Below are 57,299 nucleotides of genomic sequence, written 5' to 3'. Positions count from 1 at the left end.
GAGGAACATGCCGACGACGAAGAGGGGGAACGAACGGAGCACGGCCGCCACGAGCACGAGCGACGCTCCGACGAAAGCCACGGCCAGACCCCAGCGCAGCCCGACGCGGCGGCCCCTTGCGGCCGTCGCGCGGGCGACGGGGATCGTCAGCAGCGCGGTGCCGAGCACCTGGGCTGTCGTGCCGACACCGGCGAGCGCCTCGGTGCCGCTGAGGTCCTCGGCGATCAGCGCGCCGACGGCGATGCCGCAGGCCATGCCGACCCCGCTGAGGATCTGCGACCCGACGAGAGTGCGGACCACCTTGCGTTGCAAGGTCGCCCGGTCGAGCTGAGCTGGAGCGAGGACCATCAGCAGCTCAGACGTGACGGCGCGACGTGATGACGCGGAAGCGGTTCGCGACGAAGGCGGCGTCGGTGTAGGCGGAGTTCGCGGCCGGGTTGGCCCCGGTGCCGTGGAAGTCGGAGAAGGCGGCCGTCTGGTTGACGAAGATCTGCCCGGTCAGGTTCTCGGACAGGGCGACCCCGCCCTCGGCCGCCGCGTCACGCGCCGCATCGAGCACCACGTCGCTCGTCGAGTAGACAGCGGCGGTCATGGCACCGTGCTCGCGCACCGTGTCGGCGAGCTGCGCGAGCGACTGCTCCGTCGAGGCCGTCCGGATGAGGAAGCCGACGGGACCGAAGCACTCCTGGGTGTAGACGTCCTCGCGGGCGACGTCGACGGCGACGAGACCCGGGGCGCGCACGACGGCGTCGCCCCACGTCGGGTGCGCGACGCGACGCGAGTCGAGGACGACGTGGCCGTCGGCGTCCTCGGCGATCGAGGCGAGGGAGTCTGCGTTGGAGCGGACCTGGTCGTTGACCGTGGCCCCGAGCAGCTCGACGGCCTTGGCGTCGTCACCGGTGAGCCGGCCGACGGCGCCGGCCAGTCGCTCGCCGAACTCGTCGAAGGTCAGGTGGCCCTCGTCGGTGTCGACGCCCCCCTCGGGCACGTAGAGGTTCTGCGGGGCGGTGCACATCTGGCCGGAGTAGAGCGTGAGGCTGAAGGCGAGGTTGCCGAGCATCCCGCGCAGGTCGTCGGTCGAGTCGACGACGATCGAGTTGAGGCCGGCCTTCTCGGTGTAGACGAGCTTGCCGTGCGCGGCCGCCGACTCCTCGAGCCAGGCCCCGAAGGTCGGGCCTCCGGTGTAGTCGATGATCGCGACCTCGTCGCGCTCGGCGAGGGTCTTCGCGAGACCCTGCCCGTCGGCCTCGGCCGCGAGCTGCACGAGTGCGGGGTCGAAGCCGGCCTCGGCGAGCACCGACCGCGCGACCTCGACGGAGATCGCGAGCGGCAGCACGGCGCGGGGATGCGGCTTGACGACGACCGCGTTGCCCGTGACGAGCGAGGCGAAGATGCCGGGGTAGGCGTTCCACGTCGGGAAGGTGTTGCACCCGATGACGAGCGCGACCCCGCGCGGCACGAGTCGGTAGTCCTTCTGCATCCGCGTCGGCGCGGGCTTGCCCTCGCGGTCACGGCCCGGCTTCTCCCAGACGACCGACGCGGGCACGCGCTCCTGCTCGACGAGCCCCGCCGCGATCGCCTCGATCGCCCGGTCCTGGGCGTGCGGGCCGCCGGCCTGGAACGACATGACGAAGGGCTGCCCAGACGTGTGCATGACGGCGTTGGCGATCTCGAAGCTGCGTTTGTTGATGCGGTCGACGATCTCGACGCACACCGCGGCCCGCACCTGCGGACCCGCGTCTCGCCAGGCCGCCATCGCCGCGCGTGCGGCCGCGAGCCCGGCATCCACGTCGAGCGCCGGGTAGGTGGCGCCGAGCGTCGGTCCGTAGGGGGAGACCTCGCTCCCCACGAGGGTGCCGTCGGTCGGCCGGCTCGACAGGGCGGCATACGCCCCGTCCAGGTGGGCCTCGTGCGCGGCGAGCCCGTCGGCCGCGGCGGTCTCGCCGTAGACGCGGGGGCTGGGCGACTCGGGGTAGCGGGAGTACCAGCTGCGGCTTGCCAGGGCCTGACGGATCTCGTCGAGGACTCCCGCGTGCGCGTCGAGCAGGGGGTGGGTGGGCGTCGTTGCCGGTGCAGTCACGGGTCGATGCTAGCCCCGCTCCAGACCTCAGTCGTATGCCGTCACGGGCGGTCCGCGACCGCCCGCCGCGCACCCGGGGCGGCCCACGCGGCAGGATGGCGGGCATGGACACGGACACCACCGAGGCCAGCAAGGACCATCCCGACGAGTCCGCCTTCGGACCCGTCGGCGTCATCGGGGCGGGGGCCATGGGGGCCGGCATCGCCCAGGTCGCGGCCACCGCGGGCCACGCGGTCACCCTCGTCGACTCCGTGCCGGGCGCCGCGGCGGGTGCCGTGGACACGATCGGCGCCGCCCTCAAGCGGCTCGTGGACAAGGGTCGCCTGTCCGACGAGGACGCGTCGGCGGTGCTGGCACGCATCACCCCGGCCGCGTCGGTCGAGGAGCTGCCCGAGTGCGGGCTCGTCATCGAGGCCGTGCCCGAGGACCTCGACCTCAAGCGCCGGATCTTCGCCGACCTCGCCGACGTCCAGCCGTCGACGACGGTGCTCGCGACGAACACGTCGAGCATCGACATCGACGACATCGCCGCCGAGGTGGCCGACCCGGAGCGGGTGCTCGGACTGCACTTCTTCAACCCGCCGCCCGTCATGCGGCTCGTCGAGGTGGTGCACGGCGAGCGCACCGCGCGGGCCTTCGTCGAGCACGCCGTCGCGCTCATGGACGCCTGGGGCAAGACGCCGGTGCGGTGCAGCTCCACCCCGGGCTTCATCGTCAACCGCGTCGCGCGTCCCTTCTACGGCGAGGCGCAGCGCATCGTCGAGAGCGGGGTCGTCGACGCGGCGACCGTGGACTGGGCGCTCCGCGAGAAGGGCGGCTTCCCGATGGGGCCGCTCGAGCTCACCGACTTCATCGGGCAGGACGTCAACCTCGCCGTCGGCACGTCGGTGTGGGAGCAGACGGGACGTGACGAGCGCTACGCGCCGACCGCCTTCCAGCAGGGTCTCGTCGAGGCCGGCCGGCTCGGCCGCAAGACGGGCTCGGGGGTGTACGCGTATGCCGCCGACGGCTCGGTCACCGGTGCCGAGCCGGACGTCGAGCTCGCCGAGCGCCTCGTCGGTGGACCGGTCGCGACCGACCCGCTCGCGCGCACGCTCGCGATGCTCGTCAACGAGGCCGTCGACCTCGTCGCCCGCGGTGAGGCGAGCGTCGACGACGTCGACACGGCGATGCAGCTCGGCACGCGCTACCCGAAGGGGCCCATCGCGTGGGGCCGCGAGATCGGCTTCGACGTCGTCGCCCGGCAGCTCACCGAGCTCGACGAGGCCTTCCCCGGTGGTCGCTACCGGCCGAGCCCGGCCCTGACCGACGGGAGCCTGACGTGAGCGAGACCCAGCTGCCCGCCGGTGGCGGGGACGGCCAGGACGTCGAGGCCGGGGTCGCGTTCGCCCGGCAGATGTGGGACGACGACGTGGCGTCGCGACGCCTCGGCATGGAGGCCGCCGTCGTCGAGCAGGACCACGCCGTCGTGCGGATGGCGATCCGCGACGACATGGTCAACGGTCACGCCATCTGCCACGGCGGCTACATCTTCACCCTGGCCGACTCGTGCTTCGCGCTCGCCTGCAACTCGCGGGGGCGCCTCACGGTGGCGGCCGGGGCCGACATCTCCTTCACCGCGCCGGGCCGGCTCGGTGACGTGCTCGTCGCCGATGGCCACGTGCGCTCGGCATTCGGGCGCAGCGGCATCACGGACGTGACGGTCAAGCGGGAGTCCGACGGTCAGATCATCGCCGAGTTCCGCGGCCGGAGCCGCAGTCTCAAGCGCCCCTGACCCTGAACCGTCGAAAGGCCAAAGTTCGCGGGTCCTGCTCGTCGAGAGGCCAAGGTTCGCGGGTGCCAGACCGTCGAGAGGCCAAGGTTCGTGACGAACCTTGGCCTCTTGACGGTTGACGTGCGCTGGGTCAGCGGGAGCGGCGGCCACCGGCGCGGGTGCCGGCGGAGAACGCCGCGGCGCCGCCGCCGCTGCTCGTCGAGTAGACGGTCGAGGAGCCGCCGCGACGGCCGGAGCCGCCACCGTTGCCGGCGCCGCCCGAGCGGCGACCGCCGCCCTGGCCCTCGGCGCTCTGGCCGGAGCGACCACGACCCGAGCCGCGACCACCGGCGCCGGGCCCCCGAGCGCCCTCGCCGGCCCCGCGACCTGCGCCGCGGCCACCACCGGCGGCAGCGCCGCTACCGCCCTGGCCACGTGCACGACCACGGCCGCGGCCGGAGCCGCCGGACGCCGAGTTCGAGCTCGAGCCCGAGCGGGCCGGGGCGTCCTCGCGGACGAGTCCGCCGGCATACGACCGGTCGCCGGGGGCGAGCTCGGTCAGCAGCGGGTGGCCGAGCTGGACGCGCGTCGTCGTCGGCTTGATGCCGGCCTTGCGGGTCAGGTCGCGCACGTCGCGCACCTGCTCGTCCAGCATCATCGTGACGACGATGCCGTCGTTGCCGGCGCGGGCCGTGCGACCCGAGCGGTGCAGGTACGCCTTGTGCTCGACCGGCGGGTCGGCGTGGATGACGAGCGCGACGTCGTCGACGTGGATGCCACGGGCGGCGATGTCGGTCGCGACGAGCGTCTGCGCGCGGCCCGAGTGGAAGTCGTCCATGTTGCGCGTGCGGGCACCCTGGCTGAGGTTGCCGTGCAGCTCGACGGCCGGAACTCCCGAGGCGTTGAGCTGCTTGGCGAGCTTCTTGGCCCGGTGCTTGGTGCGAGTGAAGACGACCTTGCGGCCGGGGGCCGCGGTGAGGTCGAGGATGACCGGCAGGTGCGAGCCGTTGTCGACGTGGAGCACGTGGTGGCTCATCGTCGAGACGGGCGACTGCGCCGAGTCGGCCTCGTGCGTCACGGGCTGGTGCAGGAACTTGTTGACGAGCACGTTGATCGCGCCGTCGAGCGTCGCCGAGAAGAGGAGGCGCTGGCCGTTGCGGGGCGTCTTCTCCATGATCCGGCGCACGCCCGGCAGGAAGCCGAGGTCGGCCATGTGGTCGGCCTCGTCGAGGATCGTGACCTCGACGCTGTCGAGGTTGACGTGACCCTGCTGCATGAGGTCCTCGAGCCGGCCGGGGCAGGCGACGATGACGTCGACGCCGTTCCGGAGGCCCTGGACCTGCGGGTTCTGGCCGACGCCGCCGAAGATCGTCTGCGAGTTGAGGCCGAGCGCCTTGGCGAGCGGGGCCATCGCGGTGTCGATCTGCGTCACGAGCTCGCGGGTCGGGGCGAGGATGAGGGCACGCGGACGACGGGCCAGGCGGCTCCGACGCGACTGCGAGAGGCGGGTCAGCAGCGGCAGCAGGAAGGCGTACGTCTTGCCGGAGCCGGTGCGGCCACGGCCGAGGACGTCGCGCCCGGCGAGGGAGTCGGGCAGCGTCGCGGCCTGGATGGGCGTCGGGGTGGTGATGCCGAGACCGTCGAGGATCGTGACGAGGTCGGCGGGCACGCCGAGAACGGCGAAGTTCGTGTCAGTGGACACAGGTGGGTACTCCAAAACGTGGAAGCGGTCGTTCTGCCCGGCGCGAAGGGCCTCAGCTGTGAGGTGTCGCGGCGCAAGAGCGAATCGACGGGGCCGGCGACACTCCGCCAGGCCAAGAAGAAGCGGCCCGAGGCAGAACTGGGCGGGCCACTGGGACAAAGACTACCCGAGCGGGCGCCGAGGACGTTAACCGACCCCTCGACGTGCGCCCGGCGAGGCCGCGTCGGGAGCGTTCCTGTGTGCCCGCTAACGGTTCGGCCGCATCCGTGGGCACCCGCACCGAAAGATGGCAGGATCGGCCAATCAGCCGGCGCACCGTAGCGCCCGCACCTGAATGACCGCGTTCGCCCCGGAAGGACCATCTTGATGCGTCGCATGTCCCTCATCGCCGTCACCGGCTTCGTCGCCGCCGGCCTCACGCTCTCCGCCTGTGGGTCGGACTCGCTGTCCAGCTCGCCGGGTGCGGGCAACACCCCCGCCGGGACGGCCGCCGGCGGCGGCGTCGACCAGGCCCTCGCGGCCAAGGTCCCCGCCAAGCTGAAGTCGGCGGGCAAGATCGTCATCGGCACCGACCCGACGTACGCCCCCAGCGAGATGCTCGCGGGCGACGGCAAGACGGTCGAGGGCTTCGACGTCGACGTCTTCAACGCCGTGGCGGCCAAGCTCGGCCTCAAGTCCGAGTGGGTCCCCGCGGGCTTCGACTCGATCATCCTCGGCGTGACGGGTGGCAAGTACGACGTCGGCGTCTCGAGCTTCACCATCAACCCGGACCGCAAGAAGCAGGTCAACATGGTGAGCTACTACAAGGCCGGCACCCAGTGGGTCGTCGCCAAGGGCAACCCCAAGGGTGTCAAGCTCGACGACGCCTGCGGCCGCAACATCGGCGTCCAGAAGGGCACCGTGCAGATCGACGACCTCACCGCCCGCAGCAAGAAGTGCACCGATGCCGGCAAGCCAGCCATCAACCAGATCGTCCAGGAGGGGCAGGACCAGGTCACGGCCGACGTCGTCAGCGGCAAGACCGACGCGATGCTCGCCGACTCCCCCGTCGGTCTCTACGCCGTCAAGCAGACCGGGCAGCTCGAGGCGCTCGGCGACATCTACGACTCCGCGCCCTACGGCTATGTCGTGCCGAAGGACCAGACGGACTTCGCCAACCTCCTCGTCGAGGCGCTCAAGGCCACGCAGAAGGACGGCAGCTACGAGGCGGCCCTCAAGAAGTTCTCCGTCGAGGCCGGCGCGATCAGCGACTTCGCCCTCAACCCGTGAGTGATTCGGTGACCACACCGACCACCGACGACCGGCCGGGCCTCATCGAGGCCCGGCCGGTCCGGCACCCCGGACGATGGATCGCGCTCGCCGTCATCATCGTCCTCGTCGCGATGCTGATCAGCTCGTTCATCACCAACGAGCGGTGGGGATTCTCCAAGGCCCTGGAGATCATGAACCAGAAGCCGGTGCTCGAAGGGCTCTGGAAGGGCACCATCGTCGGCACCATCGGCTCGATGGCCATCGGCATCGTCGGAGGCGTGATCATCGCGATCCTGCGCCTGTCGCACAACCCCGTCCTGCGCGGCGTCTCGTTCGTCTACACGTGGTTCTTCCGCGGCATCCCGCGCCTCGTGCTCCTCGCGATGATCGGCAGCGGCGTCGGCTTCCTCTACGCCAACCTCGACTTCGGCATCCCGTTCGGCAAGCAGCTGGCCTCCCTCATGGGGCTCTCGAGCGACTTCACGTTCTTCACGCTCGACGTCAACCAGTTCTCGAGCAGCCTGCTGGCGGGCATCATCGGCCTCGGCCTGTCGGAGGCGGCCTACATGGCCGAGATCGCACGGGCCGGCATCCTGTCGGTCGACAAGGGTCAGAACGAGGCGGCGGCCGCGCTCGGCATGAACCGTGGCCAGTCCATGCGCCGCATCGTGCTCCCCCAGGCGATGCGCGTCATCGTGCCGCCGACCGGCAACGAGACCATCGCCATGGTCAAGGACACCTCGCTGCTCTCGGCCATCCCGATCATCACCGAGCTCTTCTACCAGACCCGCGCCATCGGCACCCGGACGCTGCAGATCATGCCGTCGTTCGTCGCCGTCACCGCCTGGTACCTCCTCGTCGGGTCGGTCCTCATGGTCGGGCAGTACTTCCTCGAGCGGCGCTTCGGCCGAGGCTTCGGCACCGGGGCACCCAACAAGCGCTTCGCGCGTCCGGCCGGGGCAGGAGGCGCCTGATGTCAGACACCACGACCAGCGAGCCCACGAGCGAGCCCACGAGCGGGCCCGCCACCGGGACCGCCACCGGGACCGCCACTCGCTCGCGCACCGGCGAGGACCAGCCCCTCGTCCGCGCGCTCAACGTGCTCAAGAGCTTCCACGGCAACGAGGTGCTCAAGGGCATCGACCTCGATGTGCACCGCGGCGAGGTCGTCTGCCTGCTCGGCCCCTCGGGATCGGGCAAGACGACGTTCCTGCGCTGCATCAACCAGCTCGAGGAGATCGACGGCGGTCGCATCTGGGTCGACGGCGACCTCGTCGGCTTCCGCGACGACGGCGGGCAGCTGCACCACCTCACGGACAAGCAGGTCGCCACGCAGCGCCGTGAGATCGGCATGGTCTTCCAGCGCTTCAACCTGTTCCCGCACATGACGGCTCTCCAGAACGTCATGGAGGCTCCCGTCCAGGTGCGGCGGGTCGGCAAGAAGCAGGCGCGGGCACGCGCGCTCGAGCTGCTCCAGCAGGTCGGCCTCGGCGACAAGCCGAACGCCTACCCGGCACAGCTCTCCGGTGGCCAGCAGCAGCGGGTCGCCATCGCCCGGGCGCTCGCGATGGACCCCAAGCTCATGCTCTTCGACGAGCCGACGTCCGCGCTCGACCCCGAGCTCGTCGGCGAGGTGCTCCGCGTCATGCGTGAGCTCGCCGACCAGGGCATGACGATGATCGTCGTGACGCACGAGATGGGCTTCGCCCGCGACGTCGCCGACCACGTCGTCTTCATGGACGGTGGCGTCGTCGTCGAGCAGGGCAAGCCGAAGGACGTCATCAGCAACCCGCAGCACGAGCGGACGCAGTCGTTCCTCAAGCGCATGCGCGCCGAGGACGACGAGGCCGCCGCCGACGCGGAGTCCCTGGAGACGCCGGACGCCTGACCGTCCCCGTGCACGTCGAGTGGGCGCTCTCTCCCCGGAGACAGCGCCCACTCGACGTCGTGGGCGAGGAGCCTCGGCCGGACCGTGTGGGCACAATGGGCCCATGACGACGGAGTCACCCGAGAGCCGACCGCGCCTGCCCGACCACGAGATCCCCACGATCGGGGTCGACGAGCTGCGGGGCACCCAGCTCGAGCGGCTCCAGCAGACGGTGCGGACGGCATACGACCACGTCCCACACTACCGAGCAGCCTTCGACGCCAAGGGATTCCACCCCGACGACCTGCGCTCGCTCGACGACCTGAGCCGGATGCCGTTCACGACGAAGGCGGACCTGCGCGCCAACTACCCCTTCGGGATGTTCGCCGTGCCGCGCGAGCAGGTCGTCCGCGTGCACGCGAGCTCGGGCACCACGGGCCGTCCGACGGTCGTGGGCTACACGAAGGCCGACATCGACACGTGGGCCGACCTCATGGCCCGCTCGATCCGGCTCGCCGGCGGTCACCCGGGCGACGTCATCCACGTCGCCTACGGCTACGGCCTCTTCACCGGGGGCCTCGGCGCGCACTACGGCGTCGAGCGTCTCGGCGCAACGGTCGTGCCGGTGAGCGGCGGCATGACCGAGCGGCAGGTGCAGCTGATCCGCGACTTCCGGCCCCGCGTCATCATGGTGACGCCGAGCTACTTCCTCAGCCTGCTCGACGAGATGGAGCGCGAAGGCGTCGACCCCGCGACGACGAGCCTGCAGGTCGGGATCTTCGGTGCCGAGCCGTGGACCGAGTCGATGCGCCGGGAGATCGAGCGACGCACCGGCATGGACGCCGTCGACATCTACGGCCTCTCGGAGGTCATGGGGCCCGGCGTCGCCCAGGAGGCCGCGACGACGAAGGACGGCCTCCACATCTGGGAGGACCACTTCTACCCCGAGGTCATCGACCCGATCACCGAGGAGGTCCTGCCCGACGGTGAGCTCGGCGAGCTCGTCTTCACGTCGCTGACGAAGCAGGCGATGCCCGTCATCCGCTACCGCACCCGCGACCTGACGCGGCTGCTGCCGGGCACCGCGGTCCCGTCGATGCGGAGGATGGAGAAGGTCACCGGTCGCACCGACGACATGATGATCGTCCGCGGCGTCAACGTCTTCCCGACGCAGATCGAGGAGCACGTGCTCGCCGAGCCGCGGCTGTCGCCGTACTTCCAGTGCGTCCTGACGCAGCCCGGCCGGATGGTCGAGCTGACCGTGCTCGTCGAGCCGCTCTCGCGGCTCGAGCCGGGTGCCGCCGAGCAGATCGCCCGGACGCTCGAGGCGACGATCAAGGCCCGCATCGGCACGACGTGCCGCGTCGAGATGCGCGAACCCGGCTCGATCGAGCGCTCGATCGGCAAGGCCCGCCGCATCGTCGACGAGCGGCCCAAGGCATGAACGCGCGCCGCACCGGACCCGTGCTCCAGCCGTATGCCGTGTCGCCGCCCGAGGGTGCCCGCCCGCTCGGCGTCGCCCCCTTCCTCGACCCCGGTGAGGTCGTCATGTGGCGCTACCGCGACCACGCGTGGGAGCCGGGCCGTCCCGAGACGGCGTCCCCGATGCGGGTCGTCCGCGACGACGAGCGGGGTCTCGTGGCCTGGCTCGCGCCCGGCACCGTGCACCTGACGAAGCGGTATGCCGACGGCTCGGACCTGCGCGACGTGCCGATGGGCGAGCGGTTCCTCCGGGACGCCCAGCGGGTGCAGGCGCGCACCCGGTGGCACGGCGCCGGCATCCTCCGGATCGCCCCGGCCGGGCTCCCGTGGTCGGTCTGGCTCTTCTGGGACGTGGCCGACGACGACGGCGCCTCGATCGACCCGACCGACCCGGCGGCATACGACCGCTGGGAGTTCGGCGGCTGGTACGTCAACCTCGAGACGGCCCATCGGCGCGCGGGGCACGACACGTTCACCGGAGACCACGTGCTCGACCTCTGGGTCGAGGCGGACGGCACCGTCAACGTCAAGGACGCCGACGAGCTCGAGGCCGCCGTCGAGCAGGGCCGCACCTCCGCCGAGGAGGCGGCCGCGATCCGGCTCAACGGCGACCATGGGCGGGCCTCGTTCGTCGCCCGCGACTGGCCCTTCGATGACGCGTGGACCCGGTGGCGGCCCGATCCGGCGTGGACGACACCGGGACTGCGCGACGACGAACGCTGGGACGTCGACCTCGTCGACTGACGGGCGGTCGCCCACTCCGACGGTCGCTCAGGTGGCCTGGACGCCGACCTCCCACAACGAGTAGCCGTACGACGTCGCGCGCTTCGTGCCGACGACGCGGACGTAGCGGGCGGTCGTCGGGGTGAACGCGAGCGCGTCGAGGCCACCGTCCGCGCCGGTGCGGCTCGCGACGGTCGTCCAGGTGGACCCGTCGGTCGAGACCTCGACGCGGTAGTCGCGGGCGTAGGCCGACTCCCAGTCGAGGACGACGCGACCGACCTGTCGGATCGAGCCGAGGTCGACGCGCCACCACTGGTTGTCGCTCCAGGCGCTCGCCCATCGGGTGTCACGCCGGCCGTCGACGGCACGGGGCGCACGGAAGTCGGCGAAGAGGTCCCACTGGTAGCTGCTGGCCGTGGCCGGCCGCCCCGCCGCGAGGTCGGGCGGCGGCGTCCAGGTCTGGGCGGCCTCGGCGGTCCGGAGGTAGGACTCGGCGCCCATCGCCAGCTCGTCGACGACCTGCTGTCCACCGATCCGCCGCATGTCCTCGACCCAGTCGGGGATGAGTCCGTAGTGGGGGACGCCGTCGACGTTGTAGTCCCAGGTGCGCTGGCCGGTGACCTGGCGGTCGGCGGATGCGCCTCCCAGAGTCGTGAAGGGGTAGGTGACGCTCGATCCCGGTCGCGGCGCCGGTGTGCCCCCGAAGCCGTTCATGTCCATGCCGAAGCCGTAGCCGACGTGGTACTTGGCGCGCAGTGCCTCGTCGGTGTGCATCGTGTCGACGAACTCGTCGGCGTCGTGGCCGTACTGCGTGACGAACCCGCCCAGGCGGTAGAGGCGCTCGGTGAAGTGGGTGTCCATCCACGAGTGCGACGACACGACGCCGGGGTAGTGCGCAGCCTCGAGCAGGTCGAGCGTGCGCGAGGCCGCCTTGACGCTCATGTGGTCGACCTCGACGACCATGCCGCGCTGCATCATCCCGGCGAGGGCGTACTCCCCCAGCGAGGAGAGCCCGCGCGAGTTGCAGTGCGGACCCTCGGGGTAGATCGGGAGGACGAGTCCGAGCGGCAGGTACGGCGCGAGCTCCTTGGGGATGACGCCGTTGGCCACGGTGTGGTCGTGCAGCTCACCCGTGCACGTCTGCACCTGCCACCACTGGCCAGTGTTGAGGAAGTTGCCGAGGTTGACGATGACGCCCTGCGTGCCCTCGTCGAAGCGCACGCCGCACAGGGCGTTGTCGAACTTGTGGCAGAGGAACATCGAACGCACCCCGAGCCCGTGCAGCTCGGTCAGCCCGGCGTCGATCTGCGCCTTGGTGCAGCCGGGGACACCGAGGGTGAGCTTGCAGCCGAAGGGGTTGCTCACCTCGACGCCGAGGATGACGGCGAGCTTGCCCTGGGCGACGTAGGTGCGGGCCTCGTCGGCGGAGTAGGCGATCCGGAACCAGCCCTTGCCGGTGCCGCCGTACTGCTGGTCGACGAACGCCTCGAGCTCCTTCGTCTCGGCGATCTGTCGGCGCACCGTGTCCATGTCGTCGCACGAGTAGCGGTTGACCTGAGTCGGCAGGCTGCACAGGACGTTGTTGTTGACGGCGTCGGCCACCATGATCCGCTGGCCGCCGCGCCAGGCTCGCTCGACCCACGTGTAGTACATCTGCTGGTGGGTGAGGCTGCTCCATTTCGGCCAGTCGGCGAAGGTCGGCCACCCCACCGGGTCGTGGGTGGCGAGCGGGTTGCCGCCGGCCTTGTTCGTGAGGTTCTCGATGAGCGCGGTCTGCCCGTCGGGGTAGTGGTTGTCACAGTCCTTGAGGGCGTCGGCGATCCCGTTGGGGCTGAAGGTCGCTCCGCAGACGATGTTGCCGCCGAAGCCGACGTCGGACATGAGGTGGGTGTGGGCGTCGACGTAGCCGCGCACCGTGCCGTCGGGCTGCGTGCCGCTGAACGGCGGCCCCGTGACATCGACCCGCGAGTCGGGACTCTGCGGGTTGACCGGCGTGTACGGGTCTCCCGTGGCGGCGGCCGTGCTCAGCCCTGCCGACCCGACCACGGCAGCGGCCGCCGCGGCGGCGAGGGGTCGTCGGATGGTCCGGAACCAGCGCTTCGTCATCGAAGCCTCCCCGAGGAGTGTGCGTCTCCTGATTTCGGCGAAGTTACCAGCGGTAAGGCCGCCGCGCGCGCCGAGAACGTATGCCGTGCCGCCGCCTCGCGCGGCCGGGTCGAGTCGCCGCGTGGCCGGTCTGGGAGGAGGGTCAGGAGCTGCGGGTCAGCACGACCCAGCCCGTCGCGACCTGGCTCGTGGCCTCGGTGACCATGAGCTCGCCCGACCCGGCGGGCAGGCTTCGGAGGTCGAGCCGCACCTCGGTCCCGTCGCACGGGACGGTGAGCGTCGCGACGCGCGGACCCGACATCGGCCGCGAGGGAGCACCCGCAGAGCCCCCCTCACCCGGACCGAGCACGTCGACGACAAGCGTGCCCCCGGTGGTGGCCGGCAGGCACCGACCTGTGAGCCGGTAACGCTGACCTGCCCGCGCGGGTGAGGCCCGGCCCGGCTCCGACGTACCACTCCAGAAGAGGCCGTCCGCATTGCTGACGAGCAGGCGGGTCACATCGGCAGGCGACTGCGCGGGAGGCTCGAGCCGATCCACCGTCACCGTGCCACCGCCATCGGGAATCGTCGTGAACGACGGACCCTCGACCGTGGGCCGCGGGGTCGGCGCATCCGCATCCGTGCACGCCGAGGTCGCCCCGGCCACGAGGGCTGCCGCGGCGGCCACGCCCAGGTGTCGGACGGAGCTCCGGGTCACCCTGCGTCGCGATTCACGCATCGACATCCCCGCCCATCTCCCTGCAGATGACGCCTGAACGCTACCTCTTGACCACCGTCCGCGCGCCGCCTGACGTATCACCGACGCGCGGCGCCTCTCTGACCGTCGAGGCCTCGATGGCCTCGCGCCGCCAGAGGTCACGAGGAGCACGTCATGGGAATCCCTCCGCACGCAGCACGCATGGCCGGAGCCTGGGCCGTGCAGACCAGCCGACCGGCTCCCGTGCCGGCACCGGCATCGGCCCGTCCAGTCCCGCGCGACCGCTCGCACCGGATCACGGCGGCCCGCCTACTGCACCCGCTGCGTCGGCCGATCCAGCTCTCGCCCAAGGACGCCCAGAGCCCGCTCGGCACCCAGCCCGCCCGGCACGCCTGACCGGGCGATCCGGCATACGACCGCTCAGCCGGTCTGCGCCTTGAGCGCGGCCCTGACGAGGTCGACCGCTGCCGCGGCGTCGAGCCCCGCGTCGCGGGCTGCTGCCGCGAACTTCGCCGCGAGCGCCATGACGGCGACGTCGGCCGTGTGCTCTCCGGACGCCACGACGGTGCCGGCCCGACGACGCGTCTCGACGAGCCCCGCCGCCTCAAGCTCCTTGAAGGCGCGCGCCACGGTGTTGGCGGCCAGGCCGAGGTCTGCGGCGAGGGCCCGCACGGTCGGAAGTCGGTCGCCCGGCAGCAGGTGGCCCGTCGCGATGAGGCCGGCCAGCTGGGCACGGACCTGCTCGAAGGGGGGCTCGGCGACCTCGAGGTCGACGACGATGCGCAGGTCGTCGCTCATCGGGAGCCCCCACCCGACGTCGAGACCGCTGACGCTGCAGGATGGTTCGCCGCACGCGAGCTCGGCACGGCAGGCGCGTCCCAGAGCAGGCAGAAGAGCGCGGCGACCAGGGCGACGAAGCCGAGAAGCGTCAGCGAGAAGGCGAGGTTCTGGGTCCAGTCGACGGGCGCGACGGGCGCGGGCGGAAGTCCCGTGCCGCTCACGGCGCCGCGCAGCCGCTGGGTCACGTCGTTGAGCTGCGGGCCGATGGTGAGGCAGAGCCCGGCTGCCGTGACGAGGGAACCGGCGGCTGACCACCGCAGCACCCGCACGCGCGCCCCGAGCCGAAGGGCACGATCGAGGTCGGGGTGGTCGACGTGGGCCGGACGGGCGTCGGCGACGCGCAGGGCGAGCCACGTGGCGACGGCCAGCAGCGCGAGGGCGCCGACCGTCCCCAGCGTGTAGTCGCGGCCGGGGTAGGCGCTCGTGGTCGTGACGACGACTCCCTTCCACTCACGCATGCCGAGGCGACCCCCGGGCGCCGACGTCAGCCACCCGACGAGCAGCCCCACGGCACAGAGCACGAGCCCCGCGACGTAGTAGCCGGTCAGGCGCACCGACTCGGTGCCACGGCGGATGTCCAGGGCGGCCTCGCGGCGAGGTCCGGATGTCGGCCGGCGGGGCGCCCAGCGCTCGGCCACCGCCGCGACGATGATGCCGGCGAGGGCCGCGAGCGCCGGTACGCCCGGGTGGGCGGTCGCGCCCTCCCCCGACGACGACGCGACGGACCGGTCGACGCCTGCCTGGGCGACGGCATACGCAAGGAGTGCGCCGACGACGGAGCCCAGCGCGGCCCGGCGTCGGGCCCGCGCGGCGAAGGCGTCGAGCCGGCGTGCGCCGAGCCACCGCGCGAGGTTGACGACCAGCGCCAGCAGCACCACCGGCCCGAGGTACCACGTGATCACGCGAGCATCCATGCCAATCCCCTCAACCCCGACTTTGTCGCAATCATTTAACTCATTGATACAAAGCGAGTCAAGCGGCCACAGTCAGGGTGAGCGGGGTCACGCCCATCCCTCGACAGGCTGGCCGACGTCGGCAATCGCACCCGCTAGCATCTACTACGTCATGTAGTTCTGGTGCGACCCTCGCGGAGCCCCCATGGATGCAACGGACCTGGCACGGTGGCAGTTCGCCATCACCACCGTGTACCACTTCCTCTTCGTGCCGATCACGATCGGCATGTCCCTCATCGTCGCCGTCTTCCACACCGCCTGGGTGCGCACGCACAACCCGCAGTGGATGAGGCTGGCGAAGTTCTTCGGCAAGCTCTTCCTCATCAACTTCGCGCTCGGTCTCGTCACCGGCATCGTGCAGGAGTTCCAGTTCGGGATGAACTGGAGCGACTACTCGCGCTTCGTCGGTGACATCTTCGGCGCGCCGCTCGCCATCGAGGCCCTGCTCGCCTTCTTCCTCGAGTCGACCTTCCTCGGCCTGTGGATCTTCGGCTGGGGGCGCCTGCCCGAGAAGCTGCACGCCACGACGATGTGGCTCGTCCACATCGGCACGGTGCTGTCGGCGTACTTCATCCTCGCCGCCAACTCCTTCATGCAGCACCCGGTCGGCTACACCTACAACGCCGCCAGCGGCCGCGCCGAGCTGACCGACTTCTTCGCGGTGCTGACCAACAAGGTCCAGCTCGTCACCTTCCCGCACGTCATCTTCGCCGCCTACATGGCCGGCGCCGGCGTCGTCATGGGCGTCTCGCTCTGGCTCATGCGCCGTGAGGCCAAGGCGGCCGCCGACGACGCGCAGGACGTCGCCCGCACCGACGCGCCGATGTACCGCACGGCCACGCGCATCGGCGCGGTCCTGACGCTCGTCGCCGCCGTCGGCGTCACCATCACCGGCGACGTGCAGGGCAAGATCATGACCGAGGTGCAGCCGATGAAGATGGCGGCCGCCGAGGCGCTCTACGAGTCCGTTCCCGCGGGCGAGGGGGCGCCCTTCTCGGTGCTGACGGTCGGCTCGCTCGACGGGTCGCACGCCAACGCGATCATCGAGATCCCCGGCCTGCTCAGCTTCCTTGCGACCGGCAACTTCCAGGGCGCGGTCCGCGGGATCAACGACCTCAAGGCCGAGTACGCCAAGACCTACGGCGCGAGCGGCAACCCCCGGGTCGCCGACGTCGCGACCGCCTTCGTCCCCAACATCCCGACCACCTACTGGACGTTCCGTCTCATGATCGGTCTCGGGATCGCCACGGCACTCATCGCGATCGCCGTGCTCTGGCTGACGCGGAAGGGGCGCACCCCGACCGCCAAGTGGCTCGCGTATGCCGCCGTGGCCGCTCCGCTCCTTCCCGTCTTCGCCAACAGCTTCGGCTGGATCTTCACCGAGGTCGGCCGCCAGCCCTGGCTCGTCTTCGGCCTCATGACGACCGCCAACGGCGTCTCCCCGAGCGTCTCGATGGGCGAGGTCATCACGTCGATGGTCGTCTTCACGCTCCTCTACGGCGCCCTCGCCGTCGTCGAGATCAAGCTCTTCCTGCACTACGTCCGCAAGGGGGCCGAGCCCTTCGAGGAGCCGCAGGACCCCGCCGACCGGGACGAGGACGCACCCCTCGTCTTCGCCTACTGAGAAGGGCTGAGCTGCAATGGATCTCGCCACCTTCTGGTTCATCGTCCTCGGCGTGCTCTGGACGGGCTACCTCGTCCTCGAGGGCTTCGACTTCGGCGTCGGCATGCTGCTGCCCGTTCTCGGCGGCAAGCGCTACGCGTCCGACGCCGCCGACGCCGAGAAGCGCCGCCGCGTCCTGCTCAACACCATCGGCCCGGTCTGGGACGGCAACGAGGTGTGGGTGCTCACCGCCGGTGGCGCCACCTTCGCGGCGTTCCCGCACTGGTACGCCACGCTGTTCAGCGGCTTCTACCTGCCGCTGCTTCTCATCCTCGTCGCCCTCATCGTGCGCAACCTCGGCTTCGAGTACCGCCACAAGCGGCCCGAGGCCCGGTGGAAGGCCCGCTGGGACCTGGCGATCTTCTGGGGCTCGCTCGTGCCCGCGCTCCTGTGGGGTGTGGCGCTGACGAACATCGTGCGCGGTGTGCCGATCGACGCGAACAAGGAGTTCACCGGCAACCTCTTCACGCTGCTCAACCCGGCCGGCCTCCTCGGCGGGCTCGTCTTCGTGACGCTCTTCCTCACGCACGGCGCGATCTTCGTCGCCCTCAAGACCGACGGGAAGATCCGTCACGAGGCACGCCAGGTCGCCGAGCGCGTCGGGGTCGTCGCCGCCGTGCTCGCGGTCGCCCTGCTCCTCTGGCTCGGCCTGACCGACGGCAAGCTCGCCTCGTGGGTCACCACGGTGGTCGCTGCGGTTGCGCTCCTCGGCGCCCTCGCGGCCAACCGCGCGGGTCGTGAGGGGTGGGCCTTCATCGGCACGGCCGTCACCATCGCCATGGCGGTCGCGACGTACTTCCTCGTGCTCTTCCCGAACGTCATGCCGAGCTCGACCAACCCGGACTGGAACCTCACCATCGCCAACGCCTCGAGCACCGACTACACGCTCAAGGTCATGACGATCGTCGCACTGATCTTCACCCCGATCGTGCTGATGTACCAGGGCTGGACGTACTGGGTCTTCCGGAAGCGCCTGACGGTCAAGCACATTCCCGAGGACGCACCGCGCGAGACCGTCTCCCGCTGACCGTCTGAGCCACACGACCCCACCCGTCCGACCCGACGAGAGAGCACGCACTCCGTGAAGCCCTTCGACCCACGACTCCTCCGGGCGGTCCCTGCCGCCCGGAGGCCCGTCGGCGTCCTCGCCGCGACCGGCATCGCGAGCGGTGTCACGACGATCGCCACGGCCTTCGCGCTGTCGGCGGTCGTCGTCGCGGTCGTCGAGGGGACCGACCTCGCGTCGCCCCTCACCTGGCTGCTCGGGCTCTTCGTCGCGCGGGCCTTCCTCGCTGCGACGACGGAGCGGGTCGCCGCCTGGGCGGGCGTCTCCGTCTCGTCGGCGCTGCGGGCGGCCCTGCTGCGCCGCTGGGGCACCGTCGACGCCGACGCGCGGCTCGAGCCGGGCGCCGCCGTCTTGCTCGCGACCGGGGGCACGGCGGCCGTGGAGCCGTATGCCGCCCGCTTCCTCCCGACGCTCGTGACCGCAGCCGTCGTGCCGGTCCTCGCCATCGCGACGCTCGTCGTCGTCGACTGGCCGAGTGCGCTCGTCGTCGCGCTGACGCTGCCGCTCCTGCCCGTCTTCGCGGCACTCATCGGCAAGGCCACGGCCGAGTCGACGGAACGCCGCTGGGCCGCCCTCGCCTCGCTCTCCGGCCACTTCCTCGACGTCGTCCGCGGCCTGCCGACGCTCGTCACCTACGGACGGGCCCACCGCCAGGCCATGACCGTGCGCGAGGTCAGCGACCGGCACCGGCGCGCCACGATGGAGACCCTGCGCATCGCGTTCCTGTCGTCCGCTGCCCTTGAGCTGCTCGCGACGATCTCCGTCGCCATCGTCGCCGTCACCGTGGGCCTGCGCCTCTCGCACGGCTCGATGGCGCTCGGCGCGGGACTCGTCGCGATCCTCCTGGCGCCGGAGGCGTACTGGCCGGTGCGTCGGGTCGGGGCGGAGTACCACGCGGCCGCCGACGGAGCCGTCGCCCTCGACGCGATCCTCGGCCAGCTCGACCCCACCCCCGCCGCAGTCGGATCCCCCTCGACCCCCGCACCGAACGCCGCGTTCGGTGCCGAACTCACTGATAGAACAGCGCGTTCGCGACCGAACGCCGCGTTCGGTGGGGTGGTGCCGGAGTTCGGGCGGGTCGGGGAGGTGCGCCTCGCCGGCCTCACGTACGCGTATGCCGGGTCGCCGGCTCCCGTCGTCCGTGACCTCGACCTCGTGGCGGGTCCAGGCCTCACCGTCGTGACCGGGCCGTCCGGCGTCGGCAAGTCGACGCTGCTCGACCTGCTCGCCGGTCTGCGCCGCCCCGGGGCCGGAACCGTCGAGGCTCCTCCGTCGCACTACGTGACACAGCGGCCGTTCCTCTCGACCGGGTCGGTGCGCCAGGCGCTGACGATCGGCCACCCGGCCACCGACGACCAGCTCTGGGAGGCCCTGCGCGCCGTCGGTGTCGACGGTGTCGTCGCGGCGCTCCCCGGTGGGCTGTCCGCCGACCTCGGCGACGACGGCTTCGGCCTGTCCGCCGGCCAGCGCCAGCGGCTGGCCCTGGCCCGCGCCTGGCTCGCCCCCGAGACGCTGCTGCTCCTCGACGAGCCGACCGCGCACCTCGACCCCGAGGGCGCCGAGCACGTCGCCGCCCTCGTCGCCGAGCTCGCCGAGCGCCGTGTCGTCGTCGCTGTCACGCACCGCGACGAGCTGCTCGCGCACGCCGACCACCACCTCGTCCTCGCCGCCGCAGACGCCTCCTCGGTCGAGGTGATCCCGGAGGCGACGTCGCTGTCGACATCACCTCGAACCGCGGGAGAGGAGGGCGACCGATGAGCACCGCGTCCTCTCCTGACGCCCGCTTCGAGGTGATCGCGCACCCCACGTCGGTGCCGGCATCACCTCGAACCGCCGGTTCGCGGCGGCGGCGGGTCTGGTGGCCCTCGGCCGGCACCGTGCGCGGCGGCCTGCTCGGCGGCATCGCCACGGCGTCGGGCATGGCCCTGACCGCGACCTCGGGCTGGCTCATCGTCCGGGCGTCACAGCAGCCGGTCATCCTCACCCTCCTCACCGCCATCGTCATGGTGCGCGCCTTCGGCATGGCGCGACCCGTCTTCCGCTACTGGGAGCGCCTGACGAGCCACGACGCCGCGCTCGAGATGCTCGCCGAGCGACGGACCTCCGCCTACGAGGCACTCGTGCCACTCACGCCCGCCCGGCTCGGGCGACGCCGCCGCTCCGACGTGCTGACCGGGGTCGTCGACGACCTCACCGACGTCGTCGACGCGCAGGTGCGGGTCACCGTGCCGGTCATCTCGACAGCCGTCGCGGGCGGCATCGCCATCGCGCTCACCCTCGTGCTGTCCCGACCCGTCGGCCTCGTCATGCTCGGGCTCGGCGTCGCCGTCTGCCTCATCAGCCTGCTCGCGACCCGCCTCGAGTCCCGCTCCCTGCCGGAGCTGCTCGCGGCCCGCGCCGAGGTGACCCGCGTCAGCGAGCTCATGGCGAGCCAGTCGGGCGAGCTGCGTGCCGTCGGCGGCTGGGCGACGGCGCTCGGCTGGCTCGACGAGGCCCACAGCGCCCTCGACCGCGTCACCCGACGCATCAGTGCCGGTCGGGCGGCCGCCGCCTCACTCTTCCTCGTCGCCGTCGGCGCGGCGGTCGCTGCCACGGCGGTCATCGCCCAGGACCTCGCCGTGTCGACGCCGGTCAAGGCACTCCTCGTGCTCACACCCGTCGCCGTCTCCGAGGCGATCACCCCCCTCGTCGACGCCATGCGCGCCCTCGCCCGGGCCCGCGGCAGCGAGCGCCGCATTGACGCCCTGCTCGACCTCGCCCCGGCCGTCGCCGCGGAGCCCCGCCACGCAGCCGCCGAGCCCGGCCCCGCGCTCGACGACACGTCGGGCACCCGGCCCGACCACACGGCATACGCACGCAGTGGCGTCACGACGCGGGCACTCACCGCCTCGTGGACGGGCGAGCGCACCGATCTCGGCCCGACCGACCTCGACGTGCCCGCCGGCAGTCGCATCGCGGTCACCGGACCCAACGGCAGCGGCAAGTCGACCCTGCTGGCCGTGCTCGCTCGCCACCTCGACCCGTCGGGCGGGACCTACCGGCTCGGCGGGACCGACGTGCTCCGCCAGCCCCTCGAGGAGACCCGCGCGCGCATCGCCGTCGTCGACGACGAGACCCACGTCTTCGCCACGAGCCTGCGCAACAACCTGACGCTGGCCCGGCCCGACGCGGACGACGCCGACGTCGAGCGCGCCCTCCGCGCCGCCGGCCTCACGACGCTCCTCGAGGGTCTGCCCGACGGCCTCGACACGACCCTCGGGTCCACCGGCCGCGGGCTCTCCGGCGGCGAGCGAGCCCGCCTCGGCATCGCCCGGGCGCACGTCAGCGGCCGCCCCGTCGTCCTCCTCGACGAGCCGGTCGCCCACCTCGACCCGCCCACGGCCCGCGCCGTCGTCGAGGACCTGACGCGACTCGGCAGCGCACCGGGTACGACAGGGGTGGCGGGCACGGACGCGCCTGCGCAGACGATCATCATGGTGACCCACCGCGACGACGGGGCCGACCTGTTCGACCGTGTCCTCGAGGCGCGCCGCCCGCCGTCGGGGACGATGTCCCCGACCACCGCAGACCCGGTCCCCCACTCGGGCGACCGCACGCACGAAGCCGACCCACCCCGTCGGTAGATTGGAACGCCATGCCCAGCACACCCCGCAACCGTCTCGGCGACCTCGAGCGTGTCGTCATGGAAGAGCTCTGGACCACCGCGGACGCCCACCCCGAGGGGCGCACCGTCCGTGAGGTCCACGACGCGATCGGTGTCGAGCGCGGGCTCGCCTACACGACGCTCATGACGGTCCTCGACCGGATGGCGAAGAAGGACCTCGTCCACCGCGAGCGCGACGGCCGCGCCTGGCGCTACACCGCCGCGTCGACCCGCGCCGAGCTGACGTCGGAGTCGCTGCACCACACGCTCGGCGAGCTCGCCGGCGACAAGCGACGCACCGCGCTGCTCCACTTCCTCGACGAGTCCACCCCGGAGGAGATCGACGAGCTCAAGGCCGCGCTCGCCGAGCTCGAGGCGCGGCGCCCCGACGGCGCGAGGCGCTGACCGACCGATGACCCGCTCTGCGGCCCGCCGCACCACCTGACTGTGCTCGTCGTCGCGTCCCTCGTCGTCCTCGCGGTCCTGCTCGCGTGGCCGGTGCCGCGCGTCCTGGCCCGGGCGACGTCGCTGCGCCGGGCGCCCCGGGCTGCGCTCGTGCTGTGGCAGTCCACCGCCGTCGCCGCCGTGCTCGCCGCGCTGCTCGCGGCGCCCGCGGCGATCCCGCTGCTCGTCGGCCGGCAGGTGCGGCTCTCGGAGCACTGGGTGACGCTCGCCGTGGCCGCCGCGCTCAGCGGGGTCGTCGCCGTGCGGCTGCTCCTCTCGGGCGACCGGGTCGGGCGCAACCTGCGCGCGGCGCGCCGTCGCCACCGCGACCTCGTCGACCTGCTCGGGGTCCCCGGCGAGGGCGCGGACCGGCACATGCGCGTCCTCGAGCACACGACCCCGACGGCCTACTGCGTCCCGGGGGTCCGTCGTCGCGTCGTCCTGACGCAGGGCACCCTCGACCGGCTCGGTCCCGACGAGCTGTCGGCGGTCCTCGCCCATGAGCGCGCCCACCTCGGCGCCCGCCACGACCTCGTCATGGAGTTCTTCACCGTCGTCCACGAGGCGATGCCCGGCTTCCTGCGCTGCGACGACGCCCTGCGCGAGGTGCACCTGCTCATCGAGGTCCTCGCCGACCGCGCCGCCGTCCGTCACGCCGGGGCCGTCAGCACCGGGCGCGCCATCGTCGCCATGGCCGGCGGCCCCAAGCCGGCCGGCGCCATGGCGATGGCCGACAGCACGCGCGTGGCCACCGCACGCATCGGGCTGCTCGATGCCGAGCAGATCGCCGGCCTGCCGATCCCCGCCGTCGCGGTGATGATGTATGCCGTGTCGGCCGTTCTCATCGCGACGCCGCTCGCGCTCTACCTCGGCGCGATCGCCGAGCTCACGCTCGTCTGAGGGCCTGCCGACGCCCGGGGCGCCTCGATAGGGTGGCGCCATGCGCGTACTCGTCAGCGGCGGAGCCGGCTACATCGGCTCGCACACGGTGGTCCAGCTCGTCGCGGCGGGGCACGAGGTGCTCATCGTCGACAACTTCGGCAACAGCAAGCCGACGGTCGTCAACCGTCTCGAGGCCCTGACCGGCACCCACCTCGACGTGCGGTCGTTCGACCTGCGCGACCACGACAAGACCGAGCACCTCTTCGCCAACGAGAAGATCGACGCGGTCATACACTTCGCCGGGCTCAAGGCCGTCGGCGAGAGCGTCGAGCTGCCGCTCGAGTACTACGAGAACAACCTCGTCTCGACCTTCTCGCTCGTGCGCGCGATGCGTCGCCACGGCGTGACGAAGCTCGTCTTCAGCAGCTCGGCCACGGTCTACGGCCACAACAGCCCGCCGCTCACCGAGGAGATGTCGACCGCGGCAACCAACCCCTACGGCTGGACCAAGGTGATGATCGAGCAGATCCTGCGCGACGTCGCCGCGGCCGACCCGTCGCTGCGGATCGCCCTGTTGCGCTACTTCAACCCGGTCGGCGCGCACGCGAGCGGCACCATCGGCGAGGACCCGCAGGGCATCCCCAACAACCTCATGCCGTTCATCGCCCAGGTCGCGGTCGGCCGACGCGAGAAGCTGCTCGTCTTCGGTGACGACTACCCGACCCCCGACGGCACGCCGCTGCGCGACTACATCCACGTCGAGGACCTCGCCGCCGGCCACCTCGCGGCGCTGGCCAAGCTGGGCCAGGTCGACGACCCGGTCTCGACGTGGAACCTCGGCACGGGTCACGGCACGAGCGTCCTCGAGGTGCTGCACGCCTTCGAGCAGGCGGTCGGCCACGAGCTGCCCTACGAGGTCGTCGGCCGCCGTGCCGGTGACCTGCCCGAGTCGTTCGCCGACCCGTCCCGTGCCCACGCCGAGCTCGGCTGGCGGGCGGAGCGGACCATCGAGGACATGTGCGTCGACCAGTGGCGCTGGCAGAGCGCCAACCCCACCGGCTACCCCGACGCCTGACCCCTGCCCAGCCCCCCACTCGAGTGAGCGCCCAACCACAGTCGAGTGAGTAGGCCGTCACACCGGTCCCACGATCGTGTGACGGAGCGCTCACTCGAGTGGGACGGAGCGCTCACTCGAGTGCGGGGTGGGGTGGGGTGGGTGGGTCAGGGTTGGGGGTCGAGGGCGTCGTAGTGGCGGAAGGACGACACCCGCGCGACGGAGGCGATGACGAGCACGACGACGAGGACACCGCCGACGACGGACGGCACCCACGTCGCCGTCAGGGTCGCGAGCGTCCCGGCGAACATCTGACCCAGACGCGGTCCGCCCGTGACGACGACCGTGAAGACGCCCTGGGTGCGACCGCGCAGGTGATCCGGAACGGCAGCCTGAAGGATCGACTGGCGGAAGATGGCGCTGATGTTGTCGGACCCGCCGGCCACGGCGAGGCAGAGGGCCGCGAGCGCGAGCGCCCACCGGTTGGCGTCGCCGAAGTCCATCGACTGCACCGCGTGCCCGCCGAGCTCGGTGACGGCGAGGACGACGCCGAACCCGAGGATGGCGAGGCCGTAGGAGACGATCGCGTTGCGGATCGCGAGGCCCTGCCAGCGCAGGCCCGTCACGCGCCCGGACCCGAGGCTGGAGAGGATCCCGCCGACGGCGAACGACGCGAGCAGGATGCCGGCCGTGACCGACCCGCCCCCGATGACGATCGCGCCGACGGCGGGGAAGAGCACCATCGGCTGGCCGAACGTCATCGCGATGATGTCGACGATGAAGCTCATCCGGACGTTGGGCGCGCGCCGCAGGTGCGCGAGCCCGTCGACGACCGAACGGAAGCCACCGGTGGTCGGCCGCTCCCCCTCGGGCCGGATGCGCGGCAGGGTCCACAGCCCGAAGAAGCCGGCGAAGAAGAGGATGACGTCGACGGTGTAGGTCCACGCGTAGCCGGCCCGCGCGACGAGCACGCCGGCGATGCCCGGGCCGACCGTCACCATGATCCCCGCGGAGATGCCGAGCAGCGCTGCGGCCTTGGGCAGCTGCTCCTTGGGCAGCAGTCGCGGCGTGATCGCCTGTCGCGTGGCCGAGGCGATCGTCGCGGCGACGGCGTTGACCGTGGTGATGACGTAGAACATCCAGACCTGCTCGGCCCCGAGCCAGACGATCGTCGCGAGGACCACGGTCGAGGCCCACGCCACCGTCGAGGCGGACAGGGCCACCGCGCGCCGGTCGAAGCGGTCGGCGATGGCACCGCCGTAGAGCCCGGCGAGGATCATCGGCAGCAGGGAGAACCACGCGACGAGGGAGACCATGAAGGTCGAGCGCGTCAGGTCGTAGATGTGCAGGCCGACCGCCGTGTTGGTGACGAACGTGCCGATGCCGGCGAGCGTGTTGCCGAACCAGAGCCGGGCGAAGGGCGGGCTGACCCGCAGCGGCGTCAGGTCGACGAAGTGCGACCGACGAGCGGCCGGGGCGGGCGCCTCAGGGCCTGGGGGTGCATCGGTCACAGAGTGAAACTACGCCACCGCCAGGTCGCCCGACGGCGCGGGGAGGCAGGCCTCGACGTCGCGCAGTCGCGAGCCGTCGCGCACCCACACCCAGCGTCCGTCGACGGTGCGGCGGGCCACCTGGGTGCGCACCGTGCCGTCGGGCGTGGTCGACGTCGTCATCGCGAGCCCGCCGGTCACGACGGCGCGGGCCGACACCGCCTGCGCCGGCTCACCGACCGGACCGAGGACGCCCGCAGCCAATGCGGCAGCGAACGCCGAGCGGATGGCGGTGGAGCCCGCCGCCTCGCGACCGCGCGGAAGGCTCACGACGGCGTCGGCGGCATACAACCCCACGATGCCGTCGAGGTCGCCGGCGGCGACGCAGGCGGCGAAGCAGGACTCGAGGGCCTCGGGGGCACTGGCCCCCACGGCGGACGGGTGCGCGGTCGTCGTCATGGTCACACCGTCCCACCAGCCACCGACAGCCCCACCGGCCACACAGCCAACCCCAGAACCGGCCACGCGAAGGCCTCCGCCACCCGCTCGGCGACACCGTGACGAGGTGAGACCGCGCTTCGGGCCTCGGGGCCCGATCCGCGGTGTTCAATGGGCACCATGTCGTCTCGCCCACTCCACGTCACCTTCGTGTGCAGCGGCAACATCTGCAGGTCTCCCATGGGTCACGTGATCCTCCAGCGCCTCGTCGACGACGCCGGCATCGCCGAGGACGTCCGGGTCAGCTCGAGCGGCACCGGCGACTGGCACGTCGGCGAGCACGCCGACCCGCGCACCGTCGAGGTCCTCGCCGAGCACGGCTACGACGGCTCACGGCACCGGGCCCGAGAGTTCGACCCCGACGAGTTCGACGACCTCGACCTCGTCCTCGCCTCGGACGAGGGACACGTGCGCACGTTGCAGCGGCTCGCCCGTACCCCGCACAACCGCAGCAAGATCCGGCTCGTGCGTGAGTTCGACCCCGAGGCCGTCGCCGCCGGCACCCTCGAGACCGGGGACCCGTGGTACGGCGGTCCCGAGCACTTCGCCCGGTGTTTCGCAGAGGTGGAGGCGGCCTGTCATGGCATCCTTCACCACGTCAGGGACCAGCTGGACGGCCGGCTGGCCGGACGCGCACACTCCCAGCGCGACACGGAGCAGCCCTGACCCGATGCGAGACCTGAATCTGACTGTGCCCGACTATCCCTATGGTTCCCCGTGCTGGGTCGACCTGCTCGTCAGCGACGTCCCCCGCGCCCAGACGTTCTACAGCGAGCTCTTCGGCTGGCGCTGGCTGGCCGGCGACCCCGCGACCGGCGGCTACACGATGGCGCTCCTCGACGGCCACCCCGTCGCCGGCATCAGCCGCAAGCCCGAGACGGCAGCGATCCCCAGCCAGTGGACGACCTACCTCCGCGTCGGCGACATCGACGTCGCGGCGCGAGCCATCCACGCCTACGGCGGACGCACCCTCGGACGGCCCGTCTCCATCGGCGCCCTGTCCCGCACACTCATCGCCGTCGACCCCGGCGGCTCGTACTTCGGCGTCTGGGAGCCCGGTGACCTGCCGGGCAGCGGCATCCTCGACGAGCCCGGGTCGCTCACGTGGAACGAGCTGCTCACCCGCGACTACGAGATGGTGCAGAACTTCCAGTTCGGCGTCTTCGGCCACGAGTTCACCGACGAGACCGAAGCCGGCGGCCCACGCTGGGCGACGGCGCACACCGGCGACGGCAACCCGGCCTACGGCCTCGCGGAGATCGACGGCGAGTGGCCGGCCGAGATCCCGCCGCACTGGGTGGCGTCCTTCGCGACGCGCAACGTCGTGCCGGGCCTGGCGCGTGCGCTCGACCTCGGCGCGACGCTGCTCCAGGGCCCGTTCGACGGGCCGTACGGGATGGGTGCGGTGCTGAGCGGCCCTGAGGGAGACGTGTTCTCGCTCCTCGTCCCCGACCTCGACTGACCACAACACCAACACACCTGGAGCCGCCCGTGCCCGTCCACGAGGAGTCCTTCGCACCCGGAACGCCGTGCTGGGCCGACGTCATGGTCGACGACCTCGACCGTGCCCGCGACTTCTACGGCAGCCTCTTCGGCTGGACCTTCGAGGACCTCCCGCCCGAGGCCGGCGGCTACGTCATGGCCCGCAAGGACGGCCACGTCGTAGCGGGCGCCATGGCCAAGAACCCGGACGACCCGGGCCAGGTCAGCGCGTGGACGGTCTACCTCGCGACCGACGACGTCGACGCCGCGGCGGAGCGCGCCCGGGCGGCGGGCGGCGTCTTCTTCCTCGGGCCGATGGACGTCCTGCAGGTGGGTCGCCTCGCCGTCGGCGCCGACCCGGCCGGGGCCGCCTACGGCCTGTGGCAGGCCAAGGAGCACACGGGCACCGACCTCGTCGACGAGCCCGGGTCCCTCTGCTGGGCCGAGTCGATGAGCCGCAGCTACGAGGCGAGCAAGGCCTTCTACTCCGACGTCTTCGGCTACCGCCTGCAGGAGATCGGCGAGGGCGGCTTCCGGTACTCCGTCGCAACGCTTGACGGCGACAAGCCCGTCGGCGGCATCGGCGCCATCCCGGACGCGGCACCGGCCGACGTGCCGTCGCACTGGATGGCCTACTTCGCGGTCGCCGACGCCGACGCGGCGGCCGACCGGCTCACGGCCCTCGGCGGCACCGTCATGCAACCGCCCTTCGACACCCCCTACGGCCGGATGGCGCTCGTCGCGGGCCCCCAGGGCGAGACGTTCTCCGTCATGCAGCTCCCCGAGCAGCGCACCACCGACTGAGGTCCCCGCGGACCGAGGGCGTATGCCGCTGGGCCCGGACCGCGCGGCACCCACCGACCGCGCCGGACGGCATACGAACCACTCCCCGCGCTCTGGGAGGATGGCGGCATGGCTTCGCTCGCTGACGCAACCCCGCCCATCGCGCTCGGGGCGCTCGACGGTCGCTACCGCGGCGCCGTCGCGCCCCTCGTCGACCACCTGTCGGAGGCGGCGCTCAACCGGCAGCGCGTGCACGTCGAGATCGAGTGGCTCATCCACCAGACGAGCCACGGCGTCGTGCCGGGCGTGCGGCAGCTCACCGACGACGAGATCGCTGCGCTGCGAGCCGTCGTCGACGACTTCGGCACCGACGAGGTCGCCGAGCTCGGCGAGATCGAGCGGGTCACCGTCCACGACGTCAAGGCCGTCGAGTACTTCCTCAAGAAGCGCCTCACGGCGATCGCCCCGGCCGACGAGGACAAGGGTCTCGCCGAGCTGATCCACTTCGGCTGCACGAGCGAGGACATCAACAACCTCTCCTACGCCCTCATGGTCAAGGGCGCCGTCGAGCAGGTGTGGCTGCCCCGGGCGCAGGCCCTCGTCGCGCAGGTCTCCGACCTGGCGCGCGAGCTCAAGGACGTGCCGCTGCTCGCGCACACCCACGGCCAGCCCGCGACACCGACGACGATGGGCAAGGAGCTCGCCGTGCTCGCGCACCGCCTCGGCCGGCAGCTGCGCCGCATCGAGGGGCAGGAGTACCTCGGCAAGTTCAACGGCGCGACCGGCACGTTCGGTGCGCACGCGCTCGCGCTGCCCGACGTCGACTGGCCCGCGGCGTCGCGCGCCTTCGTCGAGGGACTGGGCCTCACGTGGAACCCGCTGACGACGCAGATCGAGAGCCACGACTGGCAGGCCGAGCTCTACGCCGACGTCGCGCGCTTCAACCGCATCCTGCACAACCTCTGCACCGACGTGTGGACCTACATCTCGATGGGCTACTTCGCGCAGGTGCGCGGCCAGGGCACGGTCGGCAGCTCGACGATGCCGCACAAGGTCAACCCGATCCGCTTCGAGAACGCCGAGGCCAACCTCGAGGTGAGCAACGCCCTGCTCGACGTGCTCGGCGGCACGCTCGTGCAGAGCCGCCTCCAGCGCGACCTCACCGACTCGAGCATGCAGCGCAACATCGGCACGGCCTTCGGTCACTCGATGCTCGCGCTCGACAACGTCGGCCGCGGCCTCGCCGGTCTCGACGCCGTGCCGGAGCGCATGGCAGCCGACCTCGAGGCCAACTGGGAGGTGCTCGGCGAGCCCATCCAGTCGGCGATGAGGGCCCTTGGCGCACAGGGGGTTCCGGGCATGGAGGAGCCCTACGAGCGGCTCAAGGAGCTGACCCGCGGCCGCCGCATCGACGGTGACGACCTCCGCGAGTTCGTCCGCGGGCTGAGGCTGCCCGCCGACGTCGAGGCCCGCTTCGTGGCCCTGACGCCGCAGACCTACACGGCCCTCGCGAGCCGGCTCGTCGACGACTACCTCGCCTGACGGCATACGCCCGCGGGCCCGCACGACACAGCAAGTCCCGCTCCGGCCGGCTGTCCCCGCGGGCGACGGCGCCGGGGCGCAGCTTGCTGTGTCCTCGTGGCCGGGCTCAGCTGCGTGGCCGGTCGAGCCGCTCGGCGGCGTCGCGGAGCACCTGGGCGACACGCGAGCCGAACCGCTCCCCCGTGGTCGGCTCGGTCTCGACCTGCCGGCGCAGGGCGTCGGCCTCCGCCTGCGCCGCGGCCCTGACCTCGGGGTCCTGGGACTCGAGCCGGGCGGCGAGCGCCGCCACCTCGCGCACGGCGTCGCCGACCGCGGCCACCGCCGCGGCCGGTGACGCCGTCAGCTCCTCGGGTGTGCGCCCGGTGCGCTGGGCGACCCACCGCGTCCCGGGGCCGTATGCCGTGTCGTCGGGTTCGTCGCTCACCGGATCCCTGCCTTCGCTGCGAGGAAAGCCGCTCGGATCTCTTCCCACCGGGCCTGCTGTTCCGCCTGCACCTGCGCCACCGTCAGGTCGGGCGCGAACACCCCGGACGGCATCGCATAGAAGACACCGATCGGTCTGGAGCGCAGCTCGCCCGGGATCGCGACGTTCGACCCGGTCCACATGATCGACGGAAGGTGGGCCAGCAGCGCGTCGACCCAGGCAGCCGGTTCCAGCCCGCGGTTCTGGCGGAAGAACGTGCGCAGGGCGCCGTGGAAGTCTCCGGTCCCCGTGGTGAGCCCGTCCTGCACGAGTCTGAACCGCTCGAGTGAGAGTGAGGCAACGTGCCCCTGCGCCCCGATCTGGGTGCCTTCCTCCACCGGACCGCCCGGGACGAGGATCGGGTCCCTCGTGATGCGCCACAGGATCCCGTTGGTGGGGCTGCGCAGGGACTCGAGGAGGGAGATCCACCCGAGCGCCTGCCTCAGATCCTGCCGGCTCGTCTCGACCGCGTGGTGGAGCACCTCGTAGCCGATCGAGACGGGGAGCCACTCGTGCTGGCCGGCCCGGACGTCGCGGATCTGGCCCGCCACCCAGGTCCGAGCCGTCTGGTCGCGCTCGAGCTCGGCGCGGAACTCGTCGTAGGACACGGCTCCCACGGTCAAACCCTGGACGAACGCGCGGAAGGCCTCGAGGGGACCCGCACTCGTCACCACTCCGTGGACGAGAACCGACACGGGGTTGCTCGGCCACGGCTCGAACGATCCGTACCCCGTTCCACCGCTGGAGCTGTAGCGGATGCTCCGGACCTTGGTCAGCAGGTCGCTGTCACCCGTGCCGGTCAGGCGGTCAGTGCCGAGGGATCGCAGCTGCGACGCGGTGCGTGACCCGAGCGAGGTGAGGAACCTACGACGGACCGGGTGGGGTGCCGACATGTTCTCGAAGGCGTAGGACCGGAACGCATCCGAGTCCGCGCCTCCGCGCCGGTCGACGCCGGCCTCGAAGAAGCTCAGCAGGGCGGCGTGGTTGGTGCCGGAGCCGAACACTTCCGAGGGCTGGAGCGCATCCGCCGTGAAGTCGGCCGCACTCCAGACCGGCCCTTCGGCGCCCTCGATGGGCTTCGCCCTCGTCGGCTCGATGAACCGAGCCATCCAGCTCTGGACGACGAGCCCGGTCTGCTCGAGCCCCTTCACCGGGAGCGACGCCCGGATCTGGCCGATCTGCTGGGCTCGGTCGCCCTCGCCGAAGATCGTGAAGAGGCGGTCCAGCGTCGACGCGATGGAGCGCTCACTCGACTCGAGGGCGTTGTCGTCCGGTGCGGCGGTCTGGTGCGTCGTGTCCCGGCTCGCGGCGTCGAACTGGCCGACGAGCCGGCTCGCCTCGGCGTCGGCCGTGGCCGCGTCGCCGCGCAGGTTGATGATGAGGTTGCGGGCCTCGGAGCGAAGATCCGGGTCGGAGGGCTCGTCGGCGGCCAGCCTGCGGTTCCACTCGACGATGAGGTCTGGGATCGTCGTCGGGGTGGACGCCACCATCAGGTGCGCGCCCGAGCCGCTGCGTTCGAACCAGAGCCGGTGCGCCTCGTGGGCGGCGCTGAAGCGCACCGTCGTGCCGAGCTCGGTGTCGTCGTTGTGGCCACCCTCCTCCGGGTTGCCGCCGATCCCCATGCGCGCCAGCAGCGCCCGCCCCCGCTCGGCGAGGAAGCCGATGACCCGGTCCATCGCGGCGTAGACGACCGCCTGCATGCGGGTGATGACGTCGGCGATCTCGCCGGGCAGCCCACCGAGGTGGCAGAGGCCGGCGAGGAAGTCGATGACGGGCGGGATGAGCGAGGCGAGGGAGCGTTCGACGGCGGCGGCCAGGCCGCCGATGTTGCCGGCGATGACGTCGGCCATCCCGTTGACGACGGCCTCGACGAACCGGAAGATCCGCGCCGCGTTGCGGAAGATCCACGAGCACACCTGGTAGATGAGGTCGATGGCCTGGGCGATGGCACCGACCGGGTTGAGCATCCCGATGACGCGGACGACGACCTGCTGGATGAGGGTCTCCACGAGGTACTGCACGGCCGCCTCGAGGATCATGGTGACGATGTTCTCGGGAGTCAGCTGCTCCTTGACGAGCTCGACGAGCCCCTCGGGCCCGCGCTCGATGAGGACCGAGACGAGCTGCCACGCGGCCTCGATGACGTCGACCGCGGTGGGCCCGATGTGCCGCACGAGGATCTCGCGGACGCGCGGCCACGTGACGCCCATGAGCTGGAGCGCGAAGGAGAAGAGCGAGCGCGCCGAGAAGTCCCGGGGCATCGGGATCGGGGTCTCGAGGCCGGAGAAGAGCCAGTCCCAGAAGCCGTGCAGCACGTGGGTGCCGAAGTGGTCGAAGAACTGCTCGAAGCCCTGCTTGACCCCGGCGACGAGGTTGTTGATGAAGTTCTCGGGGTCGTCGGCGATGTCGGAGATGACCTGCTCGATGCGGGCGATCAACGCCCAGAAGGCCGCCGGCGGGATCCCGACGAGACGGAGCAGCCCGTTGATGATGGCGCGGACCGGGTCGTCGATGAACTCCTCGATGGCCGCGACGACCCGACCGATGAGCCCGCCGGCCTCGTCCCGGCGGGCCTGCGCCTCGGCATGCACCTCGTTCACCGCTTGGACGGCTCGCTGCGACACGTCCCGCACGAAGCTCGTCTGGGCGTCGGTGACGCGCTGGCTGAGGCCGTCGAGCATCCCGGAGAACCGCGCCCGCTCCTGCGCCGCCCACTCGGGGAACTCTGCCTCCATGGCCCGGAAGGCCGTGTCGATGTCGTCGCGCGCGTGATTGATGACGGCCTGCGCTGCGGCGACGACGCCGTTGACGTCGCTCGAGATGTCGGTGAGCAGGGTGCAGACGCCGTCGCCGAACTCGCGCTCGGCGCGGTTGTACTCGTCCGTCACCCAGTCGGGCAGGCCGCCGATGTAGTCGCCGACGGCGAGGATCGCGCCGCCGACGCCGGAGTGCCGGTCGTCGATCCAGCGCTTGACCCGGTCGAGCGTGTCGTGGAAGTCCTGCGAGAGCCGGGCGAGGCCGGCGTCCCAGCGGGCGATCGCGGTGCGGCTCAGCGGCTCGAGCAGGGCGTTGACCTGCGTCTGCGCCTGGTCGTAGATGCCCTGGGCGCGGGTCGAGACGGACTCGCGCGTCTGCTCCTCGGAGGTGACCATGCCGCCCTGGGCGCCACCGACGGCGCCGACGGTGCCGGACCGCGAGGCCCGCATCGCAGCGACCGCCTGCTGCTGCAGCGCCGCCATGTCTCCCTGCGCGGTGTCGATGGCCTGCTGCTGCTCGGCCTGGATCTGCTGCGGCGTCCGCGCCGCAGCAGCCCCGAGCTCGCCCCGCGCCGCGCGCGCCTCGGCGAACGGCCCGTCCGGGATCTCCTGCGTGACCCGGGTGTCGATGCCCGCGTCGGCGATGCGCTGGTCGGTGGCGGCGACATCGGCGTCGAGTGAGGTGTTCTCCGGCGGGATCGGGTCAGGGGCGGCACCCGCGGCGTCGACGCCCATCCCCGGGGACGTCGGCGAGGGGGCGGCGATCGGGGTCGGGGTCAGCGCGGGCGTCCCCGCGGGGGGTGAGCCCATCGCGTCGTAGCTGCTGCCCACCTCCGCGGTCTGCGTCTCCACGGACCCCGTGATCGTGGCGCCGGCCGCCTGGGCCTCGTGGGTGGGGTCGGTCTCGAGGAGCTGGTCCTCGTCCTCGGGCCGGTTCTCGCGGATCGCCGTCCGGATGCGCTCGCAGAGGGCGACGATCTCGGGACTCGGCGCAGGTCGTTCGCCGAGCTCGGCGGCCAGCTCCTCCCTGGCGCGGGCCGCCGTCTCCGCGACCGGCTCGGTGACCGCGCCACGGGAGTCGGCGACGTTGGCGTCGGCCGTCGGCAGGTCCCGCGCCGCGCCGGCCGCGCTCCGCGCTCCCCCGGCGACCGACCCTCCGCGAGCCGTGGCCGCGGGGGTCAGGGTCGTGGGCGGCTCGGGCATGATCAGCTCGACCACCGCCGGGGCAGCCTCCCCCTCCGCCGTCGGCTCCCCCGCGCCACCGCCGGGTATGCCGTCCGCCGCGGTCCCTGCCTCGGCGCCCGCCGCGCCCGCCCCGGCCACCGCCGCGGTGGCCTGCTCCGCGGTCTCACCGGCCGCGGGTGCCTCACCCGTGCGCGCGGCTGCCCCTTCGGCGACCGTGCTCGGCGAGGCGGGCTCCGGGACGGTGGCCGGCACCACGGTCGTGTCGGCCGGGGGTGCCGCCGGGGCGGGCGGGGCGGGTGGCACGAGCGGTGCGGGCTCCCCGGTGACGGCGCCGAGGAGGCCGCCCAGCGCGGCCCTGATCGCGGCGTCGAGCACGGCGAGCATCTCGGGGCTGTCGACGCCGTAGACGCCGGGCGCGAGGAAGAGGTCGGCGTCGGTGACGAAGGCGGGCGCGCCTGCGACGGGGGAGTCCGGGTGGACACGGATGCCGCTGACGTCGACGCCGAGCAGTCCCCGGTAGACCTCGGCCACGCGTGGCGTGAGTGGAAGTCCCGGCGGTGTGGCGTCGCCCGGCAGGTGGATCGTCGCCTGCGCACCGCTCCGGGGCGCGTCGACGCCCTCGGGCGCCGACCAGCCGGCCTCCGCCGGGATGGGTCGCAGGTCGACGCCGAGCGTCGTGCCGCGGAGCGTCACGGCCGGGGCCGCCAGAGGCTGCTCGGGCGCCCAGCCCTCGACCCGCCAGGTCGCCTCGCCGAGGTGCAGGCCGAGCAGGCCGACGCGAGCTCGCATCTCGACGCTGCCGTCGAGCGACCCGTCGGACCGGAAGCCGGCGCGCCCCGTCAGCTCGGTGAAGGGCCCCCGTCCGCTGAGCACCACCGCACCACCGTCGACGCCCCACTCGGCCTGCACGGCCGACAGGCCGCCGGCGGTCGTGGCCGGGTCGAGCGCGACGACGGCGGCATCGCCCACCGGGCGCGGCACGCTCCCCAGCACGGGCGGTCCCTCGCCGACCGGTGACCTCGGCGCGACGGCATCCCGCGGCGACCGCGTCGAGCCGGCCCCGGCCCGCTCGGCGTCCGGGCCGGGACCCGGTCCCGCCCGTGTCGTGACCGGCGTGCTCACCGTGGCACCGTCCGCCCCGCCTTCTCGAACTGGCGACGGATGCCGTCGAGCAGGTGCGCGGTCGTGACGACCCGGCCGTTCGACGCGGCGAGGTAGGCGGCATCGAGCGTCGCGTCGCGGATCTGCGCACCCGTCAGCGGGTAGCGGCGCGCGAGGTCGTGCAGGTCGATCGCAGCGTCCATCGGCAGTGACGCGGGCGCCACTGCGGCCCAGAGCCGCTCGCGTTCGCCGGGCCCCGGTTCGGGGAACTCGACCATGACGTGGATGCGCCGCTGGAAGGCCGTGTCGATGTTGGCGAGCAGGTTCGAGGTGAGCACGACGATCCCGGGGTGCTCCTCGACCCGGGAGAGGAGGTAGGACACCTCCTGGTTGGCGTAACGGTCGTGCGCGTCGCCGACCTCGGTGCGCGCCCCGAAGACCGCGTCCGCCTCGTCGAAGACGAGGACGCAGCGCTCGCGCGCTGCCCGCTCGAAGACCTTGGCGAGTGCCTTCTCCGTCTCCCCGATGTACTTCGACACGAGCGCCGAGAGGTCGACGAGGTATGCCGGGAGGCCGGCCGACGCTGCCAGTGCGGCCGCCGTCATCGTCTTCCCGGTCCCCGGAGGCCCGTGGAAGAGGGCGATGAGACCGCTCGCGTTGTCGTGGTGAGCGCCGAAGCCCCAGTCGTCGACGACGGTGTCGCGCTGGGTGATCCGGGCGGCGAGGTCGTCGATCCGGGTGCGGGCCGCCGCGGGCAGGACGACGTCGGCCAGGGTGTGGACGGTCGTGAGCGGGCGGGCCGGGAAGTCCGCCGACGCGACCGGCGCCTCCTCGGGCAGCCCGAGCAGCCAGGCGACCAGCGCCGGGTCGGGGCGCAGCACCCCGGACAGGTCGCCGGGCGGGTCGAGGGACAGCAGCCCCTGCGCGCGCAGCCGGCCCTGCGACGAGAGCAGGACGGTGGCGTCGAGCCGCCCGCGGAACGACCGGGCGACGAGGGTGCGGGCCACCTCGCCGGTCAGGCCGACGACGGAGAGGCGATCCGTGAGGGCGCCGTAGCGCACGGCGAAGCGCTCGTCGGCGTGAGGTGCGACCGCGGCCACGAGGATGACCGCCTCGGCGGCGGACAGTCCGGTGAGCGTGACGAGCTCGGCGAGCGGACCCACTCCGGCGAAGCGGTCGAGCGACGGCAGCCCCTCACCGTCGCCCTCGATGCCGAGCGGTCGCCCGGCGGGGCCACCCCGCCGCTCCTCGATGCGCACGGCCACGAGAGCGTCGAGGATCTCGAAGGCCGCCCGCAGCTCGGCGACCTCCGGCGACCCGCCCGCGCCCCGGGAGGTCCCGGACAGCGGCTCGGGCCTGGCTCTCACCGGAACCTCACGGTGACCGGCGGGGACCACGGCAGCTTGAGCAGGCCGACCGGGAAGGGCAGGCGCGGCAGGAGCACGTCGAGCGGGTGGGTCGCGACGGTGAGCAGCACCGGGTCGCGGTCGGTGTCGAGCAGTCCGGCGCGCACGATCCAGGACGCCCGCACGAAGGACTCGCTCGACCGCTCGAAGCCCGGCAGCAGTCCCGCGAAGCCGGCGAGCACGCCGTCCGCGGACTCGGCGATCTCGCGGGCTCCGCTGAGCGGCATACGTGCTCGGTGCTCGTCCGCCTCCTCGCCGGGTGGCCGCCCGGCGAGGAGGCGGACGAGCGGGTCGTCGGCGAGCGTCGGGTCGTCGGGATCGACGACGGCGGCGAGCGCCAGCTCGCGGACGTCGACCGGGTCGAGCCGGGGATGCAGCGCCTCGGCACGACGGCAGTGGTCGGCGAGCCACGGGTAGAGCAGCACGAGGCCGGCCGCCCGGGTCAGGTCGGCGAGCACGACAGGCGTACCGCCCTCGGGCGCGACCTGGGCGACGGCCGCGAGCCGGGCGAGCACCCCGGCCTCACGGACAGGGCGCGGCGCCGTCGCGGGCGCCACGGCCTCCGGCGTCGGTGCGTCGCCGGTCGACACGTCGTCCGGCGCTGGTGCGTCAGGCAGCTGGGGCGGGTCCGACAGGGACCGTGACGGCGTCGTCTCCGCCGCGGCTGCAGGGCCTGAACGTGCCTGCGGCGCAAGGGCCCTCTCGATCGTGTCGACGAGGGCTTTCCACTCGGCGTCGCCGAGCCGCGGGCGGGCCGACGCCGCCACCTGGGGGTCGGCGAGGGCGAGCACGGCGGAGGGAAGCGCTGCGGGACGCGGACCGGCCGTTGCCCTCCAGAGCCCCGCCGCGGTGGCGACGTCGACCGGCGACAGCCTGGAGCCCTGCCCCCGGGACGCGTGCGGATCCCCACCCGGCGCGACGACGTCGCGACGCCCGCCTCCGTCGGCGAGCAGCTGCGTGCGGATCGCCTCGGCCCACAACACTGCGAGCGTCTCGTCGTCGTAGTCGTCGACGGACAGGTCGAGCGTCACGGCCACGTGCTCGAGACGGACGTCGCCCACGTCGGCCAGGGCCCGGTCCAGGGCCGCAGGCAGCGTCGTGGCCGCGACGCGCGCGAGTCGTGGCGCGCCCGGCCCGCGCAGGCGCAGCACGTCGACGGCCACGTCGGTCACGGCACCAGGCCCCCGAGGTCACGCAGCTGCGCGTCGAGCTGCCGACCGACGTCCTTCGGGACGCCAGCGGCCTTGACGAGGGTCCGGAGCGTGCCGAGGACCTCGAGCGTCGCCGCCGTCAGGGCGGCGGGTTCGAGCGTCTCGACCGCCTCCTCCGGCGTGTCCGGTGGCGCCACTGCCTGCGCGAGCGCGGCGTGGGCGCGGTCGGCCGCGGCGGCATACCTGCTGAAGCTGCGGTTGCGCGGGTTGGGCAGCGACCGCAGCGCGTCCACGGTCGTGCGCGCGAAGTCGGCGACCCCCTGGGCCAGGTCGCGGTCGACCTGCCCCGACGGCTTGACGACGACGCCGCCGATCCCACCGATCCCACCGATCCCACCGACGCCCGGACCGCTGATCACTCCCCCGCCGCCGGGGCCGCCGATGACGCCGCCCCCGACGTGCGTGCCGATGTTCGGGTCGATGGCGATGACGCCGCCGCCACCGACCTTCGGGTCGAGCTTGATGCCGTCGCCGAACTTCGAGATGACCTCGACCTTGCCGGCGAGGACGTCGATCTGGTTCTGCACCGTGTCGATCCGTTTGATGCCGGACTCGAGCTCGCCGAGGCGGTTCGTGATGGTCACCGCGTCGAAGCTGCCGCGGAACGACGTGAAGTCGGTCTGGAGCGTCGAGATCGAGCCGCCGAGCCCGGAGACCGACTGGTCGAGCTGTCCGAGGCGGGTCTCGAAGCCGGTCGACAGGCCGCGGAGCTCGGTGGCCGCCGCCATCGCCTCGGTCGCGGCGCCCACGGCCGCCGGCAGCGCCGACCCCACGGTCCGGACGTTCTGCACGGTCGGGACGCGGCCCGTCGAGACGACGACGCCGTTCGCGTCGGTGCCGAGCACGACGGAGTCCGAGGCCGCGAAGCCACCGGCGGGCGCGTAGCCGTCGAGGGTCATGACGTCCCCGGCCGACATGACGCGGACGTCGGCGATGGCTCCCTGCCCCGTGATGAAGCCGCCGAGCACCGTCCTGACGTCGTTCGCGTCGTGGCCGAGGAAGTCGGTGAGCGGGAACTCCTGCTCGCCGAGCACGTCGATGGGCTGCCGCTCGTAGACGACGTCGGGCCGCTCCCAGGTCTTGATCGGCGGGTTCCAGACCGGCTCGCGCGGGTCGAAGACCCACGTGTGCCGCCACTTGTCGGGAATCTCCTTGGGCGGGAAGACGATCTTGACGCACCGGTCGCCGACGCGGATGGAGCCGACGGGGCAGGCGATGGGCGGCTTGGGGTCGCCGACCGGTGCCGGGTCGGGCGGCGCGTAGCCGGCGAGGAGCGCCTCGACCTCGTCGCGGAAGGCACCCGCCGGGTCGGTGCACGACCCGCCGAGGAAGGCCTCGGTGAACCCCCGCGGCGGCTCCCACGCGTGCCGGTAGGCACAGTCGAAGACCCACGTGCTGGCGACCTGGTGCACCCACCCGAGCACGACCCCGGGTCGCGTCGTGTCGCGGTCCCAGGTGAGCGCGAGCAGGGCGCGGACGCGCAGCAGGTCGAGGGTCGCGAAGAGCACCATGTTGAGCCAGCCGCACTTGTAGCCCTTGACGCCAGCCGTGTCGGAGTTCGCGATCGACGTGGCCTGGAGCCTGGCGATGAGGGTGGGGTCGACGAGGGGCGAGGTGCCGTTCGTCAGCCGGGCGGCGATGGCGTTGCGCAGGGTCGGGTAGGAGTTGATCGGCGACGAGTCGAGGGCGAGCCGGATCGGCTCGACGCTGAGCAGCGGCTCGGCCGCGAAGTCCATCCGCGTGCCGGTCACCCGACCGGCGACGACGCGAAGCGCGACCCCACGCGTGTGCAGCTCGGCGTGCCCGGCGCAGCCCGACTCGCCGCAGTCCGGGGTGGGCTCGATCGCGTCGGTGGACTCGAGGACGACGCTGAACCCTTCGGCCGTGCCGTCGACGAAGTCATAGGTCACCGACTCGGCGACAGGCGGCAGGGGCAGCGTCTGCTCCACCCCGAGGAGCAGCGGCTCACCGCGCTGGTCGATCGCGAGCCCGGGCCCGACGGCCAAGTTCGTCGGCGTCGAGACCGTGCCTCCCAGCCCGGCGTTGACGCCGAAGCCGACGAGGCGCCCGACGAGGCGGTCGCGCTGGTGGAGGAAGTCCCTGAGGTCGTTGAGCTCGGCCTCGGTGAGGGTCTGGCCGTCCACGAAGACGGGGTACTGGTTGGCTGCCATCGCTGGTTTCCCTTCGGGACTCACGTCGTCGAATCGGTCGGCAGGAGGCCGACGCCGAGGCGGTCGATGCCTCGGCCGGCGTCGATGCACTCGTAGAGGTGGATGCCGCTCGCGTGGCTCACGACCGACACGACGGAGCACAGGAGCGCGTTGAGGTCGGCCTGCTGCTGCTGGACGGCGATGGCGTATGCCGTCACCTCGTCCGCCGTGGGCGTGGCCGGGAGCGTCGGCGGGGACGCGAGCACCGCGAGGTCGGTGAAGACCGCAGGGTCGGTGAAGCAGACACGCACGTCGACGTGCGCGGGGGCGTAGCGCCGCACGAAGTCGACCGCCTCCTCGCGCCGCTCCCAGCCGACGAAGCCCTTCGCCGTCGACGGCTCACCGGTGCTCGGCACGGGCACGCTCGTCGGGACGAAGAGGGTCGCGGTGTAGGGCTCGGCGGTGAGGCCGGCGCCCGGTGCCTTGAAGTGCTCGAGCAGGTAGGGCCGGCCGGCCGCGGGCAGGTCGAACCACAGGCAGAACCAGCTGAGGAAGCCACGCGGCGTGCCGCGGCGGCGCCACAGCCGGGTGCAGCGGGCGAGGAGCTCGCGTCGCTGCTGGAGGCCACGCTCCGTGCCCGGCCAGCTCGTGGGGAAGGTGACGCTCGCCCACCGCGCGACCTCGTCGTAGGTCTCCAGGTGGTGCGCGACGAGGGCCGCGGCCCCCGCGTCGAGGGGCAGGTCGGCGGGCCAGCGCAGCGTCGCGTCGGGCCCGAGGGCCGTGAGCAGGTCCTCGAGGTGCTCGACGACCGCGTGGCTCAGCTCGTCGGCGAGGCCGAGGTAGGCGTCGACCTGGGCGAACGAGGCCTCGTCCTCCTGGTAGACGGCGGGCAGCTGAGACGCGAGACGGGTGTGGTCGGGCCCCCGCGCGGGGGCGGTGCTCGGGCCCGCCGGCCCCGGGCTACGCATCGCCGCACCGGCTCGTCAGCGAGAAGCGCACCCGGATGCAGCGGGCGTCCGCGAGCCGGGGCACCGCGTTGCGCGGGATCGGCAGGTAGCCGTGACTCGCCGCGAGGAAGTCGGGGTCACCCTCGACCTTCATCGCGAGGTCCTCGACGCCGCGCACCAGCGGGTTGCCGACGATCGCCTCGACGACCTCGGTGAAGCGCACCGCCTCGCCGGGCACCCAGCCGAGGGTGGGCTGGTCGTGGCGGGGCCAGGGCCCGTCGACGACCGGCGCCGGGGTGGGGGCGAACGTCTCCGGTCGACCGCGCTCGAAGAAGGCGGCGATCCGGGCCCGGGCGTCGTCGACGACGGCCTCCCGGTTGGCGCCGACCTCGGTGACGAGCGTCGCCTGGACGAGGACGGGTGCCCGCTCGAGGAGGCTGGCGCCCACCTCGTCGCAGACGACGCGTCGCGGCTCGAGGTCGTCGACGTCGTCGCGCCAGTCGGGGAAGGGTGCGCCCGCCTCGGGTCCGACGGCCGTCGTGAGGACCTCGCGCAGCAAGGCGTCACGGCGTGCCGGCGTGGTGGGCTCGGTGCGGCTCTCGACGACGAGCGTCAGCGCGGCGGCGTGCTCGTCGACGGCGACGGACTCGATGGCGCCGGTGGGCAGCCCGTTCCACGCGATGCCGGGCAAACGGCCCGTGACCGTCCAGGCGCGCACGACGTCCGCGTGGGCACGCGCCCGCCGGGCGTAGTCGTCGGCGGTCACCGGCTCGCACGTCAGGGCCTGCACCGGGTGCGGTGGCCAGACGAGCGAGCGGCCCTGCTCGTCCTCGAGGTCCTCGGGGAGCAGGCCCGCCGCCTGCGGGGCGGCCGCGACGGCACACGTCACCTCGTCGGCGTCGAGTCCGGCGAGGGTCAGGGCCGAGCGGGTGGCCGCGAGGGTGTCGGCCGTCGTCGCGCGGACGAGGTCGAGGCCGTCGGTGAGGACCTCGCGCGACCGTCGCCTCCGCTCACGGCGCACGAGGGCGACGACCTCCTCGTCCCAGAGCGGCAGGGACCACGCGAGCTCGACGGCCGCCGCGGCGTCGATCGCCTCGATGTCGAGCGGCGCGTCGGGGTCGGCCCGTCGCGGGGCGGCGGCGACCACGGCCGCCTGCGCGGCTGCCACGGCGGACGCGACGACGCCGGCCTGCTCCTGCGCGACCTGGCGCACGAGCCGGGCGCGCATCAGCGCGACCATCGCCGGACGGTCGGCGGCCCGGACGGCGCTCGCCCACGGCTCGGCCGACAGCTGGGCGACCGCATCGGCTCGCGACCGGCACGCACGGACGAGAGGTTCGAGCACCGTCGCGGAGGTCGCCGGTGCGGCGAGGACGTCGGCCAGGGCCGACAGCGGCGCGAGGTCGGCGGCGGCGAGCGCCGGGTCGGAGGGGTCGGTCTCGGGGTCCCAGCGTCCGGCGGGGAGCGTTGCGTCCCAGTGTCGCCCGGCGTCGGAGTCCCAGGCACGCACCTCGAGCGGCCAGACGTCGAGGCGGCGCTCGGCGGTCCGGTAGTGAAGGTCGGCGAGCCCGTAGGCGAGGACCTCGAGCAGGGTGATGCCCGGGTCGGCGGCGTTGTGATCGGTCCAGTCGGGCGTCGCCGTCGCAGTGAGGTGGTCGACCATCCGGGCCCGCACGGTCTCCCAGTCCGCGTCGGGAGCGACGGGCACGAAGCGCGTGATCGGCATGGTCTGCCGGGTGAAGGGCCCGGTGCCCGCTCTGGGACTCACAGCTGCTCCTCGCACGAGAGGTGGTGGTCGCCGGACGAGCAGTAGAGCCCGCGGCACGGGTCGACCGTGACGACCTCGACAGGTCCACCCGAGCCGTCGTGCAGGGCGAAGTCGAGGACGACGTCGACGTCGGGCTGCCGTTCGAGGACGGCGATGAGGGTCGAGGCGTAGAGGTCGCGGCCCCAGCGGACGGGCACGGTTCCCGTCGGGTGCAGCACCCGCTCGAGGGCCGCGGTGATCGCCTGGGTGCCCGTGAGCGCTGCCACGCCCGGGCGCAGCCGGATCGATGCGGCAACGGTGACGGGACGGTAGTCAGGGCAGAGCACGTGGAGCACGGCGCCGATCGCCGCGCGGGGCTGCACGAGGCCCACGACGCGGCCCGCGAGGCTCACGGACGGCCGGGGCGCGACGTCGAGCGGACGGTCCGGCACGACGACGAGGCCGACGTGCCCGGGCGCGCGCAGCCCGTCGCTGCCGGTGTGCGGCAGGCACAGCACGGCGGCCACCTCGGGGAGCGCGAGCGCGACGTGCTGCTCGAGGTCCCACGGGGTCAGGGCCCGGTCCCGGTGGCGCACCCGCGCCGAGGCACGCGCAAGGTAGTCGGCGTCCGTCTCGGGCGCACGGCCGCGCACGGACGCGAGGTTGGTGACCTTCTTGACGCCGGGGACCGGCGCGAGCGTGCCCTTGATCGTGCCCACCGGGAGGGCCTCCGCCGAGCTGGGGTCGAGGCCGGGATCGATCGCCCGGGAGACGAACTCGGCCACGACGGCGTCGACGACCACGGCGAGCAGCACGCCCAGACGGTCCGGCTGGTCGGTCTCGATCCGCACCCAGCGACCGGTGTCGGCCGACAGGTCGTCGCAGCCGGCGGCCCACGTGCGCGGGGCGACGAAGCGGAGCAGACCCGCCTCGCGGAGCTGGTGCGAGCCGTCGGCGACGGCGAGCGGCGCCCACGTCGTGCCGTCCCAGAACTGCCAGGAGGCCACGACCGTGTCGGAGCTGCCGCACGGCGAGGCGGAGTCGACGTCGAGGTAGAGCGAGACGCTCGACCCGAGGGCGGCGTCGGGCAGCTCGAGCCCGATGGCGACCATGGCCGTCGCGCCGAGGTCGGACACGACGAGCCGGAACGGCGTGAAGCGACCGGCTGCCCCGCCGACGCGACCCTGACGCCGCCAGCCGCTGCTCGACTCGACGAGCGTGGCCTCGACCGGAGTCGTCGTGTAGCGCACCGTCACGGCCGACGCGATGGGAGGCACCGGCACGGGCGGCATCGTCGGCTTGGGGGTCGTGCCCGCGACGGCACGCGTCGCGAAGTCGGCGACCTTGGCCTGGTAGTCGGTCCAGCCGAAGTCGCCCTGGGCGAGGAAGGCCCGGAGGTAGTGGCCGGGCTGACCCGCGACCGCGAAGGTCTCGGACGCCACGGCCGACCCGCTCACCGGCGCCGACAGCGTGCCGAAGCTCGACGACGACGTCCCGACCTGCTTCCACGCCCCGTCCTCGCGTCGCTGCCACACGACCGACGGGGTCGTCGTCGTGGAGACGGCGCCGTAGATCGACGTCCACTGCGTCTCGACGGAGGCGTACTGCGACCCCAGAGTGTTCTTGATGCTCATCAGCTGCGTCTTGAGGGTGTCGGCGAGCCACACGGGGATGCCCGTGCCGCCGGCCGACGACGAGAGCGGCGCCCCGCCCTCCTGCATGACCTGCACCGCGACCTCGACGGTCGCGAGCGCCTTGCCGAACGCCTCGTCCGAACGCACGTAGAACGCGTCACCGCGCCTCGCGACGGCCCCGAACGGCTGGAACTCCTTGGTGACGTCGACCGCGCCGTCGTTGTAGAAGGCCGCCTCCGGGACGTATGCCGTCCGGTCCGTCACGCGGACCGTGACGCCGGTGAACGAGAACCCCACGGGCACGGCCGTCCCCGACGTGACGACGCCTTCGATCCACGGGGTCTCGCCGTCCGGTGCCCCGCACCCACCGGTCAGCGTGACCGTGACGGTCGACCCGGAGGCCAGGCCGCCCGTCGTCCCGCTCGTCGTGCCGTCGGCCCGCGACCAGCGCCACACGAGCGCAGACAGGCCCTCGGCGCCGGCCGCTCCCGTGAAGGTCACCTCGGCGGTCAGGTCACCGCCCTCGAAGGACAGCGCCGGCGAGTGGATCCGCAGGGAGTGCGTGGCCTCCGGTCCGGCCGAGGTTCGCAGCGGGAAGTCCGGGGCCGCCGCCGCGACCCCGTGCGCGCGCACGGGGTCGCCGGGCGCGAAGGACCGCACTCCGGTCAGGGCCGCGCCGTGCGCCGTCAGGGCGTCGAGGGTGAGGTAGCGGCGCTCGTTGCCGAAGGCGTCCTTGCCGCCGCGCAGCGGCGTGCCCGGAGGCAGCACCGCAGGCGCCGCCTTGGGGTCGACGGTCGCGTGCGCGATGACGCGGTCGGGCAGTGCGGGGAGCCGGCCGATGCCGAGCAGGTCCTCGAGCCACGTCCGGCGGGTGCGCTCCGGCAACGTCGCGAGGTGCTCGTCGAGGGCGGCGTACTCGGCGGCGAGGGCAGCGAGCAGCTCGCGGTCGGGGGCACCTGCCGGCGCGGGCGCCGTCACGCCGTCGGCGTCGGTCGCGAAGAGCACGTCGGCCCAGTTCCCGGCGGTGTCGTAGGGCGTCAGGCGCGCGGCGGCGGCCATCGCAGCGGCGACCTGCTCGGGGGTGCGCCCGCCAGCGGTCATGACGCACCGGCCAGGTAGAAGGGCACGACGAGACTCGTCGGCCGCCGGTGCCGGTCGATCCGGAACTCGATGGTGACGTCGACCCGGTCATCGGCCTCGCCGGCCGGCACCGCCTCGACGGCGTCCACGATGACCCGCGGCTCGCCGAGCACGAGGGCCCGGCGGACGTCGTCGGCGAGCCGGTGGCAGGCCTCCGACGTGCGCGGCTCGAAGACGTAGCGGTCGACGCCCGCGCCGAGGTCAGGTCGCATGACGCGGCTGCCGATCATCGTCCGAAGCAGCAGGACGAGCGCCTCCCCGACGTGCTCGGCGCCGTCGTTCGTCACGAGCTCGACGGGCCCGGCGGCACCGGTGGCACCGGCTGCACCGGTGGCGTCGGCGCCCGAGCGCTCCCAGCGCGGTGGGAACGCCCAGCCGCTGCCGACCTGCGGGTAGTCCGTGGTGCTCATCCGATCACCACCGTCGGGCTGCCCACGACGACGGACGCGCCGCAGCCGCAGGCGTCACCGGCGCGCAGCGCGGGTCGGCCCTGCACGAGGACCGTAGCGGAGCCGGCGACGAACGGACTGGCCGGGATGTGCGACGGCGGCGGGATGACGCAGGCGTGCATGTCGCCGACGACGGCGGCAGGCATCCCGGCGATGAGCACGGTGGCGACGCCCGGTCCGACGACCGTGCCCCCGTGCGCGGTGGTGTCACCGACGCGTGCTGCCCCCGGCATGTCTCCTCCTCCTTGGCTGGTCTGGCGCTGTCGCTGGTGTGACGCTCGTGGGCCGGTGTGCCCGGCTAGTTGATGGTGACGAGGGACCCCTTGAGCCCCAGGGATCCCGAGGCCTTGACGTCGAGGGTCGCCGAGCTCTCGATGCTCGACGGGCCCGACGCCTTGGCGGCGAGCTTGAGCGAGTCGAGCGAGATGGTCCCGGACGACGACGAGAGGGTGATGTCGCCCTGCGCCGCGGTCAGCTCGATGCCGTCGGCCGACAGCCGGATCGCGTTGCCGCTGTCCTGGTGGGTGATGACGACCTCGCTGTCCTTGTCGGACAGCACGATCGAGTGCCCCTTGCCGGTCTTGACGGTGACCGCGCTCGCGTCCCCGTCCTCGAGGCGGACGGTGTGCTGGTCCGGCGAGACGAGGGCCCGCACGGCGTTCGTGTCCGGGTCGACGGTGAAGGGTGGCTGCTGGCTGCCGTTGTAGAGCGAGCCGAGGACGACGGGGTGTGCGGGGTCGCCGCCGACGAAGCCGACGAGCACCTCCTGTCCCACCGCCGGCACGATGACCGCTCCGTAGCCGTCGCCCGCGTCGACGTTCGAGAGACGGGCCCAGACGCCGTCGCCGCCGTCGCTGCGCCACGGCAGGCGCACCTTGACGCGGTTGAGGGAGGCCGGGTCGTCGAGCGCCTCGACGACGCCGATCCCGAGGGCCGGTCCGAGGTCGCCCGACCGGGCCGACCCTACGTCGCCCCCCGCGCGGGGAACGAGCCGTGGCGGCGAGCCCACCTGGAACTCGGTGACGTAGCCCCGGGCCGAGAGCCGGTGGCGTGCAGCCGTGACGTAGTGCGGTCCGGACATCCGCCGCCCGACGCCGGCGATGGAGAGCCAGCCGTCGCAGCGCAGCCCTGGCTCGCCCTGCACGATGCCGGTTCCGTGGATGTGCCCGAGCGCGGAGCGTCGTTGGGCGGCAACGGCTCTCGCGTCGGCCTCGTCGGCGGCCCCGATCGCGTCGGACTCCACGCGCTCGGCGCGCAGCGGCCAGCCGGAGCCGCCGACGGCGGCCGAGTGCGTCTGCCGGTCACCGACGTCGAGGTCGGCCGCGCTCGCGCTCTGCTCGCTCTCGGTCGCCTCGGCGGCGTCGACGTCCCAGCCGACCCCGACCGCGGTGTCGATGGCCAGGGTCAGGTCCTCGGTGAGGTGCAGCTCGACGAGCGAGCGGGTCCAGTCGAGCTCGAGCGGGTCCTGCGCGGCCGACGGCGGCCGCAGCACGAGCTTCGTGCCCCGGACGAAGACGACCCAGCCGAGCTCGCCGGCCCGGCGGGTCAGGGCGTCCCAGTCGCTGACCCGGTCACTGGCCCAGAAGGGGTGCGTGACGCCGTCCGCCGCATCGGTCTCGAGCGAGTAGTCGGCGGCGACGGCGGCGGCGATGTCGGCGTCGGTGACGTCGGCGAGCTGGCGCGACCGCGGCGGGTGGTCCATGAGGACGGACCGCGACCGGCCCTCGACCCGGAGCACCGGAGGGCTGCCGCTCGGGAAGTGCGTCGTCAGCGAGGCGATGACGCCGTCGAAGACCTCGGTGAGGTCCGAGTGGTAGCCGACGGAGACCGCGATGCCCGCTCCGGGGGCGAACGGCCCGTCGTCGCTGTGCCGCACGGCGCGCTGGTCGGCGTCCCAGTTCTGGACGAGGAGCGTGAGCCGTCCGTGCCGGCCGACCTCCTCGTGCACCTCGAGCTCGACGACGTCCGCCGCGACGATCGGCTCGAGCGCCGTCGCGCCGACCCGCACCTCGAAGGCCGGTCGGTCGCGCTGGGTCGTCGGCGCGGTCACCGGGTCGTCCCCAGCGGCGGGAGCAGGAGCAGCTGTCCGGTGGTGAGGCCGCGCGGGTTCGTCAACCGGTTGGCCGCCGCGAGCGGGCGCCAGAAGGCCGGGTCGCCGTAGACCCGGGCGGCGATGGCGTCGAGGGCGTCGCCGTCCTTGACGAGCCACGTCTGGTAGAGGTCGGGCGAGGCGGGCCGGTCCTCGGCGGCGACCTCCTGCGGTGACAGCGCCTCCTTGAGCGAGAGCTTGACCGTGGCCCGCAGCGGCTCTCCCGCCCGGTCGAAGAGCTTGTACGTCACGTCGGCCTGGGTGAGGATCCCCCGGAAGCTGAACCGCCCCCAGTAGCAGTGCACGTAGTAGGGCTGGTGCGTGTCGCCCTGGAACTTCGTCAGCGCGAGGAGTGCGTCGAGCAGCTCACCGATGCCCCCGGCCTCGCCGACCACCCCGGTGCCGTCGAGCAGCAGGTCGATCTGCACCTGGTCGGGCTCGCCGCCGCTGAAGGACTGCTGCGGCGCGGACGTGCCTGCCGACTGCGTCGCCTGGTAGAGGTTCTTGCGCGAGAAGGACAGCTCGGTCGGGTTGAGCAGCGCCTGCCAGCGCAGCCCGGTGGGCTGCTCGAACGTGAGGTCGGCGTACGCGTCGATGGTCAGCTTCGTCAGCTGGGTGGCGGTGAGGTTCATCGGTCCCACTCCCGCCGCAGCACCTCGAGGACGCGCTCGACGGCGCGGCGCACGAGGGCCTCCATGGCCGCGTCGTCGAGCGACGCATCGGGGGCGGGCCCGGCGGCATCCGTCCTCGGCGCGACGACGACCTCGGTGACGATCTCCCCGATGACGACGGGCACTCAGACCACCTTCTTGAGGACGAGCCCGTGGTGGGCGATCTCGACGGCCTCGACGGCGACGGCCGAGCTCTGCGCGTCGAGGTCGGGGCCGGTGAGCTTGACCGGCCACCCGCGCGTGAAGGCCCACACGCGGACGGGCGCGAGGGCACCCTCGACGGTGCTCATGAGCACGACGGTCCCGTCCCGCGGGGTGACGACGCCGGTCACGTGGAACTCGTAGAACCAGTCCCACAGCTCCTGGAGCGGGCCGGCGCCCTGGTTGAGGACGAGGTTGGGGAAGGACGCCCGCGTCGGGAAGCGGTGGGCGAAGCGGTTCTCGCCGCCCTCCTGGTACTCCTCGACGGCGACCTCACCCGCGAGCCCGGTGCACTTGCTGAAGCTGACGGACGCGAGCCCGTCGATGGCCAGCACGAAGTGCGCCGTCGTGAACGGCACGAGCGCGGGTGAGGCGAGCGGGAGCATCGCTACTTCGCCTCGATCTCGATGCCCTCGCAGGCGAACTCGACCGACTCGATGGCGACGTCGGTGCCGGTCGACTTGAGGCCGGGGCCTTCGATCTTGACCGGCCAGGCCTCCTTGATCTTCCACGTCATGACCGGTTCGCGCTCCTCGTTGAGGAGGCTCACCGTGACGTCGCGCCGCTCGACGGCGCCGATGGTGATGGAGTTGTACCACTCGAAGAGACCGTTGCCGGCCTCCGTCGGGGCGATGCCGCGCTTGAGCGTCACGTTGGAGAACTTGCGCAGCCCGGGCTGCTTGCGCGTCGAGAACTGCGGGTCGGCGCCGCCACGGTACTCGACGACCTCAGCCTCCATCGTCAGCCCGCTCACCTCCGAGAAGCTCGAGGTCTGCTGGCGGTCGCCCCAGCTGACGGTGAAGTGCAGGGTGGTCATGGGATACATGTCAGGCTCCTTGGCTCACAAGAGGATTCAGGCGGCGTACTCGTGTCGGCTGATCGCGGCTGGTCACGGCGGGTCACTCGGACAGCCGCTTGTGGCTGAAGCGGAAGACGACGAACTCAGCGGGCTTGGCCGGCGCGATCGCGACCTCGGTGATGATGAGCCCGAGGTCGATGTCCGTCTCGGTCATCGTCTCGCCGAGGCCGACGCGCACGCGATAGGCCTGCTCGGGCTTCGTGCCCGCGAGCGCGCCCGCCCGCCACTGCTGGTCGAGGAAGTTCTCGACCGAGACCTTGACGCGGATCCACGTCTGGGCGGTGTTGGGCTCGAAGACGACCCACTGGGTGGCGCGGTCGACGGACGTCTCGACCATGGTGAAGAGTCGTCGGACGTTGACGTAGCGCCACGTCGTGTCGTCGGTCGCGTTGCGGGCACCCCAGAGTCGGGTGCCCCGGCCCGGGAAGGCCCGGATGAGGTTGACCCCGCCGGGGTTGAGCAGGTCCTGGCGACGCTGCGTGTAGGCCTGCGAGAGCCCGACGATGCCGGTGACCGTCTCGTTGCCGGGCGCCTTGTGCACGCCACGCAGCCGGTCGGTGCGGGCGAAGACGCCGGCGACGAAGCCCGACGGCGGCACGGTCGTGAAGCGGTCGATCGAGTCGGGATCGATCGTGACGATCTGCAGGTGCGGCGCGTAGAGGGCGGCATACGTGCTCGACAGCGTCGTGTTGCGCCACGACAGCAGGTCGGTGTCGTCGAGGTCGGGTGCGTCGACGATGGCGAAGCGCCGGAAGTTCTCGCAGTGCGTCACGACCTGGCCGACGAGGTCGGCCTGCAGGAGCGGGTCGTCGAGCGTCAGCGCGTCCGGGCAGATGACCATGGCCGGCTCAGCGACCTCCTCGAGCCGGGTCAGCCCGGCGCGGAAGTCGTCGTTGGTCGGCGCCTTGTCGGCGCCGATCCGGTCGACGGCCGTGTAGAACGGTGCCGCCGCGAGCGACACCGCCGGGGCGCCGCCGGCGCGTGCGGTCACGCTGACGAGGGACGAGGTGCCGTTGACGACGTCGTCCTTGGCGAAGTACGCCGGGTGGTCGGGACTGAGGGACAGGCCGCCGAACGTCTCGGCCAGGGCACCGCCGACCGAGACCGCGAGCGTGAACCGCGCGGCGACGACGGAGGCCGACTCGACGGCATACAGCGGGAAACGCGCCTGGGCGGTGTTGGAGACGGCCGTGCTTGCCGCGAACCGGAGCACGTACGTGTCACCCCCGGCCGCGTCGACCCCCGTGATCGGGGCGTAGGCCGTCCCGAGACCGAGCACGTCGCCGACCCTGGGCGCCACGGCGGAGCGGACGGCGATGCCGTCGTCGGCGTCGGCCTGGAGGGTGAACGTCGCATCGGTGTAGGTGTCGGTCGCGACGGGAGCGGGTGCGAGCGTGAACCCTCCGGCCGTGCGCGTCGCGACGACGGCGGGCGTGGGGCCCGCGCCGGTGTACGTCACCTTGGCGCCCGCCGGGAGGAAGCCGTACGCGTTGCCGACGTCGGCCGCGGACAGCCCGGTGATCCCGAGGCCCGAGTCCGCGAGCAGCACCGCGGTGACCGCCGCGTTGACGGTGACCGGGCCGCTCGGAGCGGCGGTGGCGCCGACGACGACGAAGCGGTTCGTCTGCCAGGAGGCGGTGCGGCCGTCACCGGTCGTGAGGCGGGCGGCCGCGTGCTCGACGCCGCTCGCCGTCAGCTCGGACGCGATCGGTGCCGTCAGCGGGCGGTCGAACGCGAGGGCCGACGCCGAGACGTTGAGCGACGGCGGCGACCCGGCCGGGGTGCCGGCGATCGTCGCGGTGGCCCGGTAGTCGGTGCGGCGCTGGACGAACGCCGCACCGGGGACCGCCCCGAGGGACGCGTCGAGGGTCAGCGTGACCCCGCTGCCGGCGGTCGTGACGTCGGTGACCACCGCGCTCGTGCGGGTGCCGTTGGGGGCGACGGCGACGACGACGTCGCCCTTCTTGAAGCCCTTGCCGGAGGGGAGGAAGACCGAGGTGGCCGCCGCGGCGGCCGCGCTCGCGACGACCGAGCCGGCCGGGAGGGTGACGGGGGCGCTCGCGCTGCCGACGGTGATCGACGTCGTCGTCAGGGCCGTGACGAGCGCGGTCGGTGGTGCCGCGACCGAACCGCTCGTCGGCGCAGCCACGAGGGCGACGGTGTCGCCGGGCTTGAGTCCCGCGGTCGAGGCGACGGCGATCGTGCCGGCCCCACCGCTCGCGATGGCGCCCGTCGCCGACGTCGTCGTCGCGCGGTAGAAGGAGCCCGACGCGGCGGACTCGTCGGCGGAGACGGCGACCGACAGGTCGTTGCCCCAGGTGCCGGGCGAGCTCGCCTCGATGTCGAAGCTCTCCGTGCCCGCGACGTCGAAGACGGTCCACGAGGCGCCGGTCGACGGGTCGACCCGGACGATCCAGGCGGCCGGACCGCCGTTCTCGAAGTAGCCGAAGACCGACTCCCCCGTGAAGCCCCGCGACGTCGCTGCCCCGAAGGTCCGCACGAAGTCGGCCCAGCCGGTGACGCGCGTCGGCTCCTTGACGGGACCCCGACGCGTCGTGCCGAGAACGGCGACGACGCTCGTGGGGGCGGCTGCGATCGGTTGCGGCCCCGAGGGGACCTCCTCGACGTAGACGCCGGGTGAAAGGTAGGTCGTCACGGTGCCCTCCTCGGCTCGTGCTCTGTCGTGCGGTTCAGGTGGGGGTGCGGTGCGGATGGGTTCGGTCGTGGTGCGGTTCGGGTGGTGCGGTTCTCCTGGTGGGTGGGGCCCGGTCCGTCAGGTCGTGTCGACGAGGTGGGCCGTGGTAGTCGACGTCGCGACGTCGACAGCGAAGGTGCGCAGCGGCTGGCCGCCGACGAGGAGGTCGAGCGGGGTGAAGGCGGCCGTCCACTCGACGGGCGCGGAGCGGTAGGTGCCCGGATCGACCTCGGGGAGCGCGACGCTCGGCTTCGGGTCGGGACCCGAGGTCGCGCGCGCCGTGACGGCGACACCGGTCCGTGGCGCTCCGGTCGACGGGGTCGTGAGGACGACGGTCAGGGTCGAGGGGACGGGGTGGACGACGACCTCGACCTCGGGTGCGGTGAGGTCGACGACGAAGGTGCGCGGGGGTCGACCCGTGAGCGGCGGTACGACGAGGACGTCGGCGAGCGCCCCGTCCGTCAGGGTGACCACGACCTTCGGTGGCACGGCGGGCACCGGGGCGTCGGCGCGGACGGCGACGACGAGGACGTCCGGGAGCACGCGGACGGTCCACCCTGCTGGGGCCGGCTCGAGGTGGGCGTCGAGGCCGCGCAGCCGCGCCCCGGTCGAGGCGTGGACGAGGCGCACGGTGTGGCGCAGCGTCGTCGTGACCGTTGCGAGGTGCGGCGGTGCCGGCGGGAGGCTCACGTCGCCCCCACCCAGTCGATGCGGTGCTCGCGCACCCGGCCGCGGCCCTCGCGCTCGAGGACCGGCACCGGAGCGACGTCGACCTCGTAGAAGAGGGCGAGCCGCCCGGCCCGACCCAGTGACCCCCACACCTGGTTGCGCTCGTCGGCGTTCGGCGCGAGCAGCCGGACGGCGATGCTCTCGACCTCGTCCGACAGCGGCGGCGTCAGGTCCGGCGGACGCACGATCGGCGTCGTGTGGAAGGCCTGGACGATGCGACCGAGCCGGATCTGCGCCTCGTCGTGGTCGCCGACGTAGGTGACGAGGTAGGTCAGCTGGAGCGACAGGGGCGCGCGGACGAGCCCGGTGAGGCCGTCGACGAGGGGTCGGTTGCGCAGGTGTGGGTGCTCGGCAACCGCGATGAGCGCGAGGATGCCCTTCGTGTCCGGTAGGGCCGTCTTGTCGCCCTGCGAGAGCGAGTGGAGCACGACCCACGCACCGAGGTCGGGGGTGGCCCGGTGGATGACGTCGCGCAGCGCCTCGCTGACCTCGCGGATCACGGTCGCTCCCAACGCCTCGGGGCCACGCCGTCGTCGTCGAGGCGTGCCTCGACGATCTGCTCGATCTCGGCGAACGATCCCACGTAGGTCTCCTCGTCCGTGGCCATGTCGCGCACCCGGGCCCTGATGACGGCCGGGAGCGAGTCGACGTCGCGGGGCTCGGCCCACACGTCGACGAGGAATCGCCGCCTCCACGCTCGCATCACCAGGCCGTGACCCTTCTGCTCAGGCACGAGCGTCCCGGCCCCCGATCACCGACCGCTCACGAGACCCCCGCCCCCCGATCACGACCCGCTCACCACCGACCCCCAACCGTCGAGAGGCCGCGTCCTGCCCACCCCACCGTCGAAAGGCCACGTCCTGCCCACCCGGCCACGTCGAGAGGTCACCCGTGCTGCTCCCCGGCGACACGGCATACGCCCTCGGTGCCCGTCAGGGCATGCGGTGCAGGCGGTCGAGCGCGCGGTCGACGATCTCGGCGAGGCGCACGACCTCGCGCCGGGCCCGTTCGAGCTCGGCGACGAGCGCGGCCACCGAGGCGGCCTGGCCGGCGTCGCCCCGGGTGATCCGGGCATAGAGCGCGACCGTCTCGGGCATCGGGTCGGCGCCGAGCTCGGCGAGCAGGGTCAGGCGGCACTGCTCGAACTGTCGCTCGACGAGGTCGTGCCGGCCGGACGCCGCGTAGGCGCCCATGAGGTGGCGGTGGATGTCCTCGCGCAGCGGCTCGATGGCGAGCGCGAGCGTCCCGTAGCGGTCGACGGCGGCGACGTCGCCGCGGGACCCGTGGTGCTGGACGAGGTAGTCGAGGGCGGTGAGGTAGAGGGTCTCGATGCGGTGGCGCGCGCCGAGCACCCACTCGTCGTCGCAGACCTCGACGAGCCGGCCCCGGTGCAGCGCGACGGCGTCCTCGAGCCGGCGGACGTCGTCGTCGGTGAGGTCGACGACGCTGCGGCGCAGGACGGGAGCCAGCAGGTCCTCGAAGCGCACGGCGTCGACGGTCATCGGCACGGCCGGGCTCAGGGCCACGGACCGACCGCCGGAGCGGCCGACGAGCTCGACGCCGGTGCTCGCCCGCACCTCGGACTGCAGCCGCCAGACGGCGGTGTTGAGCCGGCGGCGGGCCGAGTCCTCGGGGCAGTCGGAGAAGAGCTGGGCAGCGGCGACCGCTCGCTGGCGCCCCTCCCGCGGTGCGAGCGCGAGATAGGCGACGAGCACCGCGGTACCCGGCGACAGCGCCACGGGATCGTCTCCCGAGACGAGCGTCGGAGCACCGAGAAGATTGAGTCTGAGCCCCGAGACGGCCACGCTAACCCCCACACATCGAGGTGGGCTGCTCACCCCAGAAAATACGCCCGAACCGCGACTTTCGTGACCGGTTTGGCCGGATCCGCCCCACCGTCCGCCGGCGTGCCCGCCGGGGAGCCCGACGCCCGGTTCGTCCTTGGCCGCGTGGCCGTGGCCGCGTGGCCCCTTCAGGTATGCCGTCCGGCGGGCTAACGTGCGAGGGCATGGCCCGCTCGCGCCCCGCCCGGCTCAGCGACATCGACGAGGCAGCCGCCGCGCTGCCCGAGGTGACGCGCGACCCGCCTGCCGGCGGACGGCCAAGCTTCCAGGTCAGGGGCAAGACGTTCGCCTTCGCCCGCGGCCCGCGCAAGGACGCCTTCGACCCGGAGACGGGCGAGCCCTACGTCGACGTGCTCGCCTTCTCGTGCACGGCCGAGGACAAGGAGTCGATGGTCTCGGACCCCGACTCGCCGTGGTTCACGACGCCGCACTGGAACGGCTACAACGCCGTGCTCCTGCTGGAGCGGGACCTCGGCAGGCTCACCGTGGAGGAGATCCGCGAGGTCGTCACCGACGCCTGGCTGGCCAGGGCGCCGAAGCGGCTGGCGAAGGAGTTGCTCGGCGGTTCGTGACGGGGGGAATACCCCAGAGGGGTATCCTGTTGACCACGACGAGGAGGTGCCATGGCTGGATACACCGGCAGCAAGGACGACTACCTGAAGCGGCTGCGCCGCATCGAGGGCCAGGTGCGTGGCGTGCAGAAGATGGTCGACACCGACACCTACTGCATCGACATCCTGACCCAGGTCAGCGCCATCACCAAGGCGCTGCAGGCGGTGAGCCTCGGCCTGCTCGAGGACCACGTCGCCCACTGCGTCGTCGACGCCGCCCGCGAGTCCGACGAGGCCGCCGCCGAGAAGGTGCGCGAGGCCTCGGAGGCCATCGCCCGACTCGTGCGCAGCTGAGCACCCCAACCGACCACCGCCCGAGGAGGCACCCGATGAGCACCACCACCCAGACCGAGATCACCGTGACCGGCATGACGTGCGGTCACTGCACCGCCGCCGTGAGCGGCGAGCTGTCGGCGCTGCCCGGCGTCGTCGCGGTCGCGGTCGACCTGCACCCCGGCGAGGACTCCCCCGTCACCATCACGAGCGAGGCCCCCCTCGACCCGTCCGCCGTCGCGGACGCCGTCGCGGAGGCCGGTTACAGCCTCCGATGACCGAGGGCCAGGCGCCGGTGACCACGGCCGACCGGACCCCCGACGAGGTCCGCCTCGCCATCACCGGCATGACCTGCGCCTCCTGCTCGGCCCGCATCGAGCGCAAGCTGTCCAAGGTCGCCGGCGTCGAGTCCGCGACCGTCAACCTCGCCACCGAGAAGGCGCTCGTCTCGTTCACCGCTCCCGTCACGGTCGAGCAGATCGTCGCCGAGGTGAAGAAGACCGGCTACGGCGCCGCCGTCATCGACGGATCGCGCCCTGCGCCGCCGGCCCCCACCGCCCCGAGCACGTATGCCGTGTCGCCCGAGAGTGCCCCGGCCGGCTCCGCGGGTGGCGAGGTCGCGAGGCCCGCCGCCGGTGCGCTGCTCGAGAAGCTGCGGGCCCAGGAGCTGGCCCGCCAGAAGGTCCGCGACGCCGCCGCGACCACGAAGGTCGACGCCCGTCCCGCGACGACTCCAACGCCCTCGGCGGCACGCGAGGGCCACGCAGGTCACGACGGTCACGACGGTCACGACGGTCACGACGGTCAGGCCGGTCACGACGGCTCCGGCGAGAACCACCTCGACCACACGCCCGCGCAGGACGTCCTCAAGCCCCGGCTCGTCGTCGCGATCGCACTGACGATCCCCGTCCTGCTGCTCGCCATGGTGCTCCCGACCTTCGGGGCGAGCCCTTGGCTCGAGCTGCTCCTCGCGACGCCCGTCGTCTTCTGGTGCGCCTGGCCGTTCCACCGCGCCGCCGCGGTCAACGCCCGACACCTCGCCTCGACGATGGACACCCTCGTGTCGCTCGGCGTGCTCGCGGCGTGGGGCTACTCCGTCGTCGAGCTGCTCCAGGGCGGCATGCACCTCTACTTCGA

The 57,299-nt window shown here is 72.7% G+C and carries 52 protein-coding genes (2 of these 52 running past the window's edge); 23 read left to right on the top strand and 29 right to left on the bottom strand.

The annotated features are described in order from the left end of the window. Positions 1–348, bottom strand: the beginning of a protein-coding gene (locus tag AB4Z14_RS05430; protein ID WP_442274309.1) for an MFS transporter. 978 nt of this gene lie to the left of the window's left edge; 348 of the gene's 1,326 nt are visible here — the first part of the coding sequence; it begins with the start codon at positions 346–348; the stop codon falls past the left edge of the window. A gap of 7 nt (positions 349–355) precedes the next feature. Further along, positions 356–2,080 (bottom strand): phenylacetic acid degradation protein PaaN, encoded by a 1,725-nt coding sequence (gene paaN, locus AB4Z14_RS05425; RefSeq protein ID WP_442274308.1) that lies wholly within the window; start codon positions 2,078–2,080, stop codon positions 356–358. A gap of 104 nt (positions 2,081–2,184) precedes the next feature. Here paaN and AB4Z14_RS05420 point away from each other — a divergent pair, with 104 nt between their 5' ends. Both AB4Z14_RS05420 and paaI read left to right on the top strand, forming a co-directional pair. Continuing rightward, positions 2,185–3,405: a 3-hydroxyacyl-CoA dehydrogenase NAD-binding domain-containing protein gene (locus AB4Z14_RS05420; protein ID WP_442274307.1), complete on the top strand. Its 1,221-nt coding sequence runs from the start codon at positions 2,185–2,187 to the stop codon at positions 3,403–3,405. Continuing rightward, on the top strand, positions 3,402–3,854 hold the full coding sequence (gene paaI, locus AB4Z14_RS05415) for a hydroxyphenylacetyl-CoA thioesterase PaaI (RefSeq protein ID WP_200959111.1): 453 nt from the start codon (positions 3,402–3,404) through the stop codon (positions 3,852–3,854). The genes AB4Z14_RS05420 and paaI overlap by 4 nt, the downstream gene beginning before the upstream one ends. Before the next feature lie 130 nt (positions 3,855–3,984). On the opposite strand, the gene AB4Z14_RS05410 is transcribed toward paaI, so the two are convergent. Then, positions 3,985–5,535, bottom strand: a complete 1,551-nt coding sequence (locus AB4Z14_RS05410) for a DEAD/DEAH box helicase (protein ID WP_442274306.1) — start codon at positions 5,533–5,535, stop codon at positions 3,985–3,987. A gap of 366 nt (positions 5,536–5,901) precedes the next feature. Between AB4Z14_RS05410 and AB4Z14_RS05405 the strand changes: the two genes are divergently transcribed. From AB4Z14_RS05405 to AB4Z14_RS05385, 5 genes are all read left to right on the top strand, one after another. Beyond that, a complete protein-coding gene (locus tag AB4Z14_RS05405; RefSeq protein ID WP_442274305.1) occupies positions 5,902–6,804 on the top strand; it encodes an ABC transporter substrate-binding protein in 903 nt (300 codons plus the stop codon). Positions 6,805–6,812: 8 nt separating this feature from the next. Further along, on the top strand, positions 6,813–7,760 hold the full coding sequence (locus tag AB4Z14_RS05400) for an amino acid ABC transporter permease (RefSeq protein WP_442274304.1): 948 nt from the start codon (positions 6,813–6,815) through the stop codon (positions 7,758–7,760). Further along, positions 7,760–8,674, top strand: a complete 915-nt coding sequence (locus AB4Z14_RS05395; RefSeq protein WP_442274303.1) for an amino acid ABC transporter ATP-binding protein — start codon at positions 7,760–7,762, stop codon at positions 8,672–8,674. The genes AB4Z14_RS05400 and AB4Z14_RS05395 overlap by 1 nt, the downstream gene beginning before the upstream one ends. A 103-nt stretch (positions 8,675–8,777) precedes the next feature. Next, entirely contained in the window at positions 8,778–10,097 is a 1,320-nt protein-coding gene (gene paaK, locus AB4Z14_RS05390) for a phenylacetate--CoA ligase PaaK (protein ID WP_442274302.1), read from the top strand. Then, positions 10,094–10,879 (top strand): DUF402 domain-containing protein, encoded by a 786-nt coding sequence (locus AB4Z14_RS05385; RefSeq protein WP_442274301.1) that lies wholly within the window; start codon positions 10,094–10,096, stop codon positions 10,877–10,879. The genes paaK and AB4Z14_RS05385 overlap by 4 nt, the downstream gene beginning before the upstream one ends. A gap of 27 nt (positions 10,880–10,906) precedes the next feature. Here the strand turns inward: AB4Z14_RS05385 and AB4Z14_RS05380 are convergent, their stop codons facing one another. Together AB4Z14_RS05380 and AB4Z14_RS05375 are read right to left on the bottom strand one after the other, a co-directional pair. Beyond that, positions 10,907–12,964 carry a galactose-binding domain-containing protein gene (locus tag AB4Z14_RS05380; RefSeq protein WP_442274300.1) on the bottom strand — a complete coding sequence of 686 codons (2,058 nt, stop codon included), beginning with the start codon at positions 12,962–12,964 and terminating at the stop codon, positions 10,907–10,909. Positions 12,965–13,106: 142 nt separating this feature from the next. Beyond that, the gene (locus tag AB4Z14_RS05375; RefSeq protein WP_156415505.1) at positions 13,107–13,265 is read right to left on the bottom strand and encodes a hypothetical protein; all 159 of its coding nucleotides are present in this window, start codon (positions 13,263–13,265) and stop codon (positions 13,107–13,109) included. Positions 13,266–13,835: 570 nt separating this feature from the next. Between AB4Z14_RS05375 and AB4Z14_RS05370 the strand changes: the two genes are divergently transcribed. Then, positions 13,836–14,057, top strand: a complete 222-nt coding sequence (locus tag AB4Z14_RS05370; protein ID WP_056826088.1) for a hypothetical protein — start codon at positions 13,836–13,838, stop codon at positions 14,055–14,057. A gap of 24 nt (positions 14,058–14,081) precedes the next feature. On the opposite strand, the gene AB4Z14_RS05365 is transcribed toward AB4Z14_RS05370, so the two are convergent. Both AB4Z14_RS05365 and AB4Z14_RS05360 read right to left on the bottom strand, forming a co-directional pair. Then, a complete protein-coding gene (locus AB4Z14_RS05365) occupies positions 14,082–14,459 on the bottom strand; it encodes a GntR family transcriptional regulator (protein WP_442274299.1) in 378 nt (125 codons plus the stop codon). Beyond that, a complete protein-coding gene (locus AB4Z14_RS05360; protein WP_442274298.1) occupies positions 14,456–15,415 on the bottom strand; it encodes a hypothetical protein in 960 nt (319 codons plus the stop codon). Before AB4Z14_RS05360 ends, AB4Z14_RS05365 begins: the two co-directional genes overlap by 4 nt. 184 nt (positions 15,416–15,599) lie before the next feature. Here AB4Z14_RS05360 and AB4Z14_RS05355 point away from each other — a divergent pair, with 184 nt between their 5' ends. The 7 genes from AB4Z14_RS05355 to galE are packed head-to-tail and all read left to right on the top strand — an operon-like array spanning position 15,600 to position 24,227. Next, positions 15,600–17,078: a cytochrome ubiquinol oxidase subunit I gene (locus AB4Z14_RS05355; RefSeq protein ID WP_442274297.1), complete on the top strand. Its 1,479-nt coding sequence runs from the start codon at positions 15,600–15,602 to the stop codon at positions 17,076–17,078. Positions 17,079–17,094: 16 nt separating this feature from the next. Then, positions 17,095–18,144, top strand: a complete 1,050-nt coding sequence (cydB, locus tag AB4Z14_RS05350; RefSeq protein WP_442274296.1) for a cytochrome d ubiquinol oxidase subunit II — start codon at positions 17,095–17,097, stop codon at positions 18,142–18,144. Between the two features lie 54 nt (positions 18,145–18,198). After that, positions 18,199–19,941: a thiol reductant ABC exporter subunit CydD gene (gene cydD, locus AB4Z14_RS05345; RefSeq protein ID WP_442274295.1), complete on the top strand. Its 1,743-nt coding sequence runs from the start codon at positions 18,199–18,201 to the stop codon at positions 19,939–19,941. Then, positions 19,938–21,806 (top strand): thiol reductant ABC exporter subunit CydC, encoded by a 1,869-nt coding sequence (cydC, locus tag AB4Z14_RS05340; protein ID WP_442274294.1) that lies wholly within the window; start codon positions 19,938–19,940, stop codon positions 21,804–21,806. Before cydD ends, cydC begins: the two co-directional genes overlap by 4 nt. A gap of 11 nt (positions 21,807–21,817) precedes the next feature. After that, positions 21,818–22,231 carry a BlaI/MecI/CopY family transcriptional regulator gene (locus AB4Z14_RS05335; protein ID WP_442274293.1) on the top strand — a complete coding sequence of 138 codons (414 nt, stop codon included), beginning with the start codon at positions 21,818–21,820 and terminating at the stop codon, positions 22,229–22,231. Between the two features lie 42 nt (positions 22,232–22,273). Next, positions 22,274–23,170, top strand: a complete 897-nt coding sequence (locus tag AB4Z14_RS05330; protein WP_442274292.1) for a M56 family metallopeptidase — start codon at positions 22,274–22,276, stop codon at positions 23,168–23,170. Between the two features lie 40 nt (positions 23,171–23,210). Next, positions 23,211–24,227, top strand: coding sequence for a UDP-glucose 4-epimerase GalE (galE, locus tag AB4Z14_RS05325; protein WP_442274291.1), 1,017 nt, complete (start codon positions 23,211–23,213; stop codon positions 24,225–24,227). 146 nt (positions 24,228–24,373) lie between these two features. Here galE and AB4Z14_RS05320 read toward each other — a convergent pair whose 3' ends face one another. Next, positions 24,374–25,717 carry an MFS transporter gene (locus AB4Z14_RS05320; protein WP_442274290.1) on the bottom strand — a complete coding sequence of 448 codons (1,344 nt, stop codon included), beginning with the start codon at positions 25,715–25,717 and terminating at the stop codon, positions 24,374–24,376. 9 nt (positions 25,718–25,726) lie between these two features. Then, a complete protein-coding gene (locus AB4Z14_RS05315; RefSeq protein WP_442274289.1) occupies positions 25,727–26,155 on the bottom strand; it encodes a YybH family protein in 429 nt (142 codons plus the stop codon). A gap of 159 nt (positions 26,156–26,314) precedes the next feature. Between AB4Z14_RS05315 and AB4Z14_RS05310 the strand changes: the two genes are divergently transcribed. The 4 genes from AB4Z14_RS05310 to purB all read left to right on the top strand — a co-directional run bounded on the left by AB4Z14_RS05310 (position 26,315) and on the right by purB (position 30,001). Next, the gene (locus AB4Z14_RS05310; protein WP_442274288.1) at positions 26,315–26,860 is read left to right on the top strand and encodes a low molecular weight protein-tyrosine-phosphatase; all 546 of its coding nucleotides are present in this window, start codon (positions 26,315–26,317) and stop codon (positions 26,858–26,860) included. A 25-nt stretch (positions 26,861–26,885) separates the two neighbouring features. Continuing rightward, complete coding sequence (locus AB4Z14_RS05305) at positions 26,886–27,656, top strand: VOC family protein (RefSeq protein ID WP_442274287.1); 771 nt, start codon at positions 26,886–26,888, stop codon at positions 27,654–27,656. 29 nt (positions 27,657–27,685) lie between these two features. Beyond that, complete coding sequence (locus AB4Z14_RS05300) at positions 27,686–28,480, top strand: VOC family protein (protein ID WP_442274286.1); 795 nt, start codon at positions 27,686–27,688, stop codon at positions 28,478–28,480. A 108-nt stretch (positions 28,481–28,588) separates the two neighbouring features. After that, entirely contained in the window at positions 28,589–30,001 is a 1,413-nt protein-coding gene (gene purB / locus AB4Z14_RS05295) for an adenylosuccinate lyase (protein ID WP_442274285.1), read from the top strand. Between the two features lie 106 nt (positions 30,002–30,107). Here purB and AB4Z14_RS05290 read toward each other — a convergent pair whose 3' ends face one another. The 20 genes from AB4Z14_RS05290 to AB4Z14_RS05195 all read right to left on the bottom strand — a co-directional run bounded on the left by AB4Z14_RS05290 (position 30,108) and on the right by AB4Z14_RS05195 (position 55,173). Then, entirely contained in the window at positions 30,108–30,425 is a 318-nt protein-coding gene (locus AB4Z14_RS05290; protein ID WP_442274284.1) for a hypothetical protein, read from the bottom strand. After that, positions 30,422–35,527: a hypothetical protein gene (locus AB4Z14_RS05285; RefSeq protein WP_442274283.1), complete on the bottom strand. Its 5,106-nt coding sequence runs from the start codon at positions 35,525–35,527 to the stop codon at positions 30,422–30,424. Before AB4Z14_RS05285 ends, AB4Z14_RS05290 begins: the two co-directional genes overlap by 4 nt. Continuing rightward, entirely contained in the window at positions 35,524–36,873 is a 1,350-nt protein-coding gene (locus tag AB4Z14_RS05280) for an ATP-binding protein (RefSeq protein ID WP_442274282.1), read from the bottom strand. Before AB4Z14_RS05280 ends, AB4Z14_RS05285 begins: the two co-directional genes overlap by 4 nt. Further along, positions 36,870–38,084 (bottom strand): contractile injection system tape measure protein, encoded by a 1,215-nt coding sequence (locus AB4Z14_RS05275; RefSeq protein WP_442274281.1) that lies wholly within the window; start codon positions 38,082–38,084, stop codon positions 36,870–36,872. Before AB4Z14_RS05275 ends, AB4Z14_RS05280 begins: the two co-directional genes overlap by 4 nt. Then, on the bottom strand, positions 38,081–40,294 hold the full coding sequence (locus AB4Z14_RS05270; RefSeq protein WP_442274280.1) for a hypothetical protein: 2,214 nt from the start codon (positions 40,292–40,294) through the stop codon (positions 38,081–38,083). Before AB4Z14_RS05270 ends, AB4Z14_RS05275 begins: the two co-directional genes overlap by 4 nt. A 20-nt stretch (positions 40,295–40,314) precedes the next feature. Next, entirely contained in the window at positions 40,315–41,241 is a 927-nt protein-coding gene (locus AB4Z14_RS05265; RefSeq protein WP_442274279.1) for a hypothetical protein, read from the bottom strand. Next, positions 41,234–42,988 (bottom strand): hypothetical protein, encoded by a 1,755-nt coding sequence (locus tag AB4Z14_RS05260; RefSeq protein ID WP_442274278.1) that lies wholly within the window; start codon positions 42,986–42,988, stop codon positions 41,234–41,236. Before AB4Z14_RS05260 ends, AB4Z14_RS05265 begins: the two co-directional genes overlap by 8 nt. Continuing rightward, a complete protein-coding gene (locus AB4Z14_RS05255; protein ID WP_442274277.1) occupies positions 42,985–45,702 on the bottom strand; it encodes a baseplate J/gp47 family protein in 2,718 nt (905 codons plus the stop codon). The genes AB4Z14_RS05260 and AB4Z14_RS05255 overlap by 4 nt, the downstream gene beginning before the upstream one ends. Beyond that, complete coding sequence (locus AB4Z14_RS05250; RefSeq protein ID WP_442274276.1) at positions 45,699–46,151, bottom strand: GPW/gp25 family protein; 453 nt, start codon at positions 46,149–46,151, stop codon at positions 45,699–45,701. Before AB4Z14_RS05250 ends, AB4Z14_RS05255 begins: the two co-directional genes overlap by 4 nt. After that, positions 46,148–46,423, bottom strand: a complete 276-nt coding sequence (locus AB4Z14_RS05245; protein ID WP_442274275.1) for a PAAR domain-containing protein — start codon at positions 46,421–46,423, stop codon at positions 46,148–46,150. The genes AB4Z14_RS05250 and AB4Z14_RS05245 overlap by 4 nt, the downstream gene beginning before the upstream one ends. A 65-nt stretch (positions 46,424–46,488) precedes the next feature. Next, the gene (locus tag AB4Z14_RS05240; protein ID WP_442274274.1) at positions 46,489–48,240 is read right to left on the bottom strand and encodes a phage baseplate assembly protein V; all 1,752 of its coding nucleotides are present in this window, start codon (positions 48,238–48,240) and stop codon (positions 46,489–46,491) included. Next, entirely contained in the window at positions 48,237–48,911 is a 675-nt protein-coding gene (locus AB4Z14_RS05235) for a CIS tube protein (RefSeq protein ID WP_442274273.1), read from the bottom strand. Before AB4Z14_RS05235 ends, AB4Z14_RS05240 begins: the two co-directional genes overlap by 4 nt. Beyond that, positions 48,908–49,075, bottom strand: coding sequence for a DUF5908 family protein (locus tag AB4Z14_RS05230; RefSeq protein ID WP_156415510.1), 168 nt, complete (start codon positions 49,073–49,075; stop codon positions 48,908–48,910). The genes AB4Z14_RS05235 and AB4Z14_RS05230 overlap by 4 nt, the downstream gene beginning before the upstream one ends. Then, positions 49,076–49,537, bottom strand: a complete 462-nt coding sequence (locus AB4Z14_RS05225) for a phage tail protein (protein WP_056755764.1) — start codon at positions 49,535–49,537, stop codon at positions 49,076–49,078. A gap of 2 nt (positions 49,538–49,539) precedes the next feature. Then, positions 49,540–49,977, bottom strand: a complete 438-nt coding sequence (locus AB4Z14_RS05220) for a phage tail protein (protein WP_056774549.1) — start codon at positions 49,975–49,977, stop codon at positions 49,540–49,542. A 73-nt stretch (positions 49,978–50,050) separates the two neighbouring features. Then, the gene (locus AB4Z14_RS05215) at positions 50,051–52,666 is read right to left on the bottom strand and encodes a phage tail sheath subtilisin-like domain-containing protein (protein ID WP_442274272.1); all 2,616 of its coding nucleotides are present in this window, start codon (positions 52,664–52,666) and stop codon (positions 50,051–50,053) included. Positions 52,667–52,783: 117 nt separating this feature from the next. Next, positions 52,784–53,395, bottom strand: coding sequence for a hypothetical protein (locus AB4Z14_RS05210; protein ID WP_442274271.1), 612 nt, complete (start codon positions 53,393–53,395; stop codon positions 52,784–52,786). After that, positions 53,392–53,934, bottom strand: a complete 543-nt coding sequence (locus tag AB4Z14_RS05205) for a Pvc16 family protein (RefSeq protein WP_442274270.1) — start codon at positions 53,932–53,934, stop codon at positions 53,392–53,394. The genes AB4Z14_RS05210 and AB4Z14_RS05205 overlap by 4 nt, the downstream gene beginning before the upstream one ends. After that, complete coding sequence (locus AB4Z14_RS05200) at positions 53,931–54,167, bottom strand: hypothetical protein (protein WP_442274269.1); 237 nt, start codon at positions 54,165–54,167, stop codon at positions 53,931–53,933. Before AB4Z14_RS05200 ends, AB4Z14_RS05205 begins: the two co-directional genes overlap by 4 nt. A gap of 199 nt (positions 54,168–54,366) precedes the next feature. Then, positions 54,367–55,173, bottom strand: a complete 807-nt coding sequence (locus AB4Z14_RS05195; RefSeq protein WP_442274268.1) for an AfsR/SARP family transcriptional regulator — start codon at positions 55,171–55,173, stop codon at positions 54,367–54,369. Positions 55,174–55,442: 269 nt separating this feature from the next. On the opposite strand from AB4Z14_RS05195, the gene AB4Z14_RS05190 reads away from it, so the two are divergent. The 4 genes in view from AB4Z14_RS05190 to AB4Z14_RS05175 are tightly spaced (at most 51 nt apart) and all read left to right on the top strand, a layout consistent with a single transcriptional unit that may run on beyond the window. Further along, positions 55,443–55,850: an MmcQ/YjbR family DNA-binding protein gene (locus tag AB4Z14_RS05190; protein WP_442274267.1), complete on the top strand. Its 408-nt coding sequence runs from the start codon at positions 55,443–55,445 to the stop codon at positions 55,848–55,850. Positions 55,851–55,901: 51 nt separating this feature from the next. Then, positions 55,902–56,183 (top strand): metal-sensitive transcriptional regulator, encoded by a 282-nt coding sequence (locus AB4Z14_RS05185; protein WP_020143728.1) that lies wholly within the window; start codon positions 55,902–55,904, stop codon positions 56,181–56,183. 35 nt (positions 56,184–56,218) lie between these two features. After that, complete coding sequence (locus AB4Z14_RS05180; protein WP_020143727.1) at positions 56,219–56,440, top strand: heavy-metal-associated domain-containing protein; 222 nt, start codon at positions 56,219–56,221, stop codon at positions 56,438–56,440. Continuing rightward, positions 56,437–57,299: the 5' end (the start) of a heavy metal translocating P-type ATPase gene (locus AB4Z14_RS05175; RefSeq protein ID WP_442274266.1), read on the top strand. 1,624 nt of this gene lie beyond the right edge of the window; 863 of the gene's 2,487 nt are visible here — the first part of the coding sequence; the start codon lies at positions 56,437–56,439; the stop codon falls past the right edge of the window. The genes AB4Z14_RS05180 and AB4Z14_RS05175 overlap by 4 nt, the downstream gene beginning before the upstream one ends.

The sequence above is a fragment of the Terrabacter sp. 2TAF16 genome (assembly GCF_052115065.1).
In the GTDB taxonomy this organism is placed as follows: Bacteria; Actinomycetota; Actinomycetes; order Actinomycetales; family Dermatophilaceae; genus Terrabacter.
This window is presented reverse-complemented; position numbering and strand designations above follow the sequence as displayed.

What these genes read in the sequence shown, in the direction of transcription:
- AB4Z14_RS05420 (WP_442274307.1), top strand. Translation starts at nt 2,185, where the DNA reads ATGGACACGGACACCACCGAGGCCAGCAAGGACCATCCCGACGAGTCC.
- AB4Z14_RS05405 (WP_442274305.1), top strand. Translation starts at nt 5,902, where the DNA reads ATGCGTCGCATGTCCCTCATCGCCGTCACCGGCTTCGTCGCCGCCGGC.
- AB4Z14_RS05395 (WP_442274303.1), top strand. Translation starts at nt 7,760, where the DNA reads ATGTCAGACACCACGACCAGCGAGCCCACGAGCGAGCCCACGAGCGGG.
- paaK (WP_442274302.1), top strand. Translation starts at nt 8,778, where the DNA reads ATGACGACGGAGTCACCCGAGAGCCGACCGCGCCTGCCCGACCACGAG.
- AB4Z14_RS05385 (WP_442274301.1), top strand. Translation starts at nt 10,094, where the DNA reads ATGAACGCGCGCCGCACCGGACCCGTGCTCCAGCCGTATGCCGTGTCG.
- AB4Z14_RS05380 (WP_442274300.1), bottom strand. Translation starts at nt 12,964, where the DNA reads ATGACGAAGCGCTGGTTCCGGACCATCCGACGACCCCTCGCCGCCGCG.
- AB4Z14_RS05375 (WP_156415505.1), bottom strand. Translation starts at nt 13,265, where the DNA reads ATGTCGGGTCCGCGCGTCGCGACGCTCACCGTCCCGTGCGACGGGACC.
- AB4Z14_RS05370 (WP_056826088.1), top strand. Translation starts at nt 13,836, where the DNA reads ATGGGAATCCCTCCGCACGCAGCACGCATGGCCGGAGCCTGGGCCGTG.
- AB4Z14_RS05365 (WP_442274299.1), bottom strand. Translation starts at nt 14,459, where the DNA reads ATGAGCGACGACCTGCGCATCGTCGTCGACCTCGAGGTCGCCGAGCCC.
- AB4Z14_RS05360 (WP_442274298.1), bottom strand. Translation starts at nt 15,415, where the DNA reads ATGGATGCTCGCGTGATCACGTGGTACCTCGGGCCGGTGGTGCTGCTG.
- AB4Z14_RS05355 (WP_442274297.1), top strand. Translation starts at nt 15,600, where the DNA reads ATGGATGCAACGGACCTGGCACGGTGGCAGTTCGCCATCACCACCGTG.
- cydB (WP_442274296.1), top strand. Translation starts at nt 17,095, where the DNA reads ATGGATCTCGCCACCTTCTGGTTCATCGTCCTCGGCGTGCTCTGGACG.
- cydC (WP_442274294.1), top strand. Translation starts at nt 19,938, where the DNA reads ATGAGCACCGCGTCCTCTCCTGACGCCCGCTTCGAGGTGATCGCGCAC.
- AB4Z14_RS05335 (WP_442274293.1), top strand. Translation starts at nt 21,818, where the DNA reads ATGCCCAGCACACCCCGCAACCGTCTCGGCGACCTCGAGCGTGTCGTC.
- galE (WP_442274291.1), top strand. Translation starts at nt 23,211, where the DNA reads ATGCGCGTACTCGTCAGCGGCGGAGCCGGCTACATCGGCTCGCACACG.
- AB4Z14_RS05315 (WP_442274289.1), bottom strand. Translation starts at nt 26,155, where the DNA reads ATGACGACGACCGCGCACCCGTCCGCCGTGGGGGCCAGTGCCCCCGAG.
- AB4Z14_RS05310 (WP_442274288.1), top strand. Translation starts at nt 26,315, where the DNA reads ATGTCGTCTCGCCCACTCCACGTCACCTTCGTGTGCAGCGGCAACATC.
- purB (WP_442274285.1), top strand. Translation starts at nt 28,589, where the DNA reads ATGGCTTCGCTCGCTGACGCAACCCCGCCCATCGCGCTCGGGGCGCTC.
- AB4Z14_RS05270 (WP_442274280.1), bottom strand. Translation starts at nt 40,294, where the DNA reads ATGGCAGCCAACCAGTACCCCGTCTTCGTGGACGGCCAGACCCTCACC.
- AB4Z14_RS05265 (WP_442274279.1), bottom strand. Translation starts at nt 41,241, where the DNA reads ATGCGTAGCCCGGGGCCGGCGGGCCCGAGCACCGCCCCCGCGCGGGGG.
- AB4Z14_RS05255 (WP_442274277.1), bottom strand. Translation starts at nt 45,702, where the DNA reads ATGACCGCTGGCGGGCGCACCCCCGAGCAGGTCGCCGCTGCGATGGCC.
- AB4Z14_RS05250 (WP_442274276.1), bottom strand. Translation starts at nt 46,151, where the DNA reads ATGAGCACCACGGACTACCCGCAGGTCGGCAGCGGCTGGGCGTTCCCA.
- AB4Z14_RS05245 (WP_442274275.1), bottom strand. Translation starts at nt 46,423, where the DNA reads ATGCCGGGGGCAGCACGCGTCGGTGACACCACCGCGCACGGGGGCACG.
- AB4Z14_RS05235 (WP_442274273.1), bottom strand. Translation starts at nt 48,911, where the DNA reads ATGAACCTCACCGCCACCCAGCTGACGAAGCTGACCATCGACGCGTAC.
- AB4Z14_RS05225 (WP_056755764.1), bottom strand. Translation starts at nt 49,537, where the DNA reads ATGCTCCCGCTCGCCTCACCCGCGCTCGTGCCGTTCACGACGGCGCAC.
- AB4Z14_RS05220 (WP_056774549.1), bottom strand. Translation starts at nt 49,977, where the DNA reads ATGTATCCCATGACCACCCTGCACTTCACCGTCAGCTGGGGCGACCGC.
- AB4Z14_RS05190 (WP_442274267.1), top strand. Translation starts at nt 55,443, where the DNA reads ATGGCCCGCTCGCGCCCCGCCCGGCTCAGCGACATCGACGAGGCAGCC.
- AB4Z14_RS05185 (WP_020143728.1), top strand. Translation starts at nt 55,902, where the DNA reads ATGGCTGGATACACCGGCAGCAAGGACGACTACCTGAAGCGGCTGCGC.
- AB4Z14_RS05180 (WP_020143727.1), top strand. Translation starts at nt 56,219, where the DNA reads ATGAGCACCACCACCCAGACCGAGATCACCGTGACCGGCATGACGTGC.